51 protein-coding genes, 1 tRNA gene and 4 pseudogenes (1 of these 56 cut by a window edge) are annotated in these 56395 nt (G+C 70.3%); 27 read left to right on the top strand and 29 right to left on the bottom strand.

Annotation, left to right across the window (positions count from 1 at the left end; translation table 11 throughout):
- The 5 genes in view from OHT21_RS03520 to OHT21_RS03500 are tightly spaced (at most 37 nt apart) and all read left to right on the top strand, a layout consistent with a single transcriptional unit that may run on beyond the window.
- Positions 1-159, top strand: partial view of a thiamine pyrophosphate-dependent dehydrogenase E1 component subunit alpha gene (locus OHT21_RS03520; RefSeq protein WP_328766711.1) — the final stretch only. Its footprint begins 846 nt before the window's first position; only the last 159 of its 1005 coding nucleotides appear in the window; its start codon lies off the left edge, out of view; it ends in the stop codon at positions 157-159.
- Positions 147-1127, top strand: coding sequence for an alpha-ketoacid dehydrogenase subunit beta (locus tag OHT21_RS03515; RefSeq protein ID WP_328766710.1), 981 nt, complete (start codon positions 147-149; stop codon positions 1125-1127). Before OHT21_RS03520 ends, OHT21_RS03515 begins: the two co-directional genes overlap by 13 nt.
- Before the next feature lie 22 nt (positions 1128-1149).
- On the top strand, positions 1150-2514 hold the full coding sequence (locus OHT21_RS03510) for an amidohydrolase family protein (protein ID WP_328766709.1): 1365 nt from the start codon (positions 1150-1152) through the stop codon (positions 2512-2514).
- 37 nt (positions 2515-2551) lie between these two features.
- Complete coding sequence (locus tag OHT21_RS03505; protein WP_328766708.1) at positions 2552-3448, top strand: cupin domain-containing protein; 897 nt, start codon at positions 2552-2554, stop codon at positions 3446-3448.
- Complete coding sequence (locus OHT21_RS03500) at positions 3445-4128, top strand: SDR family NAD(P)-dependent oxidoreductase (protein ID WP_328766707.1); 684 nt, start codon at positions 3445-3447, stop codon at positions 4126-4128. Before OHT21_RS03505 ends, OHT21_RS03500 begins: the two co-directional genes overlap by 4 nt.
- A gap of 221 nt (positions 4129-4349) precedes the next feature.
- Here OHT21_RS03500 and OHT21_RS03495 read toward each other — a convergent pair whose 3' ends face one another.
- The 7 genes and pseudogenes from OHT21_RS03495 to OHT21_RS03465 all read right to left on the bottom strand — a co-directional run bounded on the left by OHT21_RS03495 (position 4350) and on the right by OHT21_RS03465 (position 9538).
- Positions 4350-5288 (bottom strand): sigma-70 family RNA polymerase sigma factor, encoded by a 939-nt coding sequence (locus tag OHT21_RS03495; protein WP_328766706.1) that lies wholly within the window; start codon positions 5286-5288, stop codon positions 4350-4352.
- Between the two features lie 10 nt (positions 5289-5298).
- Positions 5299-6489: an NAD(P)/FAD-dependent oxidoreductase gene (locus OHT21_RS03490; RefSeq protein ID WP_328766705.1), complete on the bottom strand. Its 1191-nt coding sequence runs from the start codon at positions 6487-6489 to the stop codon at positions 5299-5301.
- A 91-nt stretch (positions 6490-6580) separates the two neighbouring features.
- Entirely contained in the window at positions 6581-7258 is a 678-nt protein-coding gene (locus OHT21_RS03485; protein ID WP_328766704.1) for an endonuclease, read from the bottom strand.
- A gap of 2 nt (positions 7259-7260) precedes the next feature.
- On the bottom strand, positions 7261-7623 hold the full coding sequence (locus OHT21_RS03480) for a DUF3140 domain-containing protein (protein WP_328766703.1): 363 nt from the start codon (positions 7621-7623) through the stop codon (positions 7261-7263).
- 62 nt (positions 7624-7685) lie between these two features.
- Positions 7686-8165 carry a Dps family protein gene (locus tag OHT21_RS03475; protein ID WP_328766702.1) on the bottom strand — a complete coding sequence of 160 codons (480 nt, stop codon included), beginning with the start codon at positions 8163-8165 and terminating at the stop codon, positions 7686-7688.
- A gap of 125 nt (positions 8166-8290) precedes the next feature.
- A pseudogene (locus OHT21_RS03470) lies at positions 8291-8509 on the bottom strand (WhiB family transcriptional regulator); the annotation flags it as partial.
- A gap of 219 nt (positions 8510-8728) precedes the next feature.
- Entirely contained in the window at positions 8729-9538 is an 810-nt protein-coding gene (locus OHT21_RS03465; protein WP_328766701.1) for an alpha/beta hydrolase, read from the bottom strand.
- A gap of 272 nt (positions 9539-9810) precedes the next feature.
- On the opposite strand from OHT21_RS03465, the gene OHT21_RS03460 reads away from it, so the two are divergent.
- Together OHT21_RS03460 and OHT21_RS03455 are read left to right on the top strand one after the other, a co-directional pair.
- Positions 9811-10584: a sulfite exporter TauE/SafE family protein gene (locus OHT21_RS03460; RefSeq protein WP_328766700.1), complete on the top strand. Its 774-nt coding sequence runs from the start codon at positions 9811-9813 to the stop codon at positions 10582-10584.
- 219 nt (positions 10585-10803) lie between these two features.
- Entirely contained in the window at positions 10804-11604 is an 801-nt protein-coding gene (locus tag OHT21_RS03455; protein ID WP_328766698.1) for a cobalt-precorrin-6A reductase, read from the top strand.
- Positions 11605-11937: 333 nt separating this feature from the next.
- On the opposite strand, the gene cobF is transcribed toward OHT21_RS03455, so the two are convergent.
- Together cobF and OHT21_RS03445 are read right to left on the bottom strand one after the other, a co-directional pair.
- Complete coding sequence (gene cobF, locus OHT21_RS03450; RefSeq protein WP_328766697.1) at positions 11938-12708, bottom strand: precorrin-6A synthase (deacetylating); 771 nt, start codon at positions 12706-12708, stop codon at positions 11938-11940.
- 170 nt (positions 12709-12878) lie between these two features.
- On the bottom strand, positions 12879-13391 hold the full coding sequence (locus OHT21_RS03445; protein WP_328766696.1) for a DUF309 domain-containing protein: 513 nt from the start codon (positions 13389-13391) through the stop codon (positions 12879-12881).
- Between the two features lie 98 nt (positions 13392-13489).
- On the opposite strand from OHT21_RS03445, the gene OHT21_RS03440 reads away from it, so the two are divergent.
- Positions 13490-13563: transfer RNA gene (locus OHT21_RS03440), tRNA-Pro, on the top strand.
- Positions 13564-14062: 499 nt separating this feature from the next.
- On the opposite strand, the gene OHT21_RS03435 is transcribed toward OHT21_RS03440, so the two are convergent.
- The 3 genes from OHT21_RS03435 to OHT21_RS03425 form a co-directional block, all read right to left on the bottom strand.
- Positions 14063-15550: a UDP-N-acetylmuramoyl-L-alanyl-D-glutamate--2,6-diaminopimelate ligase gene (locus OHT21_RS03435; protein WP_328766695.1), complete on the bottom strand. Its 1488-nt coding sequence runs from the start codon at positions 15548-15550 to the stop codon at positions 14063-14065.
- A 246-nt stretch (positions 15551-15796) separates the two neighbouring features.
- The gene (locus tag OHT21_RS03430; RefSeq protein ID WP_328766694.1) at positions 15797-15949 is read right to left on the bottom strand and encodes a hypothetical protein; all 153 of its coding nucleotides are present in this window, start codon (positions 15947-15949) and stop codon (positions 15797-15799) included.
- Positions 15950-16431: 482 nt separating this feature from the next.
- Entirely contained in the window at positions 16432-17295 is an 864-nt protein-coding gene (locus OHT21_RS03425; protein ID WP_328766693.1) for a DUF4394 domain-containing protein, read from the bottom strand.
- Positions 17296-17652: 357 nt separating this feature from the next.
- On the opposite strand from OHT21_RS03425, the gene OHT21_RS03420 reads away from it, so the two are divergent.
- The gene (locus OHT21_RS03420) at positions 17653-18897 is read left to right on the top strand and encodes a PucR family transcriptional regulator (protein WP_328766692.1); all 1245 of its coding nucleotides are present in this window, start codon (positions 17653-17655) and stop codon (positions 18895-18897) included.
- A gap of 813 nt (positions 18898-19710) precedes the next feature.
- Here the strand turns inward: OHT21_RS03420 and OHT21_RS03415 are convergent.
- A complete protein-coding gene (locus OHT21_RS03415) occupies positions 19711-20100 on the bottom strand; it encodes a VOC family protein (RefSeq protein WP_328766691.1) in 390 nt (129 codons plus the stop codon).
- 140 nt (positions 20101-20240) lie between these two features.
- Between OHT21_RS03415 and OHT21_RS03410 the strand changes: the two genes are divergently transcribed.
- Positions 20241-20471 (top strand): hypothetical protein, encoded by a 231-nt coding sequence (locus tag OHT21_RS03410; RefSeq protein ID WP_328766689.1) that lies wholly within the window; start codon positions 20241-20243, stop codon positions 20469-20471.
- Positions 20472-20581: 110 nt separating this feature from the next.
- Here OHT21_RS03410 and OHT21_RS03405 read toward each other — a convergent pair whose 3' ends face one another.
- The 4 genes and pseudogenes from OHT21_RS03405 to OHT21_RS03390 form a co-directional block, all read right to left on the bottom strand.
- Entirely contained in the window at positions 20582-21151 is a 570-nt protein-coding gene (locus tag OHT21_RS03405; RefSeq protein WP_328766688.1) for a hypothetical protein, read from the bottom strand.
- 119 nt (positions 21152-21270) lie between these two features.
- Positions 21271-21756, bottom strand: coding sequence for a twin-arginine translocation signal domain-containing protein (locus OHT21_RS03400; protein WP_328766687.1), 486 nt, complete (start codon positions 21754-21756; stop codon positions 21271-21273).
- A 537-nt stretch (positions 21757-22293) separates the two neighbouring features.
- On the bottom strand, positions 22294-22629 hold the full coding sequence (locus OHT21_RS03395) for a hypothetical protein (RefSeq protein ID WP_328774457.1): 336 nt from the start codon (positions 22627-22629) through the stop codon (positions 22294-22296).
- An 11-nt stretch (positions 22630-22640) separates the two neighbouring features.
- Positions 22641-22814: pseudogene (locus OHT21_RS03390) on the bottom strand (helix-turn-helix domain-containing protein); the annotation flags it as partial.
- Between the two features lie 334 nt (positions 22815-23148).
- On the opposite strand from OHT21_RS03390, the gene OHT21_RS03385 reads away from it, so the two are divergent.
- The 9 genes from OHT21_RS03385 to OHT21_RS03345 all read left to right on the top strand — a co-directional run bounded on the left by OHT21_RS03385 (position 23149) and on the right by OHT21_RS03345 (position 32504).
- Positions 23149-24369, top strand: a complete 1221-nt coding sequence (locus tag OHT21_RS03385) for an ABC transporter substrate-binding protein (RefSeq protein ID WP_443050311.1) — start codon at positions 23149-23151, stop codon at positions 24367-24369.
- A 70-nt stretch (positions 24370-24439) separates the two neighbouring features.
- Complete coding sequence (locus OHT21_RS03380; protein WP_328766685.1) at positions 24440-25399, top strand: carbohydrate ABC transporter permease; 960 nt, start codon at positions 24440-24442, stop codon at positions 25397-25399.
- Positions 25399-26232 (top strand): carbohydrate ABC transporter permease, encoded by an 834-nt coding sequence (locus OHT21_RS03375; RefSeq protein WP_033328427.1) that lies wholly within the window; start codon positions 25399-25401, stop codon positions 26230-26232. The genes OHT21_RS03380 and OHT21_RS03375 overlap by 1 nt, the downstream gene beginning before the upstream one ends.
- Before the next feature lie 42 nt (positions 26233-26274).
- On the top strand, positions 26275-27465 hold the full coding sequence (locus tag OHT21_RS03370) for an ABC transporter ATP-binding protein (protein WP_328766684.1): 1191 nt from the start codon (positions 26275-26277) through the stop codon (positions 27463-27465).
- Between the two features lie 745 nt (positions 27466-28210).
- Entirely contained in the window at positions 28211-29431 is a 1221-nt protein-coding gene (locus OHT21_RS03365; protein ID WP_328766683.1) for a PAS domain S-box protein, read from the top strand.
- The gene (locus OHT21_RS03360) at positions 29428-29814 is read left to right on the top strand and encodes an STAS domain-containing protein (RefSeq protein WP_266492988.1); all 387 of its coding nucleotides are present in this window, start codon (positions 29428-29430) and stop codon (positions 29812-29814) included. The genes OHT21_RS03365 and OHT21_RS03360 overlap by 4 nt, the downstream gene beginning before the upstream one ends.
- On the top strand, positions 29811-30242 hold the full coding sequence (locus OHT21_RS03355; RefSeq protein WP_328766682.1) for an ATP-binding protein: 432 nt from the start codon (positions 29811-29813) through the stop codon (positions 30240-30242). The genes OHT21_RS03360 and OHT21_RS03355 overlap by 4 nt, the downstream gene beginning before the upstream one ends.
- 13 nt (positions 30243-30255) lie before the next feature.
- Entirely contained in the window at positions 30256-31287 is a 1032-nt protein-coding gene (locus OHT21_RS03350; RefSeq protein ID WP_328766681.1) for a SpoIIE family protein phosphatase, read from the top strand.
- Positions 31288-31325: 38 nt separating this feature from the next.
- Entirely contained in the window at positions 31326-32504 is a 1179-nt protein-coding gene (locus OHT21_RS03345; RefSeq protein ID WP_328766680.1) for a PAS domain-containing sensor histidine kinase, read from the top strand.
- 90 nt (positions 32505-32594) lie between these two features.
- Here the strand turns inward: OHT21_RS03345 and OHT21_RS03340 are convergent, their stop codons facing one another.
- Together OHT21_RS03340 and OHT21_RS03335 are read right to left on the bottom strand one after the other, a co-directional pair.
- Positions 32595-34166 (bottom strand): oleate hydratase, encoded by a 1572-nt coding sequence (locus OHT21_RS03340; protein WP_328766679.1) that lies wholly within the window; start codon positions 34164-34166, stop codon positions 32595-32597.
- A gap of 223 nt (positions 34167-34389) precedes the next feature.
- Positions 34390-34782 carry an STAS domain-containing protein gene (locus tag OHT21_RS03335; RefSeq protein WP_328766677.1) on the bottom strand — a complete coding sequence of 131 codons (393 nt, stop codon included), beginning with the start codon at positions 34780-34782 and terminating at the stop codon, positions 34390-34392.
- A 288-nt stretch (positions 34783-35070) separates the two neighbouring features.
- On the opposite strand from OHT21_RS03335, the gene OHT21_RS03330 reads away from it, so the two are divergent.
- Positions 35071-35511 carry a pyridoxamine 5'-phosphate oxidase family protein gene (locus tag OHT21_RS03330; RefSeq protein ID WP_328766676.1) on the top strand — a complete coding sequence of 147 codons (441 nt, stop codon included), beginning with the start codon at positions 35071-35073 and terminating at the stop codon, positions 35509-35511.
- A 312-nt stretch (positions 35512-35823) separates the two neighbouring features.
- Complete coding sequence (locus OHT21_RS03325; protein WP_328766675.1) at positions 35824-36849, top strand: 2-hydroxyacid dehydrogenase; 1026 nt, start codon at positions 35824-35826, stop codon at positions 36847-36849.
- A 267-nt stretch (positions 36850-37116) separates the two neighbouring features.
- Here OHT21_RS03325 and OHT21_RS03320 read toward each other — a convergent pair whose 3' ends face one another.
- Together OHT21_RS03320 and OHT21_RS03315 are read right to left on the bottom strand one after the other, a co-directional pair.
- The gene (locus OHT21_RS03320; RefSeq protein WP_328766674.1) at positions 37117-38601 is read right to left on the bottom strand and encodes an anion permease; all 1485 of its coding nucleotides are present in this window, start codon (positions 38599-38601) and stop codon (positions 37117-37119) included.
- A gap of 426 nt (positions 38602-39027) precedes the next feature.
- The gene (locus OHT21_RS03315; protein ID WP_328766673.1) at positions 39028-40767 is read right to left on the bottom strand and encodes a sensor histidine kinase; all 1740 of its coding nucleotides are present in this window, start codon (positions 40765-40767) and stop codon (positions 39028-39030) included.
- A 488-nt stretch (positions 40768-41255) separates the two neighbouring features.
- On the opposite strand from OHT21_RS03315, the gene OHT21_RS03310 reads away from it, so the two are divergent.
- Positions 41256-42248, top strand: coding sequence for an Acg family FMN-binding oxidoreductase (locus tag OHT21_RS03310; RefSeq protein ID WP_328766672.1), 993 nt, complete (start codon positions 41256-41258; stop codon positions 42246-42248).
- 30 nt (positions 42249-42278) lie between these two features.
- Here the strand turns inward: OHT21_RS03310 and OHT21_RS03305 are convergent, their stop codons facing one another.
- On the bottom strand, positions 42279-42536 hold the full coding sequence (locus tag OHT21_RS03305; RefSeq protein ID WP_328766671.1) for a hypothetical protein: 258 nt from the start codon (positions 42534-42536) through the stop codon (positions 42279-42281).
- Positions 42537-43158: 622 nt separating this feature from the next.
- On the opposite strand from OHT21_RS03305, the gene OHT21_RS03300 reads away from it, so the two are divergent.
- The 3 genes and pseudogenes from OHT21_RS03300 to OHT21_RS03290 all read left to right on the top strand — a co-directional run.
- On the top strand, positions 43159-44157 hold the full coding sequence (locus OHT21_RS03300; protein WP_328766670.1) for an Acg family FMN-binding oxidoreductase: 999 nt from the start codon (positions 43159-43161) through the stop codon (positions 44155-44157).
- A gap of 272 nt (positions 44158-44429) precedes the next feature.
- The gene (locus tag OHT21_RS03295) at positions 44430-45335 is read left to right on the top strand and encodes a universal stress protein (RefSeq protein WP_328766669.1); all 906 of its coding nucleotides are present in this window, start codon (positions 44430-44432) and stop codon (positions 45333-45335) included.
- Between the two features lie 76 nt (positions 45336-45411).
- A pseudogene (locus tag OHT21_RS03290) lies at positions 45412-45585 on the top strand (glycosyl hydrolase family 65 protein); the annotation flags it as partial.
- Here the strand turns inward: OHT21_RS03290 and ppdK are convergent.
- Positions 45579-47798: pseudogene (gene ppdK / locus OHT21_RS03285) on the bottom strand (pyruvate, phosphate dikinase); the annotation flags it as partial. The pseudogenes OHT21_RS03290 and ppdK sit on opposite strands and share 7 nt — an antisense overlap.
- Before the next feature lie 178 nt (positions 47799-47976).
- Here ppdK and OHT21_RS03280 point away from each other — a divergent pair.
- Entirely contained in the window at positions 47977-48396 is a 420-nt protein-coding gene (locus tag OHT21_RS03280) for an Hsp20/alpha crystallin family protein (protein WP_328766668.1), read from the top strand.
- A 183-nt stretch (positions 48397-48579) separates the two neighbouring features.
- Here OHT21_RS03280 and OHT21_RS03275 read toward each other — a convergent pair whose 3' ends face one another.
- The 6 genes from OHT21_RS03275 to OHT21_RS03250 all read right to left on the bottom strand — a co-directional run bounded on the left by OHT21_RS03275 (position 48580) and on the right by OHT21_RS03250 (position 55195).
- Positions 48580-48900: a hypothetical protein gene (locus OHT21_RS03275; RefSeq protein ID WP_328766667.1), complete on the bottom strand. Its 321-nt coding sequence runs from the start codon at positions 48898-48900 to the stop codon at positions 48580-48582.
- Between the two features lie 304 nt (positions 48901-49204).
- Positions 49205-50233 carry an alcohol dehydrogenase catalytic domain-containing protein gene (locus OHT21_RS03270; RefSeq protein ID WP_328766666.1) on the bottom strand — a complete coding sequence of 343 codons (1029 nt, stop codon included), beginning with the start codon at positions 50231-50233 and terminating at the stop codon, positions 49205-49207.
- A gap of 200 nt (positions 50234-50433) precedes the next feature.
- Complete coding sequence (locus OHT21_RS03265; RefSeq protein WP_328766665.1) at positions 50434-52044, bottom strand: FAD-dependent monooxygenase; 1611 nt, start codon at positions 52042-52044, stop codon at positions 50434-50436.
- Positions 52017-52583, bottom strand: a complete 567-nt coding sequence (locus tag OHT21_RS03260; protein WP_328766664.1) for a hypothetical protein — start codon at positions 52581-52583, stop codon at positions 52017-52019. Before OHT21_RS03260 ends, OHT21_RS03265 begins: the two co-directional genes overlap by 28 nt.
- A gap of 181 nt (positions 52584-52764) precedes the next feature.
- Positions 52765-54240, bottom strand: a complete 1476-nt coding sequence (locus tag OHT21_RS03255) for a bifunctional aminoglycoside phosphotransferase/ATP-binding protein (protein ID WP_328773945.1) — start codon at positions 54238-54240, stop codon at positions 52765-52767.
- A gap of 79 nt (positions 54241-54319) precedes the next feature.
- Positions 54320-55195 (bottom strand): universal stress protein, encoded by an 876-nt coding sequence (locus OHT21_RS03250; protein ID WP_328766663.1) that lies wholly within the window; start codon positions 55193-55195, stop codon positions 54320-54322.
- A 260-nt stretch (positions 55196-55455) separates the two neighbouring features.
- Between OHT21_RS03250 and OHT21_RS03245 the strand changes: the two genes are divergently transcribed.
- The gene (locus OHT21_RS03245; protein ID WP_328766662.1) at positions 55456-56274 is read left to right on the top strand and encodes a universal stress protein; all 819 of its coding nucleotides are present in this window, start codon (positions 55456-55458) and stop codon (positions 56272-56274) included.
- Positions 56275-56395 lie beyond the last annotated feature (121 nt).

The raw sequence follows: 56395 nt of genomic DNA, 5'->3' as shown, positions 1-56395 counted from the left end.
GAACTCGGCGTGCCCGAAGAAGCGGTCACCGAAGCCGATGCGCGCGCAACCGACCTCGTACAGCAGGCAGTTGAGGCCGCAAAGCAGGCGCCCGCAGCCGATCCGCGGGAGGCGCTGACCGACGTATGGGCTGACGGAGGTGCGGCGTGGCGGACGTGATCACCTACCGCGAGGCGGTCGCCGAGGGCATCGCGCGCGAGATGCGGCGCGATCCGTCGGTCGTCTGCCTGGGGGAGGACATCGGCGCGGCGGGCGGGGTGTTCAAGACGACCGTCGGGCTGCACAAGGAGTTCGGATCCGAGCGGGTGTGGGACACGCCGATCTCCGAACAGGCCATCGTCGGGGCGGCGATGGGCGCCGCGATGACCGGGATGCGGCCCGTCGCGGAGATCATGTTCTCCGACTTCCTGGCCTGTTGCTGGGACTACCTCGCCAACGAGATACCCAAGGTCCGGTACATGACGGGCGGTCAGGTCACCGTGCCGCTCGTCGTCCGCACGGCCAACGGCGGCGGTCTCGGCTTCGGCGCCCAGCACTCCCAGGCCACCGAGAACTGGGCGTTCACCGTCCCCGGACTGAAGATCGCGGCACCCGCCACGCCCGCGGACGTGATCGGCATGATGGCCGCCGCCATCCGCAGCGACGACCCGGTGGTCTTCTTCGAGCACAAGGGACTGTTCGCGACCAAGGGGCCGCCCGCACCACCGGACCACATCGTCGAGCTGGGGCAGGCCGCCGTCGTACGCGAAGGCGCCGACGTCACGCTCGTCGCCCTCGCCTCGATGGTGCCCGTGGCGCTGACGGCCGCCGAACGGCTGGCCGAGGAGGACATCGACGCCGAGGTGATCGACCTGCGCTGCCTGGTGCCGCTGGACACGCGCACGGTGCTCGGTTCCCTCGCGAAGACCTCGCGGCTCGTGACCGTCGAGGAGAACCCCTACCAGGGCGGATGGGGCGGCACCCTCGTATCGGTCGTCGCCGACGAGGGATTCGGCCTCCTCGACGCGCCCGTACGCCGGGTCGCGGCCGAGTGCGTGCCGCTGCCCTTCGCGGACGCGCTCGAAGAACAGGTCATCCCCACCGCCGACAAGGTCGTGACGACGGTCCGGCAGCTCACCGCGTACTGAACACAGCATGGGAGGAAGGCCGATGACCAGTCGGATGCTTCTGCGCTCGGGCCACGTGATCTCGATGGACCCCGGCATCGGGGACCTGCCCGAGGGCGATGTACTGATCGAGGACGGGAAGATCACGGCGGTCGAACCGCGGATAGACGCCGAAGTCGACGCCGAAGTCCTCGACATGACCGGCCGCATCGTCGTGCCGGGCTTCGTCGACACCCACCGCCACACCTGGGAGGCGCCCATCCGCGGCTGCGCGCCCAATGCCACGCTCGACGACTACTTCGTCGAAGTCCTCGACACCTTCGCACCCGTCTACGGCCCCGAGGACGTGTACGCGGGCAACCTCGCGGGCTCCCTCGAGTGCCTGAACGCCGGGATCACCACGCTCGTCGACTGGTCGCACATCAACAACACACCCGAGCATCCCGACGCCGCCGTGCGGGCGCTGAGCGAGACCGGGATCCGCGCCCAGTACGCGTACGGCAGCGCCAACACCTCGCTCGCCGACTACTGGTTCGACAGCAAGATCGCCATACCGGCCGACGACGTACGACGGATGAGGGAGCGTCACTTCGCCTCCGACGACAGCCTGCTGACCATGGCGCTCGCCACCCGCGGCCCGGGATTCTGCATCAACGACGTCGTCGAGGCCGAGTGGCGCCTCGCGCGCGAGCTGGACATCCCGATCACCGTGCACGTCGGCATGGGCCGACTGGCCGGCCGCTTCGGGATGGTCAAGCAACTGCACGACCTCGGGCTGCTCGGCTCCGACACCACCTACGTCCACTGCTGCTACTTCAGCGAGGAGGAGTGGCGGATGGTCGCCGACAGCGGCGGCACGGTCTCCATCGCGCCGCAGGTGGAGCAGCAGATGGGGCACGGCTGGCCGCCCGTCATGAAGGCGATCGAGTACGGGCTGCGGCCGAGCCTGAGCATCGACGTGGTCACCACCGTGCCCGGCGACATGTTCACCCAGATCCGCGCGGCCTTCGGCGGCGAGCGCGCCCGGGTGAACGCCGAGTGCTGGCAGGCCGACACACCCGTTCCCGCAACGATGCTGACCGCACGTCAGATGCTGGAGATCGCCACCGTCAACGGCGCACATGTCGCGGGACTCGAGCACCGCACCGGCTCACTGACCCCCGGCAAACGTGCCGACATCGTCGCCATCGACGCGACGGCCCTCAACATCGCGCCCCTCATCGACCCCGTGGCCGCGGTGACCCTGTGCGCCGACGTGTCCAACGTCGACACGGTCGTCGTCGACGGCACGGTCCGCAAGCGCGACGGCAAGCTGCTCGCCGACACCGAGCGGGCGCGGCGGCTGGTCGAGGAGTCCCGCGACCGGCTGGTGGCGGCGGTCGAGGCCCGCAAGAAGCAGCAGGCGTGAGGGAGCCCGGACACAGGGCGCGGAGGAAGGGACGGGCATGACCCACTTCGCCGTACGGCGGGCGGCGGACGCCACGTTCGCCGCGCCGCCCCAACTGCCGTACCCCAGCAGCGGGTTCAGGCGACGGACGGTCGTCGACGAGGCGGACGGCGCCGTGCACAGCGGCTTCGGTATCTGCGAACTGGCGCCGGACGGAGCGATCGGCGCCCACGTGAACGCGTACGAGGAGTCCTTCCACGTGCTGTCGGGCACGGTCATCCTCGATGTTCCCGAAGGCTCGTACCTGCTCGAGGAAGGCGACTACGGACTGCTGCCGACGGGCGTGCCGCACGCCTGGCGCGGCGCCGGGGACACCGCCGCACGCTGGGCGGACATGCTCGCGCCGGTGCCGAGGGCCCGCTACGGCTACGACACCCAGGCGGTACCCGCGTTGCCTGCCCGCGAGCCGGTCCGCATCGACGTACGCGACCCGCGCACCCGCTCGTTCGGCCACTTCGAGGCCGCCCAGATGGACCCCGGCAAGCAGTCCCAGGACCTCCTGGCCGTGTCGGCCAGCATGCGGACCGCGCTGCTCGTCTACAGCGGCATCACCGTGAAGATGATGGTGGACGAGGACCTGGGAGCGGTCGCCTCGACGATGTTCATGGTGCAGTACGCGCCCGATGGCGTCGCCGGCAGCCATGACCACCCCTTCGAGGAGACGTATCTGATCGTCGAGGGCACCGTGGACGCCACCTTCGACGGCGAACGCCACCGGCTCGGCGTGGGCGACGCGGCCTGGGCGGGCGCCGGTTGCGTGCACAGCTTCGCCAACGCCGGTACGGGACCGGTGCGTTGGCTGGAGACACAGGCACCGCAGCCGCCGTCGCGGCACTCCTACCGGTTCACCAGGGACTGGGACTATCTGCGGGAGACGTTGGGGGAGAAGCCATGAGCAGCGTGGTCGTCATCGGCGGAACCTCCGGGATCGGCAGGGAGTTCGCCCGGCATCGCGCGGCGAGCGGTGACGAGGTCGTACTCACCGGGCGCGACGCCAGTCGGGCCGCCATCGCCGCGAAGGAGACCGGCGCGTCCCTCGGGCTCGCCCTCGACCTGTCCCGGCCGCACGACATCGCCACGGCGCTGGCCGACATCGGGCGCGTCGACCACCTCGTCCTCGTCGGGATCTCCCGCGACAGCAACAGCGTCACCGAGTACGACATCGACGCGGCCGTCCGCCTGGTCACGCTGAAGCTCGTCGGCTACACGGAGGTCGTGCACGCGCTGCGGCCGAGGTTGCACGACGACAGCGCCATCGTCCTGTTCGGCGGCCAGGCCAAGGAGCGCCCCTACCCGGGCGCCACCACGGTGGCCACCGTCAACGCGGGCGTCACCGGCCTCGTACGCACCCTCGCCACCGAACTCGCCCCAATCCGCGTCAACGCCGTGCACCCGGGCGTCGTCGGCGACAGCCCCTTCTGGTCGGGCAAACCGCTCGACGCCCTGATCGAGACGACGCCCACGGGACGGTTGGCCACCATGCGGGACGTGGTGGATGCCGTGGACTTCCTGCTCGGCAACCGGTCGGTCAACGGGGTCGACTTGAGCGTCGATGGGGGGTGGACGCTGCGTTGACGGCGCGCTTGGCGATCGTCGGGAGGGGCTGAGCTCAGCGAACTGTGCGAGGAGCGCCGGGGCTTCGGCTCCGAGATGAAGCGCGACCGCGTGGCTGGGGCGCATGGCCGAGTCTGATTCGGGAGACCGGCGTGCTTCGCACCCGTGCTGCCGTGCAGCGCGGGGCCGAAGGGATGCCGTCCTCGCGCCGGCTCAGGTCACCGGATTCCGGGCGGCTCTGGTCACCATGCGCTGATGACCGGCGCGTCGGGTTCGTGCTGCCGCCAGGCCTCATTGATGCGCTCGAGCCGGGCCGCGGCGGCGATGCCGCACAGGGACGCGACCTTGCCGTCGCTGACTTCGAACCACACGGCGCCCACGACCCGGTCGTCGACCACAGCGAGGGCGGCCGGGGAGCCGTTGACCAGCGCGAGGTGGATCGCGGGGGAGCCGCCGGCCAGCCGCCGCTTCGCCGGCGTGGGCTTGAAGCCGGCCCGCACGTAGGCGGCGATGCGCTCGCGCGTGTTGTACCGCAGCAGCCGCTTGGCCAGTCCGGCGCCGTCCGAGACCATCGTCGCGTCGTCGGTGAGCAGCGCCACCAGCCGTTCGGTGCGCCCCGACGTGGCCGCGGCGAGGAACTCCTCGACGACCCGGCGCGCGGACGCGGGGTCCACCTCGTCGCCGCGGCGGCGCTCGGCGGTGACCCGGCGCCGGGCCCGGTGGACATGCTGCTGGCTCGCGGACTCGGTGATGTCGAGGATCCCGGCGATCTCGGCGTGGGGATACGAGAAGGCCTCGCGCAGGACGTAAGCGGCCCGCTCGACCGGCGAGAGGCGCTCCATGAGGGTCAGTACAGCCAGGGACACCGATTCGCGCTGCTCGAAGGTTTCGGCGGGGCCGAGCATCGGGTCGCCCTCGAGGAGCGGCTCGGGCAGCCAGGCACCGGCTGCACGCTCATGGCGCGCCTGTGCCGAGCGGAGCCGGTCGAGGCAGAGGTTGGTGACGACCTTGGTCAGCCAGGCCTCCGGCACGTCGATGCGGTCCCGGTCCGCGGCCTGCCAGCGCAGGAACGTGTCCTGCACTGCGTCCTCGGCGTCGGCCGCCGAGCCGAGCAGACGGTACGCGAGCGAGGCCAGCCGGCCCCGGCTGGCCTCGAACCGATCGATGGCTGCGCTGTCCATGCGGAGCAGCTTATGCGGCGATCCCCACACCGGCCGGGTCGGGCGCGGTGGCCAGGCGGCGCCTGCGCTTCGGCATACCGAAGGTGGGGTGGGCGATGCTCCACCCGGCCGTCTTGAGCACGCCCGACTTGAGCAGCGCGGCGGTCAGGCCGCCCAGGTACCAGGACTTCGACCGGACGTCCCCGTCCACCATCTGAAAGATCGCGTCCCGCCGCCCGAGGCTGATGTGGTTGCCGTAGTACTTCAGCCCGGTGGTCGGGACCTCGCCGCCGGTCAGGCGCGCGATGATCGCGGCGGTCGCCTGCATGTTGGTGAAGCCGGCCGAGGCGCAGGACATCGGCAACGGCCGGCCGTTCTCGCCGATCGCGTAGGCGCAGTCACCGGCGGCGTAGACGTCCGGGTGCGAGACCGAGCGCATGGTGCGGTCGACGACGACCTGGCCGGTCTCGGCGACCTCCAGGCCGCTGGCGGCCGCGATCGGGTGCACGGCGAACCCGGCCGACCACACGGTCACTTCGGCCGGGACGGACCTGCCGTCGGCGGCGATCGCCCGAGTCGGCTCGACGGCTTCGATGCGGGTGTGTTCGTGGACGGTGATGCCGAGCCGGTCGAAGGCCTGGCGCAGGTGACGACGGGCCTTCGGGGAGAGCCAGGCGCCCAGCTCGCCGCGGGCTGCGAGTGCGACCGAGAGGTCGGGCCGGGACTCGGCGAACTCGGTGGCGGTCTCGATGCCGGTCAGCCCCTCACCGACGACCAGCACGGTGCCGCCCTCGCCCAGGCCGGCCAGCCGCTCACGCAGCCGCAACGCCGAGGACCAGCCGGTCACATCGAAGGCGTACTCGGCCACGCCGGGGACGCCATGATGGGCGACCGAGCTGCCGAGCGCGTAAAACAGGGTGTCGTACGTCAACTCGCCGTCGCCGTCCTCGCTGGTAAGGGCGACGGTCCTGCGCTCGGGGTCGATGCCGGTGACACGCGCCAGGCGCAGCCGTACCCCGGTGCCAGCGAAGACGTCGGCGAGCTTGCGGAACGCGAGGTCCTGGCCGATCGCGAGCTGGTGGAGCCGCATCCGCTCGACGAAGTCGGGCGCGGCGTTGACGATGGTGATCTCGACGTCGGCGGGGGAGAGCCGGCGGGCCAGATTTCCGGCGGCGTAGGCCCCGGCGTATCCGGCGCCGAGGACGACGATGCGGTGCTTCATGGCGTGGCTCCTGTCTCGTTGGCGTGCCCCTTGAACGAGACGGCGCCCCGATTGCTGACAGGAGCCGAGTGTGACGCGGGTCACCGAGGCTTCAGTCCTCGCCCGCGAGTTTCTCCGCGCGCCGCAGAACGTCCTCCACGATCTTCTTGTCGAGCGCGGCCCGCACCAACGCGGCTGCCAGCACGGCCGGTTCGGTGTGACCGGCAAGCTTCACCAGATGGTCGGGTTCCTTCGGCAGCCCGAGCCGCTCCGCGCCCTGGAGTGCCTTCGCGTCGAGCCAGGGGGCGGCCTCGGGCCAGACCAACTGCACCTCGCGCAGGAAGATGTCCACGCCGGCCGGGCCGAGAGCCGGTATCTCCCGCAGCAGGGAACGGAGTTGGTCGAGGTCGCCGTCCGCCTCGTCGCGCATCCGCCGCAGATCGCCGCCCCAACGCTCCAGCAGCAGCTCGGCACCCTCACCGAGCATCGTCGCCGTGCGCTCGTCGTAGCGCCGATAGCCGCCCTCGCCCAGCGCGTCGACCCGCTGCTGCCAGCTCGCGTCGGCCATCCGGCGCGCATCGCGCATCCCCGCGTCGTACAGGGCGCGGGTGGCCGCGAGGGCGACGGAGCCGCGGATCCGCGCGCTGAGGAGGCAGGCCATGACCAGGGTGCGGTACAGCGGCTGCGGTGTGTTCCGCAGCTTGATGCCCGCCTCCTCGGCGAACGTACGGCCGTGTTCGGCGACCAGCGTCTCGATGACCCGGCTGTCCCGGTCGGCTCGTCTGGCCATGACTACGGCCTGAGCGGGTCGTGGCCGAGCGTCATCAGCCGGTGACGGCGCTCGGTCTCCTGGGCCGAGGGGTCCGCGGCCGCGGTCTCTCCGGCCGTGGGCTCCAGCGAGGGGTCCGTCTCCGCCTCGACGGTTTCCACGACCTCGTACATCACGCTGATGTCGTCCTCGGTGAGGTCCGTACGACGCTTCTGGAGGATGGCCAGGACATGCTGACCGGTGGGCGAACCCGCGTGCTCCGGCAGCGGTTCGGTCTCCTCGTCGGCGTCGCTCACCTTCAGCCAGGTGGCCAGTTCCTGCGAGGTCATGTTCACCACGCGGTGGAACTCGTCCCACAGCACGTCGAGTTCGAGGGCGTCGGCCATTGCGTACTCCTTCCGTTTCGTACGCTCAATACGGTCGTACGCGGTCATGCGCCTGGCCGTGGTCAGTCGCGCGGCCAGTCCTCGGCCTGGAACATCCAGCGGTGCTTCTCGAGTTCGGCCGTGAGGGAGATGAGCAGGTCCTGGGTCACGCGATCGGCTTCGTCCGTCGCGTTGATCCGCTCCCGGAGCTGCCCGATCGTCGTATCCAGGGACTCGATGAGCAGGCCGACAACCTCGGTGTCCTGCACCCAGCCCTCCTTCGGGCTCTGGTGGGCGCAGGTCGCGGCGATGGTCTCGGGCCGGCCGTCGGGCGGAATGCCGAGTGCCGCGGCGCGTTCGGCCACGGTGTCGGAGTACGAACGTGCCGTGGCGACGACCTCGTCGAGCTGGAAGTGAATGGAGCGGAACCGGGGGCCCACGATGTTCCAGTGGACCTGCTTGCCGATGAGGGACAGCCCCAGCAGGTCCACCAGGGTGCCCTGCAGGGCGGTACCGACCACCTGACGCGCGGGGTCGGGCAGGGTGCTCTTCACCACAGTCATGACGCGCTTCTCCTCGTGGTTTCGCGGCTTCTGGTTTCGCGGCTTGTGCCTGCCGGGCTCATGCCTTCGGGGCTCAGGTTCTCGGGACTGAAGTTTTCGGGGCTCGTGGGCTGACGTCGGACAAGTCGAAGCAGCTCCGCGCGTTCCTCCTCACACGTTCCGCCCCACACACCCGAGGTCTGTCCGGTGTCGAGCGCCCAGGCCAGGCACTGGTAGGACACCGGGCAGCGGGCACAGACTTCCTTGGCGGCCTCAACTTCGTGCAGGGCCGGGCCGGTCGTGCCCACGGGGAAGAACAGTTCCGGGTCCTCATCCGCGCAGGCTGCTCTGCGCAACCACTCCATGCGGCCGCGAGTGCCCAAGGCGGATCAGCGGAAACACCCGCCGTTCGGGGCTCTGTTTCGCGAGAACGCGGTCCGGTCGGTTCCCGAATAGGGGGCCGGTCAGGTTCCGACTAGCCGGTCCCGTCAGTTGCCGAGTACTCGATCCGGTCGGTTGCCGAGTACTCGATCCGGTCGGTTGCCGAGTACGCGGTCCGGTCGGTTGCCGAGTACGCGGTCCGGTCAGTCGCCGAGTACGCGGTCCACGAAGCCCGTCACGTCCGCGAGGACCGCGGCCTTGTCCGTCTCGTTGAACACCTCGTGCTGGGCGCCCGGGTAGACGCGCTCGGTCCAGTCGGCCCCGCGCAGTTCCTCGACGCCCGCGCGGCTGGCGGACAGCGGCACGATGCGGTCGTCGTCGCCGTGCAGCCACAGCAGCGGAAGCGGGCCCACACCGCCGCTCTTGGAGATCGTCTCCAGCGTACGGACGAACGCCTCCAGCGTCGGGCGCTTGAACGGGCCGTGCCAGACGAGCGGATCCGCCGCGTACTCCTCGCCCACCGAAGGGTCGCGCGACAGCGTCGCCGGGTCGATGGGGACCTCGGGGATCGGGTCCTGCGCCAGCAACTGTCGGGCCACCTGCCAGTCACCGATCACCGGCCCGGACAGCACGAGCGCGGTAAGACCATCCCCGTACCGCTGTGCGTACCGCGCCGCGATCAGCCCGCCCATGGAGTGCCCGATCAGCACGACGGGCACCCCGGGATACGCGGCACGGGCCAGCCGCTCCACCGCGTGGACGTCGGTCACCACGTCCTCGAAGTCCTCGATCAGAACCCGCTCGCCCGCCGACTTCCCGTGCCCCATGTGGTCGGGCCCGAACACCGCGGCGCCATGCCCGTTCAGTACGTCCGCCACGTACTCGTACCGGCCGATGTGCTCCCCGTAGCCATGGACCAGGAGCGCGACGTACCGTGGCCGCTCCCGTGGCCACTCGCGTGCGGTGATGCCGCCCCTGGTACCGGTGAGGGTGTGCTCGCGGGAGTCGGCCATGGCTCGGTCCTCCATCGACGTCGGCGAAGGTCCCGAGGATCTTCCCAGGGGAGCGGGCGGAGGTCCACCGTGCGTGAGCAGGGGCGGGCACCAGCGGGGGACACCAGCGGCGGGCTCATGGCGTTGTGCCCCTACGGGCAGTTGGCTCGCCACGGGCAGTCGGCCCTGCACGGGCCAAGCGGCCCTGATGGCCAAGCGGCCCATGGGCAAGGGGCCACCTGGCGAGACGGTCCTGACACGGCGAGATCGCTGCGCATAGCATCAGTCTCCGCATGAACACGATGACCCTCTGGCACATCTCCGTCTGGGAGTTCGCCGCTCTCGCCGCCGCGGCCATGCTCGTCGGCTTCTCGAAGACCGCCGTGAGCGGGGCCAACACGGTCAGCCTCGCGATCTTCGCCGCCGTCCTGCCCGCCCGCGCCTCCACCGGCGTGCTGCTGCCCATCCTCATCGTCGGGGACGTACTCGCCGTGCTCACCTATCGCCGGCACGCCCACTGGCCCACGCTGTGGCGGCTCTTCCCGGCGGTGGCGGGCGGCGTGGTCGTCGGCACGGTGTTCCTGATGTGGGCGGACGACCAGATCGTACGGATGTCGATCGGCGCGATTCTGCTGCTGATGGCCGGGGTCACGGTGTGGCGCCGCCGCCAGGCCACGCCGGAGGAGGAGCCGGAGGAGGTGACGTCGCGTGCGGGCCGGATCAAGGCGCGTTCGTACGGTGTGCTCGGCGGCTTCACGACGATGGTCGCGAACGCGGGCGGCCCCGTCATGTCGATGTATCTCCTCTCCGCGGGCTTCCGCAAGCTCGGCTTCCTCGGGACCTCGGCCTTCTTCTTCCTGATCGTCAACGTGTCCAAGGTCCCCTTCAGCGTCGGCCTCGGCCTCATAGACGGCAACTCCCTGCTGCTGGACGCCGCCCTCGCCGCCTTCGTCGTCCCGGGCGCAGTGATCGGCAAGCTCGCCGTGGACCGCATCAACCAGCGGCTCTTCGAGCAGCTGGTGATCGCGGCGACGGTGGTGGGCGGGGCGCAGCTGTTGCTTCGGTGAGCTTGGCGGTTTGTCGACTTCTGCGGCTCGTATGTGCGTCGACTCCTGTGGCCCGCGCGTGCGGCTGACTGCCGTAGGCCGTGCGCGCGGTTGAGTGCTGTGGCCCGTACGGGCGGTGGAGTGCTGTGGCCCGTACGCGGTGGACTCCCGTAGCCCGTACGCGGCTGACCACCGTGGCCCCTACGCTCGGCTGATTTCTGTGCCCGTACGCTCGACGCCATGTCCCCGCATGCCCGTGCCGATACCCCTGCCTCTGCCCATGCCCATGCGCATGTCCTGGTCCTGGGCGGCACGGCCGAGGCCCGCGAACTCGCCGCGGCCCTCACCGCCCGGCCTGGCATACGCGTGACCACCTCGCTTGCGGGCAGGGTGTCGCGGCCGGGGGCGCTCGACGGGGACGTACGCGTCGGGGGATTCGGCGGGGCGGAAGGGCTCGCCCGGTGGCTGCGCTCGGAACGCGTGGACACACTCGTCGACGCCACGCACCCCTTCGCCGCGGGCATCACGGCGAACGCCGTGCGGGCCGCGAGGGCTGCGGGCGTCCCGGCCATAGTCCTGCGCCGCCCCGGCTGGCAGGCAGGGCCAGGCGACCGCTGGCACTCGACGACCTCCCTCACCGAAGCCGCCGATCTTCTCCCGTCGCTGGGCCGCCGAGTCTTCCTCACAACGGGCCGCCTTGGCCTGGCGACCTTCGCCCCCCTCTCCGAACTCCACTTCCTTCTACGCTCGGTGGATCCCCCCGAGCCACCTCTGCCGCCCCACACAGAAGTCCTGCTGGCCCGAGGCCCGTTCACGGTGGAGGACGAGACGACACTCCTGCGCGAGCACGCCATCGAAGTCCTGGTGACAAAGGACAGCGGCGGCGCAGCGACATCGGCCAAACTGACGGCCGCCCGCACCCTTGGCGTCCCGGTCGTGGTGGTACGGCGCCCACCGCTGCCGGAGGGAGTGACGCCGGTCGCCGATGTCTCCGAGGTACTGGCTTGGTTGGACGGCGGCCTTTGGGGGACGGGGCTCTGATCGGGCGCCCGTGCGGGGGGCTGCTGCCGACTGCACCGGCGCTGCGTGTGGGGTCTGGGGCGGAGCACCAGGGGATGGGAGAGGGTAGGGGCGGCGGGGGCGAAATCCGCTCGCCAACGCTGCCCTCTTGCGGTGCCGTATCGCGCCCCTTCAGGCGCGCGGGGCTATGGCATGTGGGGCTCCGCCGCGATGGGGGCCCCGCTTGAGCGCAGCCGAGAGTGGGGGAGCGACCAGCCACGACGCACCCGCAGCTTCGAACCGCCTTTCCCGCGGAGCGCCCAGCCCCGCGAGATGCGGGGCCACGCGGCGGGGCCGGTGCACAACAGGCCCCGCCTACCCCCGCGCCCGCCTGCGCAGCAAATACGTATCCATGATCCAGCCCTTCCGCTCACGAGCCTCCGCGCGGAGCTCGGCGATGCGAGGCGCCGTATCAGCGAGCGGGCCCGAAGCGAGGATCTCGTCCGGCGTGCCTATGTACGCGCCCCAGTAGATGTCGATGTCCTGGTCGGCGTACCGCTGGAAGGCCTGGTGGGCGTCGAGCATGACGACGACGTCGTCGACGCCCTCGGGGAACCCTTCCGCAAGGCGTCGGCCCGTCGTGATCTGAACCGGTCCGGCGACACGATTGAGGCCCGTGCGATGGCGGGCGACCAGCGCGGAGACGCTGCTGATGCCGGGTACGACGTCGTAGTCGAAGGCCACCGCGCCACGCTCGAGGATCTCCTCCAGGATCCCAAGTGTGCTGTCGTACAACGCGGGATCACCCCACACCAGGAACGCCCCGCTCTCCTCCTCGCCCAACTCCTCGGCGATCAACCGCTCGTAGATGTCGGCGCGAGCCCGGCGCCAGTCCCCCACGGCGGGGGAGTAGCCCGCACCCCCGGCGGCCCGGTCCCGCTCCGGATCACGGGCCTCCACCAGCCGGTACGTCCCCTCCGGTATGTGCGCGTCGAGAATGTCACGGCGCAACTGGACGAGGTCCGACTTCACCTCGCCCTTGTCCAGAATGAAGAACACGTCCGTGCTCCGCAGGGCCTTGACCGCCTGAAGGGTCAACTGGTCGGGGTCGCCCGCCCCAATGCCGATGACATGAATCTTTCGCACACCCCGAGTCTGCCCCACACCACTGACAACCGGATCACCGCACCCGACCGCAACAGGCGCAGCACGCCCTGCGACCCCGCACCGCAACGCCTGGCTGCCGCGCCGACGCCGCGCAGCTCTCGGGCGCACCCGTGCAGCGCGTACTCAGCGACGCTGCCGAACCGGCCCCGCTAAGCCTTGCTCCCGCGCAACCGAGGAGCCCACACCCCCGCGTCCACCGGAGCCTCATCCTGCTCCACAACACCCGCCAACTCCCTTGCCCAGTGGACGAGTTCCGGCAGATCCATCCCGTACGGCCGCTCCAGCCCGGCCTCCGCCCCCCAGTCCTCGACCGCCCCGGCCCCCCGCCGCAACAGCCGCGCCCCGCCCGTGAGATTGCCGCGAGCCGCATGCGTGAGCCCCACCGCGAGCTGGGCCAGCCCGCGCCACAGGGCCCGTTCCTCCTCCGGCCCCGACTTCCAGGCGTCCTCGAAGACTTCGTGCGCATGGAACGGCTTCCCGGCCTCCAACAGTGCCTGCGCCTCCTCGACGGTCTGCTCCGGCGTACGTACAACCCCTTCGGGCTGCCGCTCCACCCCGTCGGCCCCGTACGGCAGCGGCCGCCCGAGCCCGTCCCGCGGCCGAGCACTGCGCGCCCGCCCCTCGGCATCCCGGTCCCGTCCGTCGTCAGAAGCACTACCCATACACCGATTGTCCCCCGCACCACACACCCTTCGGAGCACACCGCGACGTGAGGTAAAGTGCTCTTCGGCGATCACGCGGTCCACCGCGACGGTCGCATCGGGACGTGGCGCAGCTTGGTAGCGCACTTGACTGGGGGTCAAGGGGTCGCAGGTTCAAATCCTGTCGTCCCGACGGTGTTCACCAGCGGGCCTGCCGGAAACGGCAGGCCCGCTGGTTGCTTTCGTGCGACACGTGATGGCGGCGTGATGGCAAACCCGTGGATTCCCGGCGTCCGGTCTCAGGCCGCGCGGGTTTCTGATGCCGGGCCGGTCTGGCTGTGGTGCCTTGCGGTCGGTGCTTTGAGATTGATCAACAATATTTACTCGCCGCTGTCGATCGCGGCCATATCGCCAGCACCGCAGGTTGGGCCATAGACCCTTCGGACAGGTAGTGGCGCGCTTGATTGCCACTCGTCGTGCCTGCCGGCCGCCGGTTGCAGCTGTGGGACGCAGGCGATCATCCGGCTGTACTGCAATACAGGGGGGCGTCCGTCTTCGGCAAGCTGATGCTGGAGGACAGCGATCCGACCACCGAATCGGTGCAGTACCGCGGTAGGGGCAGTAGGGACCGGCGAGTGCGCTTTCGGTCCGAGGACGGCGCGGGCGGTCCGCGTGTGAGGCGGCAGGGCCCGCTATCCCCGGGTGAGTTCGAGCACGGTTGCCATGTCGCTGAAGGGGAGCAGTTTGTCGCCGATGATCTGATGGGGCTCGCTGCCCTTGCCGGCGATCAGGACGATGTCGTCCGGGCCCGCGGCGGAGAGAGCGAAAGCGACAGCCTGACGGCGGTCGGTGAACCGTTCGAACGGTGTGCCGGTCGCCGCGATGCCGGGGGCGATCTGGTCCAGGATGGCCTGTGGGTCTTCGTTGCGGGGGTTGTCCGAGGTGAGGACGCACAGGTCGGAGTGGGTTCCGGCGATCCTGCCCATGTCCGCCCGCTTGGTGGTGTCCCGGTCCCCGCCGCAGCCGAAGACGGTGATGACCTGGCCGCGTGCGAAGTCGCGGATGGTGGTCAGGACCTTGTCCAGGGAGTCCGGTGAGTGGGCGTAATCCACGATCACCGACGTGCCGCGCGGCGCCTGGAAGCGCTCGAACCGACCCGGGATCGCAGGCATCCGGTCGAGGGCGGCGACCAGCCTGCCCAGATCGTGGCCCAGAAGGTGGCAGGCCGCCACGGTGGCCAGTGCGTTGGCCACCGAAAAGCGGCCCGGGACGGGGATCGCCGCCGGATACTTGCGGCCGTCGTGGTGCAGGATGAAACGCGTGCCGGAAGCGTCCACGGAGAGGTCGGTGGCCCGGTAGTCCGCCTCGGCGTCCAGGGCGTACGTGGTCACCATGCCCGGCATCATCGCCTGGATCCCGGCGCCCACCGGGTCGTCGGCGTTGACCACAGCGCGCCTGCACAAGCCCTGGAACAGACGCAGCTTGGCGTCCCGGTAGTTCGCCATCGTTCCGTGATCGTCCAGGTGATCCTGCGTCAGGTTGGTGAACACGCCGACGTCGATGAACGTACGGTCGACCCGGTGTGTCAGCAGCGCCATGGACGTGGCTTCCAGTACCGCGCTGCCGACTCCGCGGTCGCGCATGCACCCCAGCAGGTACTGCAGGTCCGGCGACTCCGGCGTGGTCAGCACCGACCTCGGCATAGGGATCAGCTCGTCGCCGATCCGGCTGCCGGCGGTCCCGATGACTCCCACCTTCGCGCCCTCGGAGATCCGCAGGACCGACTCGACCATGTACGACACCGACGTCTTGCCGTTGGTGCCGGTGATCGCCACCATGTCCATCTGCCGCCCCGGCTCACCGAAATAGCGGGAGGCGACGACTGCGGCCGCTGTCCGGGTGTCCGGCACCCGTACGACGCACACCTCCGGTGCCGACGCCCACACCGACGCCGCAGGTGCTGGCGTCGCGGCGTCGACGAGTACCGCCGCCGCGCCGCATGCGAGGGCAGGTGCCACCGAGTCGGGGCCGCCTTCACGGTGGCCGGGCACGGCGATGAACAGCGAACCCGACGTCACCCGGTCGGCGTCGAAGGTGGTTCCCGCGGTGATCCATGTCCTCGCCGGGTCGCCCTGCAGAACGTGGTGCTCCTGCCCGGCCAGCAACTCGCTCAGCTTCACAGTGATCCCTTCGAAGGTGGTTCGGGCCGTCGTCGGGCCGTCGCCAGGCGGCAGCCCGGCGGTGCGCCGGAAGCTGCGGTGGTGCCGTTGAGCGGGTGTGCAGGTGTCGCGGACGCGTCCGATCAGAACCGGATGCGGCGGCTCAGGCCGACAGCAGAAGTCCTGCCGTGTTGCCTGCGGTGTGTTTACAAGAACAGCGAGCCGAGCGAGGCCAGGGCCCGGCCCCGGTGAGGGCGCGGAGAATCGCTAGCCGTGGCCGTGCAGCGCGATACGGCCACTCTCGGGCGCCTCATTGTCAGCTGCGGTCGCCGGGCCTACGGCAGCCGATCCCATGGCAGCCGGGCACAGCCGACAGGCAGCCTGCTGCAGGCTGTCCCTCACGGCACGTGTGCGACTCATGTGCCGAGTGTACGTCTGCACGAGCGGCCCGAAGGCCACGCTCGGCGCGCCACCGAGCGCGCACGAGGCGGGTACCTCCTCGTCCGGCGCCCTTGGTGACCCCGGCAGTGGTGCAACGGGCGGTATACAGCTTTGACTGCGCCGTACGGCGCAGTGTGGTTGTTCAGGTCTTCGACGTAGTGCCGAGCGCCTTCTGGGGGGAGTGCGCTCCGAGCTGGCGGCGGTGGGTGTCTCGGCAGCCGCACCGTGGTAGACGCGGCCGCGGTCGGCGGTGGGACGCATGAGGATCGCCTCCCGGAGGCGCAGGAAGGGCCGACACTCCCAGTCTCGTGCGACCACATGCGACCACCATCCGCCCGTGCTTGCCGCGACCAGTACGTTTCCCTTGGTTGGGTGCCAAGGGCGGCCTGGGGGCAGCCCGTAGCGGTGACGCGCCGCGGCCCGGTGGTGGCCGGGCCGCGGCGAGGACATGACCGACGGGATCAGGTGCCGGTGAGGGAGATGGCCACGTCCGTGATGTTCAGGGGGAACTTGGACTTGGCGGCGTCGTTCACGAGCGTGGCCTGCCCGGTGAAGACGTTGATGCTGTAGAGGGAGGGTGTGCTCGCGCCGTGGGCGGTGAGGGCGGCGAAGGCGGCGTTGTCGACCGTCTTGCCGCCGCTCAGGGTGCTGTAGATGTCCATGCCGGCGTTGATCTGGGCATCGAGGCCGAGGTTGCCGGTCGCGGCGAGCGTGCCGTTGTTGGCCGGGGACTGGATGACGACCTGGTCGCTGGTCGTGTTGATGTCGAACAGCGTGGTCGCGGTGGCCCCGTCGAGGTCGTTGTTCGTGTAGGCGGCGGCGGAGACGCCCTTGGTCGTGCCCTCGATCGGCGGGGTGGTGAGGTTCAGGTCCTGGATGGTCGTGTTGTTGTTGAGGTTGTGCCGCAGGTTCTGGCCGTTGTCGCTGATCACGCGCAGCCGGTCGGCCGCCGGGTTGAAGTCGACGCCGAAGTTCGTGCCGTGCAGCGCGTACTGGAGCTGGGACACCTTGGTGACCACGACGTCCTGGGTGCCCGTCGGGATCTTGATCGTGTAGATGCCGCCCTTGTTGCCCACGCCGTACAGCACGCCGTTCTGCACCCGGAAGTCGACGCCGATCAGGGCCGTGTCGCCGCTGAGGCCGGTGACGGCCCTGACCCAGTTGAGCACGTCCGGCCGGTCGGTCCAGAACGCGGCCATCAGGGTCCCGTCACCGGTGATCCCGTAGGCGCGCAGGCTGGGGGTGGCGGCGGGGGCGGCCGAGCCGGTGCCCGGCGTGCCGAGCATGAGCGCCGTCGACGTGACCATGACCGCGACCGCCGCCATGACTCTCTTTCTCGTTCCTGATTTCATCGGAGTTTCCCTCCCGTTTGGGCGAGCGCCGCTGTTTGGCGCGTGGCTGAGAATTTCCGTACTCCGCCCGTACCGATTTCCGGGGCCATGCCGGAGCCGCGCCGGAATGAGCCGCGGCGTTCCCCCAACGGGCGTGTACGCGGTTCTCATTAAGGTCCCTTCACGCCTCCTCCACAAGCGGAAGTCGTGACGGAAACACCCCGATCCGGGAACTTTGCGCACTGTGACAAAAGCCTGGTCGACGGGGTTGGCGCCGATTTGTGCGGAGTGATGAACGCCGTCCGGATCTCGTCTGTCGGACGGTTCGCCCGGAATGACATGCTCGCGTCCATGGGAAGCCTCTTCGCCGAACTGGCCCGGCAGGCGTCGACCAACGCCCGCCGCGAGGTCGAGACGTACAAGCGCGAGATCCCGGAGTTCGGGTTCCTGGACAAGGACTCCCGGGCCCGGGCCGAGACGCTGGAACATGCGATGTGGTTCCGGCGCCGAACTATCGAACTGTCGCCGGACAACAGCGAGTTGAGCGGCGACGACCTCGGCTACATCGCGTCGATGGGGGAGCTGCGGGCCGGGGCCGGAATGTCGCTCGACGCGCGGCAGCGGGTGCTGCGCGTGCACACCGCGCTCATGCTGCGCGAGATCAACGAGGCGACCGAGGCACAGCGCGGCGGCGGAGTTGACGAACTCATGCGCATGATGGCCTGGTTCGCCCCGCAGGGCGAGCGCGGCATCGGCGCCTACCGCCAGGGATTCGTCCGTGTACTGCGCCGCCGAATGCCGTATGCCGAGCAGGTCGCCCTGCTGGCCCGGTCATTGCTGAACGGAGATTCGATATCGACGGAAATCGCCGCGGCCGTCGACATGGAACTGCCCGATTACTTCGCGGTGACGGTGTTCCGGCTGCCGGACCTGCCCGCCGTCGATCGTTTCCTGGAAAACGAGATCGAGACGCTGGTGAAGAGCCACCAGGTGCCGGTCATGTGGGGTCCGGACAACGGAGACGGTAGCGGTGAGCTGATCGCCCTGGTCCCCCTGATTTCTGGTGCCGTGGAAGCGGAAAACGTATCGCCGCACACCGTTCCCGACCTCTTGCCCGATCGCACCCCCGACCACTTGCCGGATCTCGTACGGGACTTCGCCCGCGCCCTCGGCCGGCCCTGTGCCGTCGGTACGGCCACCGCCCCGCTGCCCGAGCTGGCCGACGCCCTCGACCGGGCCCGGCGGATCAGCCGTGCGGCCCCGCTGCGCCGGACGTCGGCACAGTTGCGACCGCACACCCTGGCCGACGTGTTCGTCGAACTCGCCGTCGTGGACGTGCCGTTCGTCGACGCATGGCTGCGCGACGTGGCCCGACGACTGGACTCCGGCCCGGACCTGCTCGTCACCCTCGACGCGTACTACCGCCACGACATGCACCGCGGCGCCACCGCGACCGCCCTCAACGTCCACACCCGCACCCTCGACTACCGCCTCCGCCGGGTACGGGAACTCACCGGCATCGACCCCGGCTCGACGCGGGGCGTGCGCACGCTCAGCGCGGTGGTCACCCGGCGCCTGTCGGGAGCGTGGCGCTGAACGCATCGGGCGCGCCGGACCGGGGTGGCCGCCGTCCCGTCCGTGCCGCCGATACGGCAGGCTGGGGTGGTGAGCAACTCCAGTGACTTCCTTTTCAAGTCCGGCCACCTGCATCACCGGAGTGCGACGAACCGGTCACCGACCTCGCGCCGCTGCGTCAGCGGGGCGTTGTTCCGCTCGATGATGATCCGCAAGATGTTCATCGAGGTAGCGCGTCTCGGCGTCGTTGTGCAGGCGATCCTGCAAGATGACCGGCAGAACGGCCCGCCTTCCAGACGATGGACCGTCAGATCGCGGGCTACACAGGCGTGTTGAGCCGGATCATCCGGCAGGTCGGCGTAAAACCGGCCGAGGCCACTGGGGCCGGAGAAAGCGCTCTGCGCGGCATAAAAGGCGGCGGCGTCTCGTACGAGGCGAGCGGATGGCATGGCTGGACCCCAGAAGGCATCGGCCACACATTCGATTTCTGGGCCGGTGCACCTCACCGTGTCAAAATCTCCCTGGAATTGTCCAGATGCCTTGTGCTGACGACTGAGGCCGGGGCACGCCGCCCACACCAGGCGACTCAACTCGCATTTCCGCACTACGCGATAGGTGACTTCACTCCGGCAACTCAGGCCTGGGGAGTACGCCCACAAGATTCCCGCCACCATCGAGTGAAGTGCAGAGAAGCGTTTTTAAGGCCCACGCGAAACCTTCGGATGCCCTGGCCTTCGGCGCCGATATCGCCCACACCGGTGAGTGCCCTGCTGAGGCACCGGGGCGCTGGTCTGCTGCCGCTTGGCCGCAGGGCCTTCAAATGCGGGCGAGGGTTCAGTTCTCCTGGAGCACGGCCAGGACGTTGCCCGCCGGGTCCGTGAACCAGGCGATCGCAGTTGGGCCCTCGGGGCCCCGGACGATGCCTTTGGCGTCGGACTCGAACTCCGGGTAGCGCTCCATGCTCACTCCGCGCTGCGTCAGCCCGTCGACGGCCGTCTCGATGTCGTCCACGGGGAAGTTCAGGATCGTGAAGCTCGCGGGTGTGTGGTTGTCCTTGGGGTAGACAAAGACGCTTGCGCCGCTGCCCAGCTTGATCGTGAGCATCCTCATGTCGCCCTGCCCGCTCTCCTCGACCTGGAGGCCGAGGGTCTCGCCGTAGAACTGGCGGGCCTTGCCGAGGTCGTCGACCGAGAAGCCGCTGAACGCCTTCGACTGTCCGAACATGCCGTTGTCTCCTTCGCGTGTTCCGTCCCGGATTTCCGAGGCCACCCCCAGCGGACCATCACCCGGACACCTGCCTCGCGGGCTCGCGTCCGGATGGTCGCCGCGCGTCACCCTCAGGGAGCGATCGGCAGCCGACGTTCGTGATTGGTGATGCAGACACCCGCGCGTTCACGACCCTCGACCGGCTACACCACTCGGCGGACACCATCCTGCCCGGCCCCGATGGTGGGCAGTCGTGGACCGAGCGGCGGCTGCGCCACGAGTGCGAGCAGCTCAAGCTCGCTCTCGCGGAGGCGACGGTGCAGCTGCGGATCTGGCAGAAGGGCTCGGAGTTCGTCGACGCTGTCCATTCGCCGACATCGAGGTCCTGAGAGCGGCACATGGCGTGTCGGTCTCGAGGTTCGGAGCACTCGCAGGAATCCCCGAACGAACCTGCTGGCAGCGACTAGCCCGCCACAGGAAATCCCTCGTCAGGCCCGCGTCACTGCGAACGCCGCAGCAGGCCCCGGTGCCGGGTGCCCTGGTCGGTGGGCAGGGCCAGGATCTTTTCCGCCGCGGCGATGAATTGTCTGCGCGCATCAGCGAAGGCACTGTCCGCCTGGGCGTTCTGCACGAGGCGGTCGTCCAGATCCAGCCGCATGCGCCAGACGCCCGCCTGCCGGGCCGCTGCCGCATGGACGGCGTCGGCCAGTTCGCCCATGGGAGCGGGGCCGGTGATGGCGACGTTCGTCGCCGCCCGGCGCAGCGCGCCCAGTGCAGCGTCGGTCGACTGCCACAGCTCCCAGTGGGCGTCCTCGCTGCGCCATTCGAGAGCCATGCGGGCCTCGATGGCGGCGTTGATGCTGTGCCGGAACGCCTCACACTGGTCGAGCACGGTCGCGAAGGCGGCGCGTCGCTCGTCGCGCAGGCGGTGCCGGACCTGGAAGGCCTCCTGGTCCCGGGCCTGCCGACGTGAGGCCCTGGCCTGGAGAAGCGGTCCGGTCAGCCCGGCAGCCAAGGTCCCTCCGATGCCCAGGGCGGTCGCCCAGATGATTGCGTCGGCTTGGTCCATGCCGCACATCATGCCGCCGCCGCACCCGTCCATGGCCGAACTCGACCGATTGCTATCGGACTTGGACCGCCACTGCCTCGGCGACGCACGCCATGCCGCGGGAACTGGCGAGCCGACCGTCACGGGAAGAACCTGGTGACTCCCCCTGTGGACGTCAACACAACGGAGCGCCACGGCACCGGGTGTGGCGCTTGACACAAGCAAGACCGGGTGTGGCTCCCCGTACAAGGAAGGCGGCCGAGTGTGACCGTCACGAACATCCTGCTGTCATCGCACGGCTCCACAGTGCGGTCCGACACCTCTGCAGCGGAGAGGGGCCTCCTGAACGGCAACGGACGGTGGTGAATGAGACCAGGACTGTTGTCGACCGTGACGGTGTGCCGGACGCCGTTGACCGTCAAGGAGACGCGGCTGCCGGGCGGCGCCTCGGCAGCCACCGCTTCCTCCGCGGCGGACGTGAGCGGACCCGCGACCAGGCCGCCGGCCACGACCGTTCCGCCGATGGCCGTGCTCGTGGCGATAAAGGTACGTCGCGACGGCGCGGAGGGGGACGCAGGGGGGTCGGCGGGGGAAGTCAAGACTGGGTCGGGACGTTCGGTGGACATGTCCACGCTCCCTCGGTGTGGGTACGGGTGGTCGTGAAGGGTGTAGCGGTGGTCGCGTCGATCGCGAGGGTGCACCGGTTGCTCAGGCGGGCTGTTCCAGGTAACGGGAGGCAGCCAAGGGGGCGTGGCGTCGGCCATCAGGGCGGATTCGGCGACCGGAGGGCGTCGAGCACGGCGGGCAGGTGACTCCAGGCTCGGCACGCAGGCCGGCTCTCCCCAGGCGTGGACCGGCGAGAACGGCCCGCGTCACGCACGAATCAGCTGGACTGGAGCTAGGGCACTGAGGGTGAGCAGGCGGTTGTCCTTGGATGGAGTGGCCTTGGCGAGCGGCGCGACGTCTTCGTGCGTGCCGAGATGTGCGCATGACGCCCAAGGCTCCGCCGGCCGTGTGGTTCGAGGGCCAGGTCGTCAAGCCCATCCGCTCGTCGGGCCACCAGGACGAAGTCGCAGTTGGCGACCGGGGTAAGGGTTCGGGGCACCCGCCCAGCCTTCACCACTTGACTCGCCGTCATCCAGCGGCTGTTGTACCAAGCATGTTTATATCCGCCCCGACGACCATGCGGTGGCGTCCGCACCCGGGGCACGGCCGGGTCCTCCACCGAGCCGCCGGGTCCGGCTGATGGGCATCGTGCGAGGGGAGACGCTGTGGCGGCTGCGGGACAGGACGCTGCCGTCACCCACGAATCCCAGCGGCACCAGCACCCGATGGGCCGGCCAACCGTGATCGCAGCCGGGCGGTGTCAGCGTCCCGACGCCTCGGGCTGCGTGCCGCTCGTTGAACAATGCCTCGCGAGCCAGGCCGACTACGTCGGTGAGGGCGAGCCAGTCGGCCGGCCCGCCCTCACCGTCATGCGTGCCGTCGTGGCACACCACCCGTTCCAGTCACCGTCGCCGGACTCCCGCCGCCAGCGCCGCACCGACCGCGCCGTCACCCGCAGCTCCCTCGCAACGGCCTCGGTCTTCTCCCCACGAGCGAACCGCTCAGCCGCCTCGAGGCGCACCCTCTGCCGCTTCTCCTGCCCCCTGGGAGTCAGCCCGCCCCCATGTGCGTACCGCATGACGACGCCGTACCGCAACGATCAAGAACCGTCACGGGCGCGGACTCCACGAGTTCAACCGGAGTAATCGTCCCCCTTCCCTGCCCGCAGGTTCGCCGAGTCGGCCCCAGTAGTGGGGCCGCGTTGGATGATTAAGTACGATATGTTCTTGATCTTGCCTTATATGGCCTTTAGTGTTCGCCGAGAGGGAAGCGCTGCGAGGTCCGAGTCCCGTGCCACCGTCCGGAAGCGAGGTGTGGAGCGCGTGCACGCGAGGTGCGGCTGCCGGCCCGTTTCGGGTCAGAATGGACGTCCCAGAGGGACGCGATGGCTGCGGGCGTTCGCTGTACTGCCGTTGCTGGCGTCGGTGCTCGCCGCTTGTGGCAGTGACGAGGGCTCCGATAGACCCGTCCTCAACTGGTACAACTTCCCCGACGACTCCGGTGCGCTCCAGAAGGCGGCCGACCGGTGCAGCCAGGCATCGGGCGGCCGCTACAGGATCAGCTACAACAAGCTTCCGCGTGCCGCGGACGGCCAGCGCCAGCAGCTCGTACGCAGACTCGCCGCCGAGGACGACTCGCTCGACATCCTGGGCCTGGACGTAACCTGGGCGGCGGAGTTCGCCGAGGCGCGCTGGATCCGGGAATGGACGGGGGCGGCGAAGCAGCAGGCTGTCGAGGGCACGCTGCGCGTACCGCTGCAGACCTCGACCTGGAAGGGCAAGCTGTACGCAGTCCCGTACAACACCAACACCCAACTGCTGTGGTATCGCAAGGACCTGGTGCCCACCCCACCCAGGACCTGGGCCGAGATGCTGGACATGGCCGGCGCCCTCGCCCGGCAGGGCAAACCGCACTTCGTGGAGATCCAGGGTGCCCAGTACGAGGGCCTGACCGTCTGGTTCAACACGCTGATCAACAGTGCGGGCGGTTCCATCCTCAACGCGAGCGCGACCGAGCCTTCCCTCGGTCCTCCTGCCGTGCGGGCCGCCGGGATCATGCGTGATCTGGCGAAGTCCCCGGCCGCGGACCCCTCCCTGCCCAACCAGATGGAGGACCAGAACCGCCTCGCCATGGAGTCGGGTGTGGCGGCGTTCGAGCTCAACTACCCGTTCGTCTATCCGTCGATGAAGGCGAACAACCCCGCACTGTTCAAGAACTTCCGCTGGGCGCCGTACCCCCGGGTCGACGCGAACCGCCCGGCGCGGCCCACCATCGGCGGCATCGATCTGGCCGTGAGCGCCTACTCGCGCCACCCCGACCTGGCCTTCGAAGCGGCCCTGTGCCTGCGCAACCGGGAGAACCAGCTCACCGCCGCCCTCGAGGGCGGCCTGCCGCCCACTCTGCGCGCCCTGTACGACGAGCCCGCGTTCATGAAGGAGTACCCCTTCTCCAGGGAAGTGCTGGCCGCCCTGGAGTCGGCGAGCGTGCGCCCGCTCACTCCTGCCTACCAGAACGTGTCGATCGCGGTCTCCCACACGCTGTCTCCGCCGTCCGGGATCAAACCGGAGAGCTCCATCGACACCATCAGGGAGCAGATCGACGATGCCCTGCGATCCGAGGGTGTGATCCCGTGAACCACCTCCTCCCGCACCACTCCGTCAGCCGGCGCCGCGGTGCGCGGGCCTCGTCCTCGGACGGCCCGAGATGAGCACGCGGGCGCAACCGGCCGGAGCTCCGCCGCCCCCCGAGGCGGAGACGCAGCAGGCAGGGCCGGACCGGGCGGCACTTTCGGCGGGCGCCAGGCAGGAGCGGCGGCTCGGCTGGCTGCTCTGCGCGCCCGCCGTCGTCGTCATGATCGCCGTGACCGCCTACCCCATCGGGTACGCCGTCTATCTGTCCCTCCAGCGGTACGACCTGCGCTTCCCCGGACGGGCGGAGTTCGTGGGCCTGAGCAACTACGGGGCGGTGCTGTCCTCCCCGTTCTGGTGGGACGCCTTCTGGGTCACGCTGTTCATCACCGCCGTGTCCGTGGCGATCGAACTGGTCCTCGGTATGGGGCTCGCCCTGGTGATGCACCGCACGATCTTCTGGCGCGGCACCGTACGCACCTCAGTCCTCGTCCCGTACGGGATCGTCACCGTCGTCGCCGCCTTCTCCTGGCAGTACGCCTGGACCCCGGAGCTCGGCTACCTCGCCGAGCTGTTGCCCAGCGGAGAGGCCCCCCTGACAGAGCAGTGGCCCGCCCTGTGGCTGATCATCCTCGCCGAGGTGTGGAAGACGACGCCGTTCATGGCCCTGCTGCTGCTCGCGGGCCTCGCGCTGGTGCCCGAGGAGACCCTGAAGGCGGCCATGGTGGACGGTGCCACGGCCTGGCAGCGCTTCACCAAGATCATGCTGCCGCTGATGAAACCGGCCATCCTGGTGGCACTGCTCTTCCGCACCCTGGACGCGTTCAGGATCTTCGACAACATCTACATCCTGACCGCCGGCGCCCAGGACACGGGCTCCTTGTCGATCCTCGGCTACGACAACCTGTTCACCGCGCTGAACCTGGGCATCGGGTCGGCGATCTCGGTGCTGATCTTCATCTGCGTCGCGATCATCGCCTTCACCTTCGTCAAACTGTTCGGCGCCGCCGCACCGGGCGCGGAGGTGAAGCGCTGATGGCCGCGGTAGGAAAGACACATGCCGCCCGATGGGGTGTCATGAACGTGGTGGTGGTGCTGTACGCGCTGTTCCCGGTGTGGTGGATCGCCGCGCTGTCGTTCAAGGATCCCAGCACCCTCACGGACGGCAACTACATCCCCAGGGACTGGACCCTGGAGAACTACCGGGGCATCTTCGACACCTCCGAGTTCACCCGCGCACTGATCAACTCGATCGGTATCGCCCTGATCGCCACGGTGATCGCGGTCGCGCTGGGCACCATGGCCGCCTACGCGGTGGCCAGGCTGCGCTTCCCCGGCAAGCGGGTGCTCATCGGCATGTCGCTGCTGATCGCCATGTTCCCCCCGATCTCCCTGGTGTCACCGCTGTTCAACATCGAGCGGATCGTGGGGATCTTCGACACCTGGGTCGGGCTGATCATCCCGTACATGACCTTCTCCCTGCCGCTGGCGATCTACACCCTGTCGGCGTTCTTCCGGGAGATCCCCTGGGATCTGGAGAAGGCCGCCAAGGTCGACGGGGCGACGCCCGCACAGGCCTTCCGGATGGTCATCGTGCCGCTGGCCGCGCCGGGCGTGTTCACCACCGCCATTCTCGTGTTCATCTTCTGCTGGAACGACTTCCTGTTCGCGATCTCGCTGACGTCCACCGAGTCCGCGCGCACCGTGCCCGCCGCGATCGCGTTCTTCACCGGGAGCTCGCAGTTCCAGCAGCCCACCGGGTCGATCGCCGCCGCCGCCGTGGTGATCACCATCCCCATCATCGTTTTCGTCCTGTTCTTCCAGCGGCGGATCGTCGCCGGACTGACCTCCGGGGCAGTCAAGGGGTGAACGGGCCGACCCGGAAGGCATGAAGGCAAGGAGGCACCACCCATGGCCGAGATCATCCTTGAGGGAGTCACCAAGCGATTTCCCGACGGAGCCCTCGCCGTGAAGGACGTGGACCTCGACATCGCCGACGGCGAGTTCGTGATCCTGGTCGGTCCGTCCGGATGCGGCAAGTCCACCACCCTGAACATGATCGCCGGACTTGAGGACATCACAGAGGGCACCCTGCGCATCGGAGACCGAGTCGTCAACGACCTCGCTCCCAAGGAACGCGACGTCGCCATGGTGTTCCAGAGCTACGCCCTGTACCCGCACATGAACGTCCGGGAGAACATGGGCTTTCCGCTGCGCCTGGCCAAGGTGGACAAGGCCACCGTCAACGCCAAGGTGGAGCAAGCCGCCCAGATCCTCGACCTCACCGAGCACCTGGACCGCAAGCCCGCCAACCTATCGGGCGGCCAGCGCCAGCGGGTGGCCATGGGGCGGGCGATCGTCCGTGACCCCAAGGCGTTCCTGATGGACGAGCCGCTGTCCAACCTGGACGCCAAACTCCGGGTACAGATGCGCACCCAGATCTCCCGGCTGCAGCGGAGTCTCGGCACGACCACCGTGTACGTCACCCACGACCAGACCGAGGCGATGACGCTCGGCGACCGGGTCGTGGTCATGCGGCAGGGCCTGGTTCAGCAGATCGGCGCACCCGCCGAGCTGTACGACTCCCCGCGCAACATCTTCGTCGCGGGCTTCATCGGCTCCCCGGCGATGAACTTCCTGAACGCCACCCTGGAGACCGGCGTCCTGCGCTCTCCCGTAGGCGATCTGCCGCTCGACGACCGTACGAGGCAGGCACTGGAACGGCAGAAGGTGCCCCGCGAGGTCATCATCGGGCTGCGACCGGAGGCATTCGAGGACGCGGCCCTGGCGCACGACCGGGACCGGACGGGCCCGGCCTTCACCGCCACCGTGGAGGTACTGGAGTCGCTGGGCTCCGATGTGTACGTCTACTTCACCGCGGAGGGCGGGCCCGCGACGACGACTGAACTGGAGGAGCTCGCCACGGACTCGGGGCTGCGTGACACCGGCGCCCCTGCCGGGCAGCAAATCGTGGCCCGCCTGGACGCCGCCACGCGTGCCCGCGAGGGCGAACCCGTGGAGCTGCAGGTCGACATGGCCAAGGCCCACGTGTTCGACCCGGCGACCGGAGCGAACCTTACGCATCCAGTGAGGGCGGACTGACGACGCACCGTACAGGGGCGATCCGCATCCATGTACCCGGCGACTCAGGAGGCGGCTGGTCTTTGTCGACTGCGCAGGTGTCCCGGAAAGGGGTGTTCTCTGTGGAGGTGGCACGTGGTGTCGGGCGCCACCGGTGGCCGGTGTAAGGCGCGCTTCTGAAGCGGCTCGGGGACCGGTCGGGGACCACACGGTGAACCTGAAACCACGTCAACCCGCCCTGACCAGCTAGTCAGCACCTCCCGCACAGCGGGGGAACCTCAACGGGCCACCCAGGGACTCCACCCAGCCCGCAGACCTTCGGCTTGAACGAGACACAGCGCGCGAAGAGTGATCCATGCCAGGAGTGTGCCTTCAGCCACTGACAACGCGCCGCCAGGAACCCAAGATCGTCCGCTTCACGGAAAGTGCCGAAGAGCCAGAACTGCACGGCCGTTGACACCCGTGTCGAGAGTTTGGAGTGCGGTGAACGTATCGGTTCGCTGGGCTTCCAGAGCGGTCAACAGCGGCGCGCCGAGGCGGTCGGGGTGTTGCCGGTCCCGGATGTGCGGTGCGGAGGCAGCGCCCGGTGCCTTGCCTGTGCCGATGCCATGGCTGGCGGTGCGCTGCCTTTGACCGGTTCGGTGTGCCGGGTTCCTGATCGGTTTGCAGTGGGGCGCGGGTAGCATCGGCCGCGCCGGGGATCAGGGGCGCCGCCAGGCAGGCGGCCCGGCTTGGGGATTGATGATGCGGAAGGGCGGGGCCGGGCATGACGACGCCACCGGGAGGCAGCCAGGATCCGCCGGCGAGCCTGCGTGATCTTGAGACGATGCTGGACGCGGTCACGGACCATGCCGTCGTCAAGCTGGGGCCGGGAGGTGAGGTGGTCCGCTGGAGCCGCAGTGCCCAGGCGATGACTGGCTACGCGGAGCCCGAGATGCTGGGGCAGTTGGTGTCGGTGCTTCACACCGAGGAAGACAGCGGCGCCGGGTTGATGGAGCAGGAACTGGAGTCCGCCCGCCAGGACGGGCGGCGGGAGTTCCAGGGCTGGCGGGTCCGCAAGGGCGGCGAGCGATTCCTGGCCCACATCTCCCTGACGCCGGTGCGCGGCGAGCACGGTGCGGTGAGCGGCTTCGTCAAGGTCTTCCGGGACGTCACGGAGAGCGCGCGGGCCGAGTCGCTGTTCCATGGGCTGCTGGAGTCGGCCCCGGACGCGATGGTGATCGTGGGATCGGACGCGCGGATCGTCCTCGTCAACCGACAAGTGGAGGCGCTGTTCGGCTTCGAACGGGCCGAGTTGGTGGGCCGGGAGATCGAGGTGCTGGTGCCGCCGCGGTTCCGCGACCGCCACGTCGGCCACCGCTCCGGCTTCCTCGCCGATCCCCGGCTGCGGCCGATGGGGGCGGGGCTGGAGCTGTCCGGGATGCGCCGGGACGGCACCGAGTTCCCCGTCGAGATCAGCCTGAGTCCGCTGGAGACCGCCGAGGGGACGCTCGTGGCGGCGGCGATCCGGGACGTCACCGAGCGCCGGGAGACCGAGCAGCGGCTGCTGCGGCAGCGCGACGAGATCCTGGAGCTGTCCACGCCGGTGATCCAGGTGTGGGACAAGGTGCTGGCGCTGCCGATCATCGGCACACTGGACACGCTGCGGGCCACTCGGCTGACCGAGGGCTTGCTGGAGAAGATCGCGCAGACCCAGGCCGAGGTGGCCATCCTGGACATCAGCGGGGTGCCCACCATCGACACCCAGGTCGCCCAGCATCTGCTGAAGACGGTGCAGGCGGCCGCCCTGATGGGGACGGTGAGCATCATGAGCGGGGTGCGGCCAGAGACGGCCCAGTCCATGGTGCACCTGGGCATCGACATGGGACGCCTGCGCTCCCGTAACACGTTGCAGGACGCCTTGCAGCTGGCGTTGGCGGTGCTGGCCGAGCGGGCCGGGACCGCAGCGGCGGCCGCCCGGGCGCTGACGTCGGGGGAGTCGCAGTGACCGAAGACGTGGTTCCGGTCATGAAGATCGGTGACACGCTCCTGGTCGCGTTGCACGGCGACTTGGACGACACCACGGTGATACAGATCGAGGAGCAGCTCACCCGGGAGGTCGCGCGCACCGGTGCGTCGGGCATGCTCATCGATGTCAGCCGGCTGAGCGTGGTCGACTCGTTCATCGCCCGGGTACTGGCGAGGATCGTGGCAATGGTCCGGCTGCTGGGGGCGCAGGCGGCCGTGGTGGGGATACAGCCGGCGGTCGCCATCACCCTGGTGGAACTCGGCGTGCCGATGGGGCATCTGGACACTGCGCTCAACGCCGAACAGGGCCTGGCTCTGCTGGAGCGGCTGCGACGCGCCGATACCGGTACGGATCGCCCGTGACCGCCGCTGGTGCTGTGACGGACAGGGAACCGTCCGTCTTCGACATCATCGACGAGTCCGACCTGATCCGCGTCCGCAAGGTGCTGCGCACCGAGGCCGAGGCAGTGGGGCTCAACCTGGTGGACGCGACCAAGCTGATCACGGCCGGCAGCGAGCTGGCCCGCAACATCCTCAACTACGCAACCGGCCGACGTGGCCGGGTCACCGTCGAGCAGGTGCAGCGGCAGAGTCGGCGGGGTGTGCGAGCCACGTTCGCCGACGACGGTCCGGGCATCGAGGACATCGACGCGGCGCTGACCGATGGCTTCAGCACCCGGGGCAGCATGGGATTGGGCCTGCCGGGGGCGCGGCGGCTGGTGGACGACATGACCCTCACCTCTGCCGCCGGGTCGGGTACGACCGTGGTGATCGTGAAATGGCAGCGGTGAGGGGGGTAAGGGTGTGGCGGCCCTGAGCGAGAGCGAACATCGCCGCCATGCCGTCGCGGCCGAGGAGGACGTCGGCGCCCTGCGCCGTGCGGTGGCCCGCATGGCCGCCGGACAGCACGCGGTGCGCCCGGGCGTGGCCGAGCTGGTGGCCACCGAGCTGGGCACCAATCTGCTCCGGCACGCCCACCCGGGCGGGTACGTGCTGGCCCGGAAGGCCTGCGACGGGATCGAGTTGCTGTCCGTCGACCATGGCCCGGGGATGACCGCCGCTGCACTCCCCCCGTTGGCCGGGGCGGCCTCGCCCGTCGCGCTGCCCTCGTCTCGCGGGGGCGGTCTGAAGGCAGGGCTGAACGTGGTCAGGCGGAACGCCGCCGAGTTCGACTGGTACGCCACCCGCCGCGGCACCGTCGTCTACGCCCGGCTTGGCGCCCCTGCACCGGCCGGGCCCACGGGGTGGCTCTTCGGCGGGGTCAACGTGCCTCTCGGCGGCGACGGCGAGTCCGGGGACGCCTGGGCGGTCGCGCCCGGCTCACCCACAGCCGCCCTGGTCGTCGACGGACTGGGCCACGGCCCGGGAGCCGCCGCAGCGGCCTGGGCCGCGATCACCACGTTCGAAGGCGCTGCCGTCACCGACCTCGACCGGCTCGTCCGGCACGCCCACGAGGTGATGCGCGCCACCCGCGGCGGCGTCCTGGGCGCGTGCCTGATCGACCCTGGGCGTGGCGAGCTCACCTACGCGGCCGTCGGCAACATCACCGGACGGGTCGTCACCGGCGGCCGGTCCGCCCACCTGCTGGACCGCCCCGGCACCCTCGGCACCCAACTGTCCGTTCCCACCGTCCGCCTTCAACACGGTCCGTGGGAGCCCGGATCGACCCTCATCCTGGTCTCCGACGGCATCCGCTCCGCCTGGAGCCTGGAGGACCACCCGCGCCTGCTGGACCACCATCCGGCGATCATCGCCGCCGTGCTCCACCGCGAGTACGGCCGGGCCACCGACGACGCCACCGTGCTCGTGGTCCGCCAAGTCACCGCCATGGCATGATGAACCGGTTCTCGTCACCACGCGAAGGGCGGTCAGACATGGGGGACGTATCTGGCCTCCGGACCGCCGACGGTACGGACGACGCGGCCGCGCAGCAGGCCGAACTGGCGCGCCGCGCACAGTTGGTGGACGAGCTGAGCCAGGAGCTGGACGACACCAACCGCGGCCTGATAGCCCTGCACACCGAGCTGGAGGCCGCCCGTCGCGCCGAAGCCAGGCTCGCAGCCATCGTGGCCTCCTCCGACGACGCCATGATCTCGGTCGGCCCCACTCACCTCATCCAGACCTGGAACCCCGGCGCCCAGCGGCTGTTCGGCCACACCGAGCAGCACATCGTCGGCCAGACCATCGACACGCTCATGCCCGACGCGGCCTTCCACGTCTTCCAGGCAGTGGTGGAGCAGATCCGTTCCGAAGGGCACGCCGACTCCTACCAGAGCCGCTGGCGCCGTACCGACGGCACGGACGTCGACGTGGCGGTCACCGTCTCGCCGATGCGCGATGCGGAAGGGGCCCTGATCGGCTTCTCGACGGTGGCGCGGGACATCACCCACCAGCTGGTCGCCCAGGCCGAGTTGGCCGCCGCCCGCGCCGACCGCGAGGTGATGGCCGACCGCGACCGCATTGCCGGCGACCTGCACGACATGGTCATCCAGAGGGTCTTCGGTGCCGGCCTCGCGCTGCAGAGCATCACCGCTCGCATCACCCGCCCCGACGCCGCGACGCGGATCCACACGGTCATCGGCGAACTCGACGCCACCATCCGGGAGTTGCGCGGCACCATCTTCAACCTCAACCAGCCCACCCAGAAGGCGGCGAGCCTCCGCTCCCAGGTCCTCGACGAGACCTCGACCGCACAGGACCGGCTCGGCTTCGCACCCTCGGTGGAGTTCGGCGGCCCCGTCGACGCCGCCCTGCCCGACGAAACCGCCGCGCACCTGCTCGCCGTGCTGCGTGAGGCCCTGTCCAACGTCGCCCGCCATGCCCACGCCACCGCTGCCTGGGTCGCCGTCCACGCCGGAGACGAACTGCGCCTGGACGTCACCGACAACGGTCGCGGTCTGGGCCGGCCCACCCGAAGCAGCGGCCTGACCAATCTGCGCCGCCGCGCGGAGAAGCTCGGCGGCACGTTCGAGGTCGCCGACCGCCCCGAAGGCGGTACCCGCCTGTGCTGGCGCATCCCCCTCACCCCTGGGGAGGCGGCTCGCACCCGCTGACCCGGTCCGGCCGGCAGCGGGCGGCCCGACACACACGCGGCGGTATGGGCCCGACGCCACCCGAATGCGTAAGTCGATCGCCCCACGCGGTTACCGGCGGTGCATGGTCTCCAGGGCGGCGGCCAGGACGTGGGGGTCGTGGTGGCCCTTGTAGACGGCAGGCGGTCGCCCATCAAGGCCGAGGAGTTGAGCCACGGCTGTCCAGGCGGTGCGTACGGAGTACTCGACGGTGAAGACGACGTCGTCGGGCACGTTGGCGAACTGGCCGATGAAGGCGAGGTTGACCGACCCCTCGGGCACGACCGCGGGCCGGTCGTCGCGGCGGCGGGCCAGGAACTGGCTGGTGGCGTACGGCATCAGGCAGGGCACGACGGTGGAGGTCTGAAGGACACGGGCAGCCACCGCTTCGTCGAACGGCAGGTGGTGCAGGACCTCTTCGAGGATCTCCCGACCGGAGCACATCGTCATCGGCTTGGGGGTGTGGTTGCCGGCTCGGCCGGGATGCAGGCCGTAGCCCCACCAGACGGAGACGCCCTCGGGCTGGTCGGGGTAGACGGGCTGGCGGTTGGCGACGATGGTGAGCAGCCAGTTGGAGTCGGTGAAGGTCATCAGGCCGCCCCGGCCGGTCTCGCGGCCGCTGAACTTCTCCAGGGCGTCCAGGAAGGCGGGATCCTTGGTGGTGACGGTGAACGACTCGAAGCGGGACTCCTTGACGTGCTTGTCGAAGGCGTCCGGATTGCCGAAGTCGTCGCGTCCCCTGGCCAGGCGGTGCCACAGCAGCCAGGCGTCCGAGCGGTGGGGATGCGGGGGCGGTGCGGCGGTGTGCGAGCCGAAGCTGGAGGCGTCGGTCATGGAACCGTTGGTGACCAGGACCAGGTCCTCGAGGGACACGGCGATCTTCTCGTCGTGGCCGGCCCGGGAGAGGTAGATGGTGGTGACCGTGGTGCTCCGGCGTCCCGGCGCGAGCCCGAGGTCGGTGACATGGCAGCCGGTGTGGACGGTGACGCCCCGTTCGCGCAGCCAGGCGGTCAGGGGGCGCACGATGGAGTCGTACTGGTTGTAGCGGGTGCGGTGGATGCCGGACAGGGAGGCGAACTCGGGGAGAAGGTGGATGAAGCGCCTGAGGTAGCGGCGGAACTCGATGGCGCTGTGCCAGGGCTGGAAGGCGAATGTGGTGCACCACAGGAACCAGAAGTTCGTGGTGAAGAAGTGCTCGCCGAAGCAGTCGGTGATCCGCTTGCCGTCCAGGTGTCCCTCGGGGGCGGCCAGGCAGCGCACCAGGTCCAGGCGGTCGTGTTCGGTGAACCCCATCGAGCGGGTGTCGACGATCTTCCCGTCGCCGCCGACGAGGCGGGCGATGTCGTCCCAGGCGAACTCCTCGTGCCCGGCCAGGATCTCCTGCGTCACCGACACCGACGGGTCGTCCAGGGTGGGGATGCCGGACAGCAGGTCGTACGTGCAGCGGTACTCGGCCTCGAACATCCGCCCGCCACGCATGGTGTAGCCGGTGTTCGCCGTGCCGCCCGCGTCCAGGCTGCCGCCGATGTTCCGCTGCCCTTCGAAGAGGTGGATGTCCGTTCCGTCGAATCCACCGTCGCGGATCAGGAACGTGGCCGCGGACAGCGCCGCGATGCCGCTGCCCACCAGATACGCCTTCGCCATCACACAGCTCCTCGTCCTCGCCCGTCGATCGGGAATCACGTCACCCACGGTTTCCTACGCCGCGACCGCCGTCACTGGGCCGATGGTCACCGCCTTACGGTCCGACCGGACTTGACCACGGTCCGCCCGGACTCAGAGACAGCCGCTCGCCGTACACACGCACAGACGAGGACGGCACAGCGGCCCGGGCAGTGGACCGATGCGCTGGCCCACGGCCCTGGTATCAGCCCGCGCGGGCGGGGACATCACCGGTTCCGGGCGTACGGGCCAGGGTCCCGTCCATACTGGCGTGCAGCTCGAAGACACCTGCCAGGCCCACGGCGCGAAGGGTCCGCCGGAAGCGGACGCTGTCGGTGACCAGCCGCAACCGGCCGTGCCGGGCCACGACTCGGTTCCGAGCCCGGCAAAGAACCCCCAGACCGGCGCAGTCGATGAAGGCCATCGAGCGCAGGTCCAGCACCAGATCGGGGTGTAGGCCGGCGGTCAGGGCCTCCAGCCGGGCCGCGAGAGGCGGCGCAGTGAAGATGTCGATCTCGCCGCGCAGCTCCACGACGGTTGCTTCACCTGTGGTGCGGTCTGTGTGGTGAGGCGCGGACCTGGTGTCGATGTCGGACATGGTCTGAGACAACAGGGCGAGGCGAGACGAGGGAAGGGCCGATCGGCCCTGCGGCTGGACCGGCCGGACCTGCCGGGCAACAGCCCTGAACCCGCACGTGGGCTCAAGGAACACTCGCTGTGACCTGTGGTGCGTATCGGGTCGCTTGCCGTCCGGTGCCGGATCCCGGTGGGACTGGGGCTGTTTTCCGGCACGGCCGGGACCGATGGCCCCTCACCCCGCGCTGTCCTTCGGCCGAGGATGGTCTGAAACCGCACACCGCGGTACCCGGCGAAAGACGGACTGGCCATGTACCCCAACGACGGATTCCGTGAACTCGACCCGCAGGAGTGCCTCCGTCTGCTGGCGAAGGCGCCGGTCGGCCGCATCGTGCACACACGACACGCCCTGCCCGCGGTGCTGCCCGTCAATTTCTGTCTCGATGGCGACGGCACGGTGCTGCTGCGCACCTCGGCCGCCTCGGAGCTGGCCCGCGCGGTGGACGGGGCGGTGGTCGCTTTCGAGGCGGACGAGGTCGACGCGGCGAGGAACGCCGGCTGGAGCGTCGTCGTCACCGGCCGGGCCACGGTCGTGACCGACCCCGGCGAGCAGAAACGGCTGGCTCGGGTTGGCCCGATCTCCTGGGCGCCCTCACCCGAGGAGGTCTTCGTCCGCATCCGTCCGGAGCTGGTGACCGGGCGTGAGCTCATCGGTGGCCACACGCTGTACGGGGTGGACCTCACGCCGTGAGTCGGCCCCGGGCGCGAACGGCCCGGTCCGGGAACGTGGCCTGAACGGCCCTGATGGGTACGCGACGCACAACCAATGGTCAGCGTCTTGGTCTTGAAGCGCAGGTGGATGGTGGCCTTGCTGACCCCGGCGGCCTGGGCCACTGGTCCAGGGACATCCGGGTGTAGCCCTGCTCGGCAAGCAGAGTGAGCGCCGCGGCCACGATCGTGGCCTCCTTGCTACGGCAACGCGTCCGTCCTCCGGTGCCGCGGCAGCCTCCCGGGTGGTGGCTCTTCGGCATGCCGCCAGCAAGTCCCTGTGGGAGGAGAGCACATGGAGATCGTCGCGTACGGCGTCCTCGCGGACGAACAGCCGCTGCTGCGGGATGCGTTCGACCGGGAGTTCGGCGCCGCGCATGAACTGCGCTGTCTGGGGCTGTTCTTGAACCGGGACACCGCCCCCATCGCGGCTGGGCATGAGGTGGTGCTCAGCAGCGTCAACGACACCCTGGACGCCGAGGTGCTGCGCGCGCTGGCCAAGGGCGGCACGAGGATGATCGCCCAGCGGGCCACCGGCTACAACAACATCGACCTGACGGCCGCCGAGGAGTTGGGGCTGACGGTGGCGCGGGTGTCGTACTACTCGCCGTACTCGGTGGCCGAGTTCGCCTGGGCGCTGGCGCTCGCCGTCGACCGGCGGATCGTGCGGGCCGCGCACCGCACCCGGGAGTTCGACTTCCGGCTCGACGGGTTGTTGGGCCGCGACCTGCACGGCCGGACCGCCGGGGTGGTGGGCACCGGGAAGATCGGGGCCGCGTTCGCCCGGATCGCGCACGGCTTCGGGATGCGGCTGCTGGGCTGGGACGTCGCCGAGAACCCCGACTGCCTGGCCCTGGGCATGCAGTACGTCGAGAGGGAGCGGCTGTTCGCCGAGGCGGACCTGGTCAGCCTGCACGTACCGCTGCTGCCGGACACCCACCACCTCGTCGACGCCCGCGCCCTGGCCCTGATGAAGGACGACGCGATCCTGGTCAACTCCAGCCGCGGCGGCCTGGTGGACACCGGCGCGCTGCTGGAGACGCTGCGCGCGGGACGGCTGAGCGGTGTCGGTCTGGACGTGTACGAGGAGGAGGCCGGCGTGTTCTTCCTCGACAAGTCCCTTGAGGTGATGACCGACGAACGCCTCGCCCGCCTGATGACCTTCAACAACGTCCTGGTCACTTCACACCAGGCGTACTTCACCCGGGACGCCGTCGGCCAGATCGCCGCCACCACCGTGGGCAATGTCGCGGACCACTTCGCCGGCCGTACCAGCGACAACACCCTCGTGCCCCGGCGCGAGACCGGCTCAGGGCGGTGACCGGACACGTTCCCACGCCGGGACGGCTGACGAGGTGAAGCCTGCTGGCCCGCCGTTCGTCCAAGAGAGCGCTGAGGGCAGGCGCCCGCACCGCACGGTCAGCGCTCTGGCCAGGGAACGCCGACGGGTGACGGCGGTCCTTCGTGGTCCCGGCGGCCGGGGACGAGGCGGTCGGCCGTCTCCCACCGCTGGGATCCTCACCGCAGGCCACGCCGTCCGGCCCGGCTGCTCCTGCCGGGCCGGACGGTCAGTGCGTTCGGGGCGGGTTCACCAGTGTCCGAGGACCTTCAGCCACACGGCGCCGACGCCCATCCAGATGACGATGTTGGCCGCTGCGGCGGCCAGTCCGGTGCGCCACCACTCGCCGAGGGTGACGTACCCGCCGCCGAACAGTACGGGTGCCGGGCCCGAGGCGTAGTGGGTCAGACCGCCGTACAGGGAGCTGATGAAGCCGAGCACCAGCGCGGCCATCACCGGTGGTGCGCCGGTGGCCACCGCGGCTGTGAGGAACGCGGCGTACATCGCGGCCACGTGGGCGGTGTTGGAGGCAAACAGGTAGTGCGAGAACAGGTAGACCAGGGTCAGGGCCACGAAGGCGGCCTGCCAGCCCACGCCGGAGACGGCGTCGGTGATCGAGCCGCTGAACCAGCCGATCACGCCGAGGTCCTGCAACTGGCCGGCCATCATCACCAGCACGGAGAACCAGACCAAGGTGGTCCAGGCCGACTTCTCGGCGACCAGGTCGCCCCACGTCAGTACGCCGGTCACGAGCAGCAGAGCGACGCCGGTGAAGGCGGAGACGGTGGCCGACAGGTCCCAGACCTGGCCGCCGACCGACCACAGCAGGAGCAGCAGGACGAACACCGCCGCCATGGTCCACTCGTTGCGGGACATCCGCCCGAGCTCGGCGAGCTGGGCGCGAGCCTGCCCCGGCGCCTCGGGGGTTTCGCGCAGTTCCGGCGGGAAAATCCGGTACAGCAGCGCGGGGAGCGCCAGCAGGGCGACCAGGCCGGGCACCATCGCCGCGATGGCCCACGAGGTCCACGTCAGGTGCACCCCGCGGTCGGCGGCAAGCTTCTGCACCAGCGGGTTGGCGGCCATCGAGGTCAGGAACATCGCGCTGGTCACCGTGTTGACCTGCATCGCCGTCACGCTCAGGTAGGCGCCCAGCTTGCGGCGGGACTCTTCGCCGGGGTGCGAGCCGGCGGTGGCGCTGAGCGAGCGGATGACGGGATGGATGACGCCGCCGGAACGGGCCGTGTTGCTGGGTGTGGCCGGAGCCAGCACCAGGTCGGTGAGGGTGATCCCGTACGCCAGGCCCAGGCTGCTGCGGCCCAGCGCGGTCACAAACCGCAGCGCGATCCGGCGGCCGAGGCCGGTCTTGGTGAAGCCGAGGGAGATGAAGAACGCGACCACGATCAGCCAGATGGTGGGCTCGGAGAAGCCGCCCAGGGCGACGTCCGGCTCCAGCGTGCCCGTGATCATGGTGACGGTCAGGCCGACCAGGGCGACCGCGCCCAGCGGCAGTGGCTGGAGGATCAGGCCGAGCACCGTACCGGTGAAGATGGCCAGGACCGCCCATCCACCGGACTTGATCCCGTCGGGCTGCGGCAACAGATAGACGATCAGCCCGACCGCTATGGGGACGAGCCACTTCAACGCCGTCCACGCCGTGGCGGCCCTGGGCCCGGACTTGGTAGGGCCCGGGGCGGACCCGGCGAGTGATCCTTCGGTATCCCGGAACGGGCTCATCTGTGCCATCCCATACGTAGGTCCCGGCACGCCTCGGAATGCTCAGCCGGAACAGAGTCGAGCTGTCGCATCTACGGTGACGGACGGAGAAGGGCCCTGGCGCGAGGCGACCGGCCTCAGTCGTGGGGCCGAACGGCACCACAGGGGACGCCCGAACGGCGCGGCACACCGGGCCGCATGACGCCGAGTCAGCGCAGGCGTGGGAAGCGTGCCACGACAACCCTCGGTGTCGTCGTGCTGGTGCTCGCGGCCGGGACCGTCGGCTACACGGTCGGCGGCGACACCGTCGTGAAGTGCCACGACGGGGCACCCGTTCACGACCAATCGGGTGCCGGGGGCGTCGCAGAAATCCGTCCGCCTGGGCTGGTTCCGTCGGCAGTGCTGCCCGGTCGGCGGGCACTGGACACCGGCCCGCCCTGTCCGGGCCTACTCTCCGTCCGCTGCGGGCAGGGGAACGGTCCATTCCATGACGGTGCCGGTGGGCCGGTTGGCCATCATGGCCAGGCTGCCGCCCAGGTCGGCGGCGCGCCGCTGGAGGTTGGATAGGCCGCTGCGGCGGGTGACGGCCGGATCGATGCCGGATCCGTTGTCGGCCACGCGCAGCCGCAGCCGGGTGCCGTCCGTCTCGGCGGTGACCTCGACGCGCGTGGCGTGTGCGTGCCGGGCGGCGTTCGACAGCGCCTCGCGCAGCACCGCCAGGAGGTGCTCGGCATGGCCGGCGGGCACGCCGGTGTCGAGCAAACCGGTCATGCGCAGCGAGGGCGCGAAGCCGAGCGTGTCGGCGGCCTGGTCGGTCTCGGCGACCAGCTGGGCGCGCAGCCCGCCGCGGTCCCCGGAACGGTCGTGCTCACGCAGCGCGAAGATCGTGCTGCGCACCGTCTTGATCGTGTCGTCGAGATCGTCGATCACCCGCCGGATGCGCTCGGCCGCCTCGGGCCGGTCGGCCAGTCGGCCGAGCACCGAGTTCAGGGTCATCCCGGAGGCGAACAGCCGTTGGATGGCCAGGTCGTGCAGGTCGCGGGCGATGCGGTCGCGGTCGTTGAGAACCAGCAGCTGATCCGCGTCCCGGCGGTGCTCGGCGACCTCCAGGGCGAGCGCGGCCTGGTCGGCGAAACCGCCGATCATGGCTATGGCGGCGTCGGGGAAGTCCGCACCCCCGGGCAGGTTGGCTACCTGCAGCACCCCGCGCACCTGCTCGGAGGTGCCCAGCGGGAGGAGGAATCCGGGCCCCAGGTCCAGCCGTCCCGCGGAACCGCCCTCCGCCTCGGGCTCCGCCGACAGCCTGCTGCTGGTGATCCGCTCGCTGGAGTGGTAGACCTTCGCGGCCAGCGAGGTGGCTGCCAGCACCAGTCCGCGCACCAGTTCAGCGCCCTCGCCGTCGGCGGCCTCGATCACCAGGCCGTCGCCGCCGTTGAACGGCACCGCCAGCGTGACCAGATCGGCCCCGGCCAGCCGCCTGACGGTCGCGGCAACCTGATGCAGCACCTGGTCCGGGTCGTTGCCCGACAGCAGGCCGCGGGTCAGCTCGCCACTCGCCGCCAGCCGGCGTTCCCGGCGGCGTGCGTCGTCGTACAGCCGGGCGTTTTCGATGGCCACCCCGGCTGCCGCCGCCAGCGTGCGCAGCACCGCCTCGTCATCGTCGTCGAACTGACCCCCGCCACGCTTGTCGGTCAGATACAGGTTCCCGAAGACCTTCTCGCGCACCCGCACCGGCGCACCCAGGAACGTGGTCATCGGCGGATGCCCTTCCGGGAAGCCCACCGACTCGGGATGCGAACCGAGGTCGGCCAGTCGCAGTGGCTCCGGCTCCCTGATCAGCAAGCCCAGGATGCCCCGGCCCTCGGGATAGTGGCCGATCGCGCCGATGGTCTCCTCGTCCACGCCGATCGTGATGAACTGCTGGATCCGCCCTTCCTCGCCCACCACCCCCAGCGCCCCGTACTCGGCATCGACCAGGGCCACCGCGGACTCGGTGATCCGCCGTAGCACCACATCGAGATCCAGGTCGGAGCCGATCGCCAGCACCGCATCCAGGAGCGTGTGCACCCGGTCGCGGGTAGCCCCCACCCGCGACACCTGTGCCTGCAAACCCTCCAGCAGATCGTCCAGCCGCGACTGGCGCGCCGCCGATCCGTCCCGCGGTCGTTCTGCCGGGGTGTTCGCCATTCCCGTTCCTTCCGGACTAGGTGCCTCTGGCACGTTCCCAGAATGCCCCCAACGGTACGGCCGATGCGCGAACGGGTGTGTGAAGAGCAGGCGTCACGGCGGCCACGACATCGCCTCTCCGGACCTCACGCCGGGCCGAGGGTGGCGCGATCTTGTCGTCATCGGCGAAGGGGAACGCGGCGAAAGGTGCGCTGGCCGGGCGTGCGGCGCTCCGGGGGCCGGTCTGCTGCGACGTCCACCTGGCGAAGCATGTGCAAAGAGCGCCTGACTCCTGAACGAAAGTCGGCCATCCGCACGGCGCAGGATTTCGTGAGACTGCGGGGCGTCCCAGGGCGGACACTGGAATCGGCTCGCCGGGCCCGAACCGACCGGGATCCCGCCCGGTGCGACCGCCGCCACGGCCGTACCGCACGGTGCACCTGTCTGGTCATGTGGGTACCCGGTAGTCGCACTACGGTGGTGGGTGGCGGGCGTCTGAGGAGGGTGCGATGCCCCTGCGACAGCTCGATCAGAAGACGGTGACCGCGCTGGTCGCCGCGGCCACGGCGGCTCCGTCCATGCACAACTCGCAGCCCTGGCGTTTCCGCTTCGTCGCCGCCGAGCGGCTGCTTCTGCTGCGCGGCGATCCCGAGCGGGCCATGCCCCGGTCCGATCCCGGCAACCGGGCGCTGCACATCGGCTGCGGAGCCGCGCTGTTCAACCTGCGCGTCGCCGCCGCGCACGAGGGCCTGATCCCGGAGGCCCGGCTACTGCCCGAGCCGGGCGACCCGCTGCTGTTCGCCGCCGTCCAACTGGCCGACTCGGCCGGGCAGCCGCACGACAACGACTTGGCGCGGCTGCACCCGGCGATCCGTCAGCGGCACACCAGCCGCCATCCCTTCGCGGACAAGGACATACCCGAGGAAGTGCAGGCCGACCTGCGGGAGGCCGCGACACGGGAGGGAGCCGGGCTGCTCTTCACAGGCCCCTGGCACGCCGAGACCCTGCTCGACTTGGTGTATGACGCGGAAAGCCGGGACGCCCTGGACCCGGACCGCAGGGCGGATCTCGACCGCTGGACCCGGCTCGGCCCGGAGGCGGACACCGCCGTGGACGGCGTCCCCGAGTACGCCTTCGGTCCGCGCCGCCGCGACGGCAAGGCTCCGCAACGGGACTTCGCCGGGCGGCGACCAGTGGCCGACCGCGGCGCCACCACCTTCGAGCGCACCCCGCACCTGGCGCTGCTCAGCACCCCCGGCGACACCCCCGCAGAGTGGCTGCGCGCCGGCCAGGCGCTGGAACGCGTCCTGCTGGAGGCCACCCTGGCCGACCTGGCTACCTCACTGACGTCCCATCCGCTGGAGACCTCCGACCTGCGGCCGTTGGTCCGAGACCCGGTGGCGGGCAAGGGTCACGTGCAAATGGTGCTGCGCCTCGGATACGGCCCACGGGGCCCCGCCACGCCCCGCCGCCCCGTCCGTGATGTCCTCGAGGCCGGGTAATCCGGCCTTGCGGTTGCCACTATCCCGGCGTCAGTCGTGACGTCCTGCTCGGGGTGCGTGCCGCCCGTCGGCCAGGGAGTACATCCTCGCCTGGTACGTGGCCGGGTCGATCCGGCCGTGCAACCGCTGTCCCACAAGCCGCCGCTCGGCGGCCTCGAGCGCGGTGCGGCGGTCCCGGAGCCGACGCCGCGGCGGCCGCCGGTTCTCGGCCGGTGTCAGCAGGCGGGCCGTGTCGTACAACGCGCCGGCAAGAATCAGCAGACAGAGCAAAGCGGCTACGGCAACCATGGCATCGGCCCTACGAGGAGCGGCGCCACCCGGTGCGGGCAGTCGGTGTCAGCGTGTCCTCGGACAGCCTTCTGGTACAGGGACCACTCGGGTCACGGCGCGGGCCCGACCGTCCCTTTCGCCGCTTGCCCGGGTCAGGGTGCACAGGTGGAAACGGGCTGCGCTGCCGGATCGGAGCGGACCGGGGAGGGGAAACGCCCGGCGGCCTGTGGCGTTCGGGCGCGGTGCCGCCTCGCCCGATCACCCGGTTGCCGTCGGGAGACAGCGTCGCGACACGGGCGAGCGGCTGCGACCGCATGTAGGCGATCTCTTCGTCGGTGAACGACATGACATCCTCCGGGCCTGCGCATGAAAGGGACTTCCACCTCCCATACGACAGGCATTCCTCCGGATCGGCACCGATACGACGCGCCTGGAGGTATCCCCGACGGCCGGTCCCGGCGTGCCAGGGCTGCCCTCGGCTCCTGGCGGACGTATCTCTCGTCGCCGGGCTCGATCGGTGTCGTCCCGCGGGCCATATGAGGCCACATGGCCCGCGATGACGGGCCGGTCAACCCTCCTCCGGAGCGGGACGGTGGCCGAGGGTTGACGGTACGGGGGTGAACAGTGCGGAGGAGCCGTCATGCAGACCCGGGAAATCGACGCTACGGCCGTTCAGGCCCTGATGTCCGCGGCGGTGGCCGCGCCGTCGATCCACAACACGCAGCCCTGGCGGTTCGGCCTGGACCCGGACAGCCGGTCGATCGAGGTCCGTTCCGACCGCAGGCGGCCACTGCCGATGGCCGATCCGGACCTGCGTGCCCAGCACCTGTCGGTGGGTGCGGCCGTCTTCAACCTCCGCGTGACGGCGGCGCATCTGGGCTGGAATCCCGTCGTACGACTGCTGCCCGCCCCGGACGACCCCGACCTGCTGGCCACCGTGCAACTGACGGCTGTGCCCGCCGCCGACGGGCCGCCGTCCTTCCGCGACCTGTATGAGGCGGTCGAGCGGCGTCACACGAGCCGGATGCCCTTCACCGGCCGCCCGGTGCCGGACCCGGTCGTGACGGAGATGATCAGCTCCGCCCGGGCCGAGGGCGCACACCTGGATGTCCCCGACATCCTGGGGACCAGGCGCCTGCTGCGCCTGACCCAGGCGGCCGAGGCCCGCAACGCCTCCCATCCGGCCCGTACCGCCGAGGCGCGCACCTGGATCACTCTCCCGCGAGCGGACACCCCCTACGGCATTCCCCTGACCGCCCTGGGCCCCCGGGACGCGTCCAGGCGGATGCCGATGCGGGACTTCACCGGCTCGTTGCCCGCGCCGCACCTGCCCGCCCTGCGGTTCGAACGCCACGCCCAGGTGGCCCTGCTGTGGACCTTGCGCGACAGGAGGGAGGACTGGCTGCGGGCGGGCCAGGCCCTTCAGCACGTGCTGCTCACGGCGACCGTGCACGGGGTGCGCACCTCGATGCTGCACCAGGCGATGGAGTGGCCGGACCTGCGGGCGGCGACGGGCGGACCGGGGCGTCGGTGCTGCCCGCAGCTGCTGATCCGGTTCGGGTACGGCCCGGACGGCCACCGCACGCCGCGTGCGTCCGCGTACCCCGTGACTCGTCCCGCCCCGGGCTGCGACCGGTGACCTTCAGTGTGGGGACCGAGCAGGCGGGCTGACTCCGCCTCAGCGGCCCGCACCCCAACGGCGAGACAGGGCACAACGGGCACCGTCGGCCGGATCGGGGTTACCGATCGAGTCCCGGCTGCCCAACGGGCCCTGAGAAGAGGGCCGTTGCCCCACCCCGCGCCTGCCGGCCCACAGGGCCCACCGGCCCCGGTCGGGGACCTGTGGCCCCTGCACCACCGGCCCCCGCACCACCACGCTGGAATCACATCCCCGTTGAGGAGGCAGAAGCCATGGTTCACAGTGTTGTAGTAGGTCTCGATGGCTCGGCCGAGAGCCGTGCCGCCGCCGAGTGGGCGGCCCGCGAGGCGAAGCGGCGCGTCCTCCCGCTCAAGCTGGTCCACGTCTGGGAGGCGGTCCCCGAGCCCATAGCTCTGGCGTCGCTCCTCGGTGCCGAGACGCAGTCCATAGGCTGGGGAGAGATCCCGCGCGAGGCGGCCGAAGAGCTCCGTCTGCGTCACCCCAGGCTGGACGTGACCGTGGACCAGGTCCCCGGCCGGCCCGCCGAGGTGCTGACTGCGGCGGCGAAGGACGCCGAGCTGCTGGTCCTCGGCTCCCGAGGGATGAGCGGCATCGGCGGATACCTCGTCGGCTCCGTGGGCCAGGCCGTCGTGGCGCACGCCGAGCAGCCGGTGGTTCTCGTGCGGGCCGGGGAGCAGGCCGCGGACGGGCATGCGATGGATCCGTCCGCAACCCTGTTCGCCGGGGACCCGTCCGGGCCCGTCGTCCTCGGGCTCGACACCGACCACCCCGACCACACGCTCCTCGCCTTCGCCTTCGAGGCGGCCGCCCGCCGTGTCACACCTCTGCGGGTCGTCCACGCCTGGACCCTGCCGCCGTACTTCGCGTACGGCCTGCCCGCCGACCCCGAGCTCAACGCCGTGCTGGGCAAGCAGGACGCTGTCGCACTGGCCGAGGTGCTGCACCGCTGGAAGGAGAAGTACCCGGCCGTCAAGGTCGTCGAGGAGTCCCGCGCCGGCAATCCCGCCATCCAGCTGATCGACGCCTCCCGCCAGGCATCCCTGGTCGTCGTGGGCCGGCGGATCCGCCGCAGCCTGCTCGGCGCGCACATCGGCCCCATCACGCACGCCGTGCTGCACCATGCCACCGCCCCAGTCGCCGTCGTTGCGCACGACTGACGCAACGCCCTGGAGGAACAGGCCGCCGAGACGCTGGAGGCGGCGCTGCGCGACGCTCCCGAGGATGTGGAAGTGCAAGAAAGCCCTGGAGCAGGACGTCGCCGACCTTCAGGGCGGCACCACCCGTGAAGGCATCCACCTCGGCGCCATGGCCGGCACCCTGGATCTGGTGCAGCGCGGCCTGACCGGGCTGGAGACCCGCGAGGACGCCCTCCGGCTGGACCCCGTGCCGCTTCCGGCACTGTCGGACAGCACCTGTTCCACTTCCCCGCGGACCAGCCGGAGTTCCGTGACGTCCCCGACGAGCGGCACCATGATCTCCGCCTCGGGGGAGCCTTCGGCCCTCGTGCGCTCGCACGACCGCTTCGGCGATGGCTCGCCCCTGCATGGCGACCAGCCCGGGGACCACCAGGCCGAGGCGTCTTCCGCGCAAACCGAGCATCGGGTTGTCCTCGTGCGTGCGCCGCACGGCGGCGAGCAACTCGGCGTCGCGTTCGGCTGCTCGCCGCGGGCCTGCGTGGCGGCGATGCGGACTGCGAGATCCGTGCGGTCGGGCAGGAACTCGTGCAGGGGCGGGTCGAGCAGACGGATGGTGACCGGCAGGCCGTCCATCGCCTCCAGGATGCCGACGAAGTCCTGCCGCTGGAGGGGAAGGAGCGTGTCCAACGCACGGTCGCGGACCGCGTCGTCGCGGGCCAGGATCATCTCCTCGACCAGTTTGCGGCGCTCGCCGAGGAACATGTGCTCGGTGCGGCACAGCCCGATGCCCTGTGCGCCGAACCGGCGGGCACGGGCCGCGTCCTTGGGTGTGTCGGCGTTGGCCCGTACCTCCAACCTCCGTACTTCGTCAGCGAGTTGCAGAGCGCCGGCCACCGCGTCCGCTACACGGGCGGAGCCCTCACTTGTCTCCAGAAAGCGCATCACCGCCGAGTCGACCAGCGGGACCGCTCCCGCGTACACGGCACCGGCGGAGCCGTCGACCGAGATCACACTGCCCTGCTCGACAACGGTTCCGTCGTGCGTGGTGAAGCGCCGGCCCGTGGTGTCCACCGAGAGCTCTTCGGCGCCGCACACGCAGACCTTGTCCACGCCGCGTGCGACGACGGCCGCGTGCGACGTCTTGCCGCCTCGACTGGTCAGCACGGCCCCGGCGGCGACCATACCGGGCAGGTCGTCGGGCGTGGTCTCCTCGCGGACGAGCACCACCTTCTCGCCGGACGCGGCCCGTCGTACCGCCTCGGCGGAGTCGAAGACGGCCGCGCCGACCGCGGCACCGGGCGAGGCCGGGATGCCGTGGGCGAGTGGGTCGCCGGTCGTGGAGGTGTCGAAGCGGGGGAACATCAGCCGGGCCAGCCCGTCACCATTCACCCGTGCCAGCCCCTCGCGTGGGGTGATGAGCCCTTCGTCGGCCAACTCGGCGGCGATGGTGAACGCGGCCTCGGCGGTGCGCTTGCCGACCCGGGGCTGGAGCATCCACAGCCTGCCGCGCTCGATGGTGAACTCGAAGTCGCACAGGTCCCGGTAGTGCCGCTCCAGGGCGCCCATGTGGTCGCGCAGTTGTCGGTACGAGCGGGGGTCCAGCTGTTCCAGTTCGGCGAGGGGCACGGTGTCGCGGAGGCCGGCGGCGACGTCCTCGCCCTGAGCGTTGGGCAGGTAGTCGCCGTACAGGCCGGAGCGTCCGGTGGCCGGGTCGCGGGTGAAGGCGACGCCGCTGCCGGAATCGCGGCCGAGGTTGCCATAGACCATGCGCTGCACGGTGACGGCAGTGCCCAGGTCGTCGGGGATGTGCTCGCGGCGGCGGTAGAGGCGGGCGCGTTCGCCGTTCCAGGAGCGGAAGACGCCGAGGATCGCCCGGCGCAGCTGCTCCGCGGGGGACTGGGGGAAGTAGTCCCCCGTTTCCTCATGGATGAGCCGCTTGTACGCCTCGACGAGTTCGGCGAGGTCGGCGGCGTCCAGGTGCAGATCGTCCGGGGTGCCCCGCAGCTCCTTGAGCCGGGTCATCATCCGGTCGAACAGTGCCCCGTCGACGCCCATGACCGTGCTGCCGTACATCTGGATGAGGCGCCGGTAGGAGTCCCAGGCGAAGCGTTCGTTCCCCGAGGCTTTGGCCAGGCCCAGGACGGAGTCGTCGTTGAGGCCGATGTCCAGGACCGTCTCCATCATGCCGGGCATGGAGAAACGCGCTCCGGAGCGCACGGACACCAGCAGCGGGTCGTCCGGCTGCCCGAGGCGCCGTCCGGCGTCGGACTCGATGGCCGACAGGCGCCGGGAGACCTCCTGGGACATTCCCTCCGGTTCGGCGCCGGTGGCCAGGAAGGCCCGGCACGCCTCGGTGGAGACGATGAAACCCGGCGGGACGGGCAGGCCCGCCGGGTCATCTCGGCGAGGTTCGCGCCCTTGCCGCCGAGCAGGCCGGACCAGGTCACGGCCGCCCTCCGTGAAGTCGTACACGTAACGGACCACGACACTGTTCCTCGGCTCCCAGCTCCGTACGGCAGCTGTGTGGGTTTCCGTCCCTTCCAGCCTCCTACGGCCGTCCTGGTGAGGGCAGGTGCCGCCCGACCCTCCCGATGGGGCCGGTCGGCCCAAGCGCACACAGTGCCCGGTGAAAGACGCTGGTATTGGAGAAGAGGTGAACGAAATGACCAGCACGATCGAGCGGCTCCTGGGCCCGTCCATGCTGTCCGCCCCGACCGACTGGGCGGAGGCAGGCTTCCCCGTGATGGACACCGTTCCCGAAACGCACGGCATCCACGTGGAAGAGCGCCTGACCGACGGGACGTATGTGCTGCTGGCCGAGCTTCCGGGAGTCGACGCCCAGGACATCGAGATCACCATCTCGGGAGGTGTTCTTACCCTGCGCGCCCAGCACAGCGTGGTGACCGCCGAGAAGCAGTTCGTCTACGGCCACTACACCCCGCTGCCGACCGGGGCGAAGGGCGACGAGGCCACGGCGAACCACCAGCATGGTGTTCTGACCATCACGATGCCGATGCTGGAGACGGGGCCCGGCACCGGAGCCACCCCCGTGCGGGAGCCTCTGCGCGTGACTGTGCCCTGAGTCGCACATGAATGTGCCGTGACTCGCACAACGGGTCCGCAGCGGATCCGCTCTTCCGGTGGACCCTCGTGTGTCCAGGAGCTGCCGGTCCCCGGCGGGAACGGCGGTTGAGCAGTTGCGTCCCCCGAGCGGCTCATGCCCGGCATGCGGTCTTGCACCCGCCCGCGACGGCCCGCTGGCCGGTCACGGGCGGGCCTGACCGTTCCCGACGCCGAGGGAGCGCAGGACATTCGCGAAGCGGGCCGTACGGCGGGCCAGTTCCGTATAGGTGACGGTCGAGACGGAGTCGTCCCGGGCGACGCACCGCAGCGCGACCTTGTGCGCGTGGTCCGAGGCCGCGTGCCCGTCGACCGCCTCGTGGGCCATGTTGAGCCCACCGTCGGGCAGCCCGGCCCGCGCGCTGTGCGCCTGCGACCAGGTGAAGGCGGAGCGGGTCCGGTCGTAGTCGGTGAGACAGGGCGGGACGACCGGTGCGGTGTCCTTGCGGATGGTTTCCCAGTGCATGGGTGCTCCTCCCGGCACTGCCCTGATCTCCAGAGTCGCCGAGCACGGCGTCGGCCGCACTTCGACCGGAGGAGGTGGCCCGATGGGACGGGCGGCGGCTCTCTGCCGGCGTTCATGGAGCCGGGGGCCGCCCGCTTCTTGCGGGCCCGAATTGCACGGTGCGCGGTTTCACTCCGCTTCGCCGTGTCCCTTTGTGGCCCTCGGCTCAATTCCATAGAACCGCCGCTCATCGGCAGGTTGTAGGGCCGAACGGCCCGGAACAAGGGGCCGACCGACCCGTTCGGACCTCTGTCGGCCGGGCGGTTCACTCGCGGTGCAGCACGACTTTGAGAGCGCCCGTGGTGGTGCCGTGCGAGAACACCTCGTAGGCGTCCTCCATCCGATCGAGTCCGAAGGTGTGGGTGACCAACTGTGAGACGTGCAGGCGTCCGAACCTCACCAGCTCCATCAGCCACGGTATGGAGTACGTGTCCACCTGGCCGGTACTGATCGTCACGTTCTTGCGCCACAGGGATTCGAGATGCAGCGTGACCGGTTTGCCGTGTGTGCCGATGTTGGCGATGTGCCCCCCTGCGCGGACGGCGCGGGTGCACAGGACGAAGCCGTCCGGTTCCCCCGATGCCTCGATGACCACGTCGGCCCCCGGCCCCTCGGACAGTTCGGCGATCATCTTCCCCGGTAGTTCGGCGGCATCGGGCCCTATATGGGCGGCGGCTTCCAGCCGGGCGGAGGACAGGTCCACCACGATGATCCGGCGGGGCGAGTAGAGCCGCGCGACGACGACGCAGGCGAGACCGACGGGACCCGCGCCCACCACGACGAGGGTGTCTCCCGGGCCCACCTGTCCATTCCGCACGCCGACTTCGTAGGACGTGGGGAGAACCTCGGCGAGCAGGACCGCGTCGTCGAGCGGGAGGGAGGAGGGCCGTCGGTGGGTGGAAAAGTCGGCGAAGGGGACCCGCACGAACTCCGCCTGGGTTCCGTTGATCAGGCCCCCCAGGATCCATCCACCGCCCTCGCGGCACTGTCCGCGCATGGTGTCACGGCACGCCGCACAGTGGCCGCAGGCCGAGACGGAGGACACGATCACCTGGTCCCCTGGGCGAAGGTGGTGGACGTCGCTGCCGACTTCCATGACCTCGCCGACGGCCTCGTGGCCGAGGACCGTCCCCGGCTTCACCTCGGGCAGGTCTCCGCGCAGGATGTGCAGATCGGTGCCGCAGACGGTGGTGGCGTCGACGCGCACGACGGCGTCGGCTGGGTCCTCGATGGCCGGATCCGTGACCGTGTCCCAGAAGATCTGTCCGGGGCCGTGGTAGACGAGGGCTCGCATGGTCACCCACTCCCTGGCTGACTCGGCCGGTTCTCTCCACCGTCGCTCTGGGAGTACGGCAGGGCAACCGGGGCCATCAGCTTGTCGGGCTCCTCAGGACCCCAGCTCGTTGGGCTCCTCAGGACCCCAGCTCGTTGGGCTCCTCAGGACCGTCGGACTCCTGAGCCGGGGTGTGGGTGTGGGGCCCCGACGCCTGGTGTTCATGGCCGGACGAGCGGAGATGCCGCTGCGCCGATCAATGAGAGCCAGCCGGTCAGCCCGGCCGGGTCGGCGGTCCCGCAGCGGAAGCCGACATGCCCGTCCGGACGGACGGCCATCAGCCCGCGACCGGGGCTGTTCGTCAGCCGGAGCACGGTGACCAGGGGACCGGGCACGGCGTCCGGCGGCGGGTCGGCCTCGCGCTGCAGCAGCAGGTGCACACCCGGGCGGGCCAGCAGCTCGTGCAGCCGCCTGGGAGGTCCTTCGGCGCTGACGATCGCGTCCGGCAGGCGGTCTCCTGGGCGGGGAGCGCCACGCAGGGGCGGTGTTCCCTCCACCGACAGGGGGCTGCGCCGGTAGTTCACCCGTAGCTGGGAGATGAGACGGATGGCCTCGGCGACCAGCCGTCGCCGGTGCAGGAGGGCGGGTATGGCCGGGGCCGTGAGCGGAGCGGCCACCGCGCGCAACCATGAAGGGATCCGGCCGGTCGACGCCTCCGCCCAGAACGCGGTGTGTGTGAGGACCAGCCGTCGGTGGGCAGCTGCTCTGCGCTCCCTGTCGTAGGAGTCGAGCAGCACGTCGGCACCGCGCCCGTCCGCGGACTCCCCCCTGGGGTCGCTCGCCGCGAAGCCGAGCTTCCAGCCGAGGTTCACCGCGTCCTGGATACCGGCGTTCATGCCCTGGCCGGTGGCCGGTGAGTAGTTGTGCGCCGCGTCCCCCGCGAGGAAGAGCCGCCCCCGGCGGAACCGCCCGGCGAGGCCGCACTGCAGCGGCACCCGCGCGGACCACGCGAGACGCTCGATCCGGTTCTGAAGCCCCGCATCGTTGAGGAGGTGCTGGAGCTCGGCCTGCGGGACGGCGGATCCGGGTTGGCCGAAGTTCTGGCCGGCCCCGTCGGTGGACGCCCGTGTGGCCAGCAGCCGCCAGGTGGCCTGCTCGCCGAGCGGGAAGAGGAACAACAGCCCTTGGCGCCCCGCGAACACCTCGGCACCGGAGCGCTCGGAGATGCCGCCGAGGTCGAGGTCGGCGAGGACCACCTCTTCGGCGTAGGGCCTCCCGTGCCATCCGATGCCGGCACAGTCCCGCACGGTACTGGCCGGGCCGTCGCAGCCGACGACGAAGGGGCAGCGGATCTCCTCGATGCCGTGCCGCGATCGCAGCACGGCCCGCACGCTGTGCCCGTCATCGCGGACAGTGGTCAGTTCTGTGCCCCGTTCCACCGTCACCCCGCGGCCGGCGAGTGCCCGCGTCAGCACTCGTTCGACGTCCATCTGCCGCATGAGCGACAGATGGGGGAACGCCGTGTCGGGCAGCGCGAGGTCCGCGAGCCTGGTCTCGACGACGCGGGAGCCGAGATGAAGGTCGACTGCCGGGGCGGGGTCCGCCAGCTCCAGCAGGGCGTCGGTGACGCCGAGTGGGCGAAGGACTTCCAGAGTGCGGGGGTGCAGGATGAGCGCACGGGAGGGCCGGAACGGCTCGGGGCGCCGCTCGACGACGCGGATCCGTGCTCCGTGGTCATGGGCCTCCAGAGCGAGGGTGAGGCCGGTTGTACCGGCCCCGACGACCAGGATGTCCACCACTGTCGTCACGTCCCGGCCTGGATGCGCCACCATGCTGCGCTGTTGTGCGGCGCAAGGTTTTCGATCAGCCCGGGATCCGCGATCACGTCGTCGCGGCGCAGCCCGGGCACAACGGCATAGCTGATCGAACCAGGCACGCTGACCAGCGCCAGGACCCGCCACAGGGAACGCGCGTAGTGCTCGGCGCGCTCCGTGCCGTCCCACTCGTACACGCCGCGGTAGCGATCATGCTCGTCGTGGGCCAGCCACAGCTTCGAGGTGAAACCGGGAAAGCCGACGAACAGCGGGGTGTTCAGCAGGCTCTCCGCGCGGAACAGGGCGTGTGCGGGCCCGCGCACCAGGCGCAGCCGGAAGGTGACCACCAGCGTGCACGGGTCCTTCGCCGAGCCGCTGCCGAGGCGGGTCTCCCGGTACACCCGGGCCGAGGTGCCGTCGGCGAAGCGCAGCCGCATCTCCTGCCGTTCCTTCGGCAGACGGACCCGGTGCCGCGCGAGCAGCGCGAAGGTGGAGAGGAAGCATGTGGCCACGGCCCTCCACGCCTCGCCAGGGTCGAGGGGTTTCTGTTCACCCATGGTGGCCGCCTCACGAAGTGCCGTAACGGGCGTACGGGGCCTCGGCCCTGCCACGCCTCCTGCCGGACCGGAGCGCCCCCGTACAACCACCATGAGTGAATGCGCCGTGCCGCGCGAAACCTGGTGGCGCGGGCCGGCACCTGGCTGTTGTCCCCAGCCATGTGCGGGCGTCCCAACTCGTCTAGTCCGGCTCCATGTAGGGGCGACGGAAGACCGGTGTCCGGCTGTCGGCGTGCGGGCGGATCGCCTCCAGTGCCTGGACCACCGCGGCCTCCAGGGAACCGCTCGTATCGACCCTGACGGCCTCAGGCCAGGGCGGTTCCGTGGAGGCCATGGCGGTGGCCACGTCGACGCCGGCGTCGGACGCCCCGGGCGCGCGGGTGGCGAGGCGCGTTGTGGTCACCTCGTCCGGAACGTGGCAGTGCAGGGCGACGAGGTCGGCGTAGGTGCGTTCGGCCATGCTCAGGGCGGCTTCGCGCTGTGCGGCGTCGTGCCAGGTGGCGTCCAGGACGACGGACTCACCCTGGGACAGCAGGGTCGATGCGCGGTCGAGGAGGGCCGCGTACGTCTTGTTGGTCCATTCGGGGGAGTACAGGCCCTCGCCGTAGGCGGCGGCAGCCGGCTGTTCCGCCGGGATGCCCGCCAGTTCCTTGCGGAGGCGGTCGCTGCTGAGCAGGGTGACGCCGAGGCGGTCGGCGAGCGCGCCGGAGAGCGTGGACTTGCCGCTGCCCGGGAGTCCGCCGACAAGGGTCAGGCCGACGGCGGAGGCGCGCAGGTGGCGCAGGGCGGTCGTGATCAGTCGGTGTGCTGCCGCCTCCGCGCCGGGCGTGCCCTGGCGTGCCTGGATCAGGGAGACCTTGGCCCGGACGAACGCGCGGTACGCGACGTAGTGGTGGCGCAGGGAGGGGGGCGCCGGGTCGCCGGAGTACTCGTCGTACTCGGCGAGGAAAAACGTCGCCGCCTCCAGGGCGCCGAGTTGTTCCAGGTCCATGGCGAGGAAGGCGGCGTCGTCGAGGCCGTCGACGTAACGAAGGGTGTCGTCGAACTCCAGGCAGTCCAGGACGCGTGGGCCGTCGTCGAGGCAGAAGATGTCCTCGGCGAGCAGGTCTCCGTGGCCGTCGACCACCCGCCCCTGCTCGATGCGCCTGTCGAACAAGGGCTCGCGGCCGGCGAGGTAGCGGCGCACCGAGCGCTCGATCTCCTCCACCCCGTCGGGCACGGTGCCGTCGTCGGACAGGGCGCGGACCTGGGCGAAGCTCGCTTCCCAGCGCGAGGACAGTGCGTCGCGCGTCCCCTGCTCGGTCACCTCCCGGCTGCGAGGTGCGCTCGCGTGGTGGGCGGCGAGCAGCCGGGCGACGGCCCGAAGGGCGTCGTCGACGGCCGCTCCTTCCCGTACGAGCCGGGAGAGGCGGCGCTCGGTGGCCATGCGGCGCATCACCACGACGGGTTCCGGTACGTCGGTGTCCGGGCTGCGGAATTCGCCGACGCCGAGGTAGACGTCGCGGGCGAAACGGCGGTTGAGGACGACCTCTCTCTCGCACGCGGCCTGCCGGTCGGCCACCGTGGTGTAGTCCAGGAATGTCAGGTCGACTGGTTTCTTCACCTTGTAGGCGCGGTCCCCGATGAAGAGGACCACGGCGGTGTGTGTCTCGCGCACCTCGGCACGCGAGAGCGACGGGTTCCTGGGGGCGTCGTCCCGCCGCGCCGCCGCCATCGGCTCGCCGGGGTGGTTCGGCTCAGTCATGGGGGACGACGGCGACAGGGCAGCGCGCGTGGTGGGCGGCGGCCTGGGCCACGGGGCCCAGGCGTGGTGCCAGGGGAGGGTGGTGCTTGCGTCGGCCGACGACCAGCAACTCGGCGCCTGCGGCGGCTGCTATGACAGCCCTGGCGGGGCTGTCGAGGCGGATGGCCTCAGCTACGACCACGCCCGGGAACTTCTCGCGCCAGGGGCGGAGGGCCTGGCTCAGGCCCTCCTGGGCCTCCTGCCTGACCTCGTGGGTCACGGTGTGGTCCACGCCCCAGGGGGCGTACGCGTGGAGCGGCACGCTGCGGCCATGGACGGTGCGGAGCGGCAAGCCCCGCACCGCGGCGGTGGTGAAGGCGAATTCGAGCAGGTCGTCGCACGGTCCGTGCAGTTTCAGTGCCACCACCACGCCGCCTGCCGAACCTGATTCGGGCGCGCGGCCTTCTTCCCCCCGCTCGGCGCGCACCAGGACCACGGGCCGCTCAGCGCGTGCCACCACGGGCATGCTGATGTCGCCGAGGAAGTAGCTCTCCACGGGAGTCAGGCCCCGCGAGCCGAGCACGAGCATCTCGGACTCCGACGATGCCTGGAGCAGTGCGTTCTGTGCGTCGTCGGCGACCAGGTTGCCGACGACGGTGAGGCCCGGGTGGCGCGCCTGGAGTTCCGCCTGGGCGTTGCGCATGAGCCGCTTCGCCCAGTAGTTCTGGTCGACTTCCGCGGGAATGCGGGTCGGCTCCGGGGCCAGCAGCGGCCACGCGTGCAGCAGGCGCAGGGTGAGATTGCGTCGCTCGGCTTCGTCGGCGGCCCAGCGGGCGGCGGCGAGGCTCTCGGGTGAGCCGTCGAGGCCGACGGTGAGGGCTTGTTCCATGGCGACTGTCTCCGTCTCGTACGAAGCTGGAAGGGACGGTGAGTGCGGTCACCGCCCGGACGGCTGCCGCCCCCGTGCGTCGGTGGCCGTGCAGGCCGGCCGTGGGGCGTGCTCGACCCGACGCACGAGCGTTGGCGCCGACCGACAGAGCACGGTGCTTCTACATCGAGGACTACCCCAGTTCTTCTCGCGGCGCATGTGGTCCCCGGCGAGGCGGCGCTCGCACGGGCGTGAAGCCCGGAACAAGGGAGGTGGGAGCGGTGGTGGTTCCCCTGGTGGTCGGCATCGACGGGTCCGAGGCGAGCCTTGAGGCGGTGGAGTGGGCCGCGGGCGAGGCGGTCCGGCACGAGGTGCCGCTCCATCTCGTGCACGCGGCCGTAACAGAACACGAGACGCCCGACCTGGTTGCTGTCGCCTCGGAGCGAGCCGGCAAGAGCGCGCCCACGGTACGGCTGTCCAGTGAGGTGGTGCACGAGGACGCGGCGTCCGCCCTGGTCGGCAAAGGGCGCAACGCCTTCGCGCTGGTACTCGGATCCCGAGGGCTCGGAGATCTCGCCGGACTGCTCCTGGGCTCGGTCAGCTTGGCCGTGGCCGCTCATGCCGACTGCCCGGTCGTCGTCGTGCGCGGTGGGCTGGAGCACCGGAGCGGCCGGTTCGGGAGCGTCGTCGTCGGTGTCGAGGACGGGCAGGGCAGCGGTACGGCTGTGGACTTCGCGTTCCGGGAGGCCCATGTGCGGAAATGTCGGCTGGTGGCGGTGCACGCCTGGAGCGTCCCGGTCGGGAACCCTGGGCCGCCGGGCTTTTCCGGATACGCCCTCCAGGCCACGGGGCGCCCACCGGCACAGGTGCTCGCTGACGCACTGCGCAGCCCTGCGGAGCGGTATCAGGACGTGCCGGTGAGCAGCGAGGTGGTCGAGGGCCCGGCCCGGCGGGTGCTCTTGGAGGCTGCGTCCGGTGCTGATCTGCTCGTCGTCGGGGCCCGCAGGCGACATGGGCACGTGGGTCTGCAGTTGGGCCTGGTCAACCACGCGGTGCTGCATCACGCGCCGTGTCCGATCGCGGTCGTACCGCAGGTGTGACCGGTGACGAGCAAGGTGGGTCGAGTGGCCGGTCAGTAGGGACCTTCGGCCCAGTGATCGGACTCTGCCGCCGTTGGAGGGTGGTGAGGGAGTCAGACGTGGCGGGGGGACGCACCAGCAA

The sequence above is a fragment of the Streptomyces sp. NBC_00286 genome (genome assembly GCF_036173125.1).
In the GTDB taxonomy this organism is placed as follows: domain Bacteria; phylum Actinomycetota; class Actinomycetes; order Streptomycetales; family Streptomycetaceae; genus Streptomyces.
Note: the sequence above shows the minus strand (reverse complement) of the source record. Positions and strands in the feature narration are given on the sequence as shown.

Coding starts and splice junctions, on each gene's coding strand:
- OHT21_RS03260 (WP_328766664.1), bottom strand. CDS start 52,583: ATGGGTGAACAGAAACCCCTCGACCCTGGCGAGGCGTGGAGGGCCGTG.
- OHT21_RS03495 (WP_328766706.1), bottom strand. CDS start 5,288: ATGGACAGCGCAGCCATCGATCGGTTCGAGGCCAGCCGGGGCCGGCTG.
- OHT21_RS03425 (WP_328766693.1), bottom strand. CDS start 17,295: ATGGCGGCGGTCGCGGTCATGGTCACGTCGACGGCGCTCATGCTCGGC.
- OHT21_RS03430 (WP_328766694.1), bottom strand. CDS start 15,949: ATGAGTCGCACACGTGCCGTGAGGGACAGCCTGCAGCAGGCTGCCTGT.
- OHT21_RS03405 (WP_328766688.1), bottom strand. CDS start 21,151: ATGGACCAAGCCGACGCAATCATCTGGGCGACCGCCCTGGGCATCGGA.
- OHT21_RS03485 (WP_328766704.1), bottom strand. CDS start 7,258: ATGGCCAGACGAGCCGACCGGGACAGCCGGGTCATCGAGACGCTGGTC.
- OHT21_RS03370 (WP_328766684.1), top strand. CDS start 26,275: ATGGCCGAGATCATCCTTGAGGGAGTCACCAAGCGATTTCCCGACGGA.
- OHT21_RS03400 (WP_328766687.1), bottom strand. CDS start 21,756: ATGTCCACCGAACGTCCCGACCCAGTCTTGACTTCCCCCGCCGACCCC.
- OHT21_RS03275 (WP_328766667.1), bottom strand. CDS start 48,900: ATGCACTGGGAAACCATCCGCAAGGACACCGCACCGGTCGTCCCGCCC.
- OHT21_RS03335 (WP_328766677.1), bottom strand. CDS start 34,782: ATGTCCGACATCGACACCAGGTCCGCGCCTCACCACACAGACCGCACC.
- OHT21_RS03270 (WP_328766666.1), bottom strand. CDS start 50,233: ATGCGAGCCCTCGTCTACCACGGCCCCGGACAGATCTTCTGGGACACG.
- OHT21_RS03415 (WP_328766691.1), bottom strand. CDS start 20,100: ATGTTCGGACAGTCGAAGGCGTTCAGCGGCTTCTCGGTCGACGACCTC.
- OHT21_RS03325 (WP_328766675.1), top strand. CDS start 35,824: ATGGAGATCGTCGCGTACGGCGTCCTCGCGGACGAACAGCCGCTGCTG.
- OHT21_RS03265 (WP_328766665.1), bottom strand. CDS start 52,044: ATGGTGGCGCATCCAGGCCGGGACGTGACGACAGTGGTGGACATCCTG.
- OHT21_RS03345 (WP_328766680.1), top strand. CDS start 31,326: ATGGGGGACGTATCTGGCCTCCGGACCGCCGACGGTACGGACGACGCG.
- OHT21_RS03320 (WP_328766674.1), bottom strand. CDS start 38,601: ATGAGCCCGTTCCGGGATACCGAAGGATCACTCGCCGGGTCCGCCCCG.
- OHT21_RS03490 (WP_328766705.1), bottom strand. CDS start 6,489: ATGAAGCACCGCATCGTCGTCCTCGGCGCCGGATACGCCGGGGCCTAC.
- OHT21_RS03460 (WP_328766700.1), top strand. CDS start 9,811: ATGAACACGATGACCCTCTGGCACATCTCCGTCTGGGAGTTCGCCGCT.
- OHT21_RS03365 (WP_328766683.1), top strand. CDS start 28,211: ATGACGACGCCACCGGGAGGCAGCCAGGATCCGCCGGCGAGCCTGCGT.
- OHT21_RS03280 (WP_328766668.1), top strand. CDS start 47,977: ATGACCAGCACGATCGAGCGGCTCCTGGGCCCGTCCATGCTGTCCGCC.
- OHT21_RS03295 (WP_328766669.1), top strand. CDS start 44,430: ATGGTTCACAGTGTTGTAGTAGGTCTCGATGGCTCGGCCGAGAGCCGT.
- OHT21_RS03330 (WP_328766676.1), top strand. CDS start 35,071: ATGTACCCCAACGACGGATTCCGTGAACTCGACCCGCAGGAGTGCCTC.
- OHT21_RS03305 (WP_328766671.1), bottom strand. CDS start 42,536: ATGGTTGCCGTAGCCGCTTTGCTCTGTCTGCTGATTCTTGCCGGCGCG.
- OHT21_RS03505 (WP_328766708.1), top strand. CDS start 2,552: ATGACCCACTTCGCCGTACGGCGGGCGGCGGACGCCACGTTCGCCGCG.
- OHT21_RS03510 (WP_328766709.1), top strand. CDS start 1,150: ATGACCAGTCGGATGCTTCTGCGCTCGGGCCACGTGATCTCGATGGAC.
- OHT21_RS03300 (WP_328766670.1), top strand. CDS start 43,159: ATGCAGACCCGGGAAATCGACGCTACGGCCGTTCAGGCCCTGATGTCC.
- OHT21_RS03310 (WP_328766672.1), top strand. CDS start 41,256: ATGCCCCTGCGACAGCTCGATCAGAAGACGGTGACCGCGCTGGTCGCC.
- OHT21_RS03340 (WP_328766679.1), bottom strand. CDS start 34,166: ATGGCGAAGGCGTATCTGGTGGGCAGCGGCATCGCGGCGCTGTCCGCG.
- OHT21_RS03315 (WP_328766673.1), bottom strand. CDS start 40,767: ATGGCGAACACCCCGGCAGAACGACCGCGGGACGGATCGGCGGCGCGC.
- OHT21_RS03250 (WP_328766663.1), bottom strand. CDS start 55,195: ATGGAACAAGCCCTCACCGTCGGCCTCGACGGCTCACCCGAGAGCCTC.
- OHT21_RS03500 (WP_328766707.1), top strand. CDS start 3,445: ATGAGCAGCGTGGTCGTCATCGGCGGAACCTCCGGGATCGGCAGGGAG.
- OHT21_RS03480 (WP_328766703.1), bottom strand. CDS start 7,623: ATGGCCGACGCCCTCGAACTCGACGTGCTGTGGGACGAGTTCCACCGC.
- OHT21_RS03420 (WP_328766692.1), top strand. CDS start 17,653: ATGGGAAGCCTCTTCGCCGAACTGGCCCGGCAGGCGTCGACCAACGCC.
- OHT21_RS03475 (WP_328766702.1), bottom strand. CDS start 8,165: ATGACTGTGGTGAAGAGCACCCTGCCCGACCCCGCGCGTCAGGTGGTC.
- OHT21_RS03445 (WP_328766696.1), bottom strand. CDS start 13,391: ATGGGTAGTGCTTCTGACGACGGACGGGACCGGGATGCCGAGGGGCGG.
- OHT21_RS03465 (WP_328766701.1), bottom strand. CDS start 9,538: ATGGCCGACTCCCGCGAGCACACCCTCACCGGTACCAGGGGCGGCATC.
- OHT21_RS03380 (WP_328766685.1), top strand. CDS start 24,440: ATGAGCACGCGGGCGCAACCGGCCGGAGCTCCGCCGCCCCCCGAGGCG.
- OHT21_RS03455 (WP_328766698.1), top strand. CDS start 10,804: ATGTCCCCGCATGCCCGTGCCGATACCCCTGCCTCTGCCCATGCCCAT.
- OHT21_RS03375 (WP_033328427.1), top strand. CDS start 25,399: ATGGCCGCGGTAGGAAAGACACATGCCGCCCGATGGGGTGTCATGAAC.